The following is a 57,671-nucleotide window of genomic DNA, read 5'->3' as shown; positions in this document are numbered from 1 at the left end:
TTTTTCTTTTTTCTGTAAAATATAAAGCCAATCGTATTTGCCATAACGATAAAAAAGCCCATAAGTATTATAAAAAAATTTTCCATTTAGTTCTCCCTCCAAAACAAACTTAGCTATACAAACTAAAAAGCTTATTCTGCTCCCTTTTAATAACGTATTTTCCATCATTTGATTTGATTTTTGCAAAGGTTTTGTATGCTCTACAAACGTCTGTTACAAGGACATTATAGATGCTAGTTTCGAGCTAATTATATTTTCAACTTTTGGGATCATTGCTTTATTACCAGTCAGCCAAGATTAAGCTATTTCATAGGAACTTTCAGTGCAGTGAACTGGATGAAGGTTTTCCTTTAAGTAAACATAGCATGTTGTGGAAGTGAAAATGTTACTAAATCCAAATGTTGTTGCATCATATATACATGATTAATTGAAAGTTTTGAGGATAAAAAATCTTGTTTCACTCACACTAATGGTGGAGGTGAGATGAAAATGGGTAATAATAAACATAAAAATAATAAAACTCAAGACAACAAAAAACAGCAAAATCAAAACCAAAATGCTAACAGAGAGCGTGAAAACAGAGAAGAGTTTGCTGAGGAAATAATCTTCAGTCGTGATCAAAATGAAAATAAACGTTAGATGATATCACCATTAAAATTGCTTTCCCCAGTATTCACTTTAGAAAAAGACGGATATTGGGGCTTTTCTTATTCTGTTCTGTAAACATCGACCTTGATTTATCACTTTCGTTCAAGCTCTATTAATCAGCAAATACAAAACTCGATTAAACCCTTTTTTCAGTCTTTGCAATTTCATCCTATTCAATTAACAATGCTTTAACTAAAGCGTCTCCATTTGTTGTAGAAACGCACCTGTTAGTTAAAAAGTGCCCATTATAAACTGCCTAAGTAAATTGTATTAATCTCATTTTGAATAATTTCACTATCCTTACGTTTAACAAAGTATGCCTTTGCTTTTGGTCTAGAACTAATAGTAGAAGATACTTTTTCATTTATAAAGTGAAGGGCCACACCATCATCAACTGCATAACCTTCTTTTATTTTCCCTTCTGAAATGAATTGGTGATATGCAGGCTTTCTTTTATTCTCCCCGTCGTAATGGGGACAGTTACTACCCTTTAAGAACCCTAAACAATCCAACTTAAACAAAGGAGCATTCAATGGGTCAGTTAATCCTTCTTCGAACCAACAAATTGAACCAGCACTTAAACCTGCAAGTATAATCCCTTTTTTATAAGCCTTTTTCAAAACGTTATCTAAACCCCATTCTTTCCATAAAACAAGCATATTTCGGGTATTGCCACCCCCGACATAGATTACATCTTGCTCAAGAATATATCTTTCTAAGTCAATAAATTCTGGCTCAAATAATGATAAGTGTGAAGGTTGACAAGGAAGGGTCTTAAATGCCTGATAAAATCTTTCAATATAATTTGTTTGGTCTCCACTTGCAGTAGGTACAAAACACACCTTTGGTAAGTCATTCTTAACTTGAGCTAATATATATTTATCAAGTAAAAGGTTTTCTGGCTCCATAGAAAAACCTCCACCACCCATTGCAATAATTTGTCTCATTTCACCATTCCTTTTTGTATGTTACTTCATAAATACTAAAATGGGTGGAATTCCAGCCCCTAATTCAAAGTGAATACCTATATCCCATTGATGAAATAGACTAGGTACCAAGTAAGTCCTGGAAAAGTATTATGTGAATATTGACCTAAATCTATCATCATTCACTCCATTCCTTTTATTGTTTTTAATTAATATCATTTGTAAAACTAACCTCCCCGTTAGTAAAAAAGCGATTGCTCTATTGAACAATCGCACCCTATTACAACAATCAATACTATTAAACTATTTATTTACTTCACACAAGAAAAAGCCAGTACAATCGGAATTGGTTGTCTTCTAATAAATTCATCTTCATTACTAAAATGCTCACGCTTTGGTGTACCTTCACGTAAATCGAGAACTGAAAAGCCAGCTTGTTTAAGTGCAATAAAATAATGTTCGATTGTACGATGATACTTCACCACTATTTGGTCAATCCAAGGCTCTTTTCTTTCCCCCTCACAGAAATAGTCATCGACGATCCAATTACCTCGTTTATCTCCAGATTGCTTACTAGTAAATGACGAAGTTGTAAGTGGATGCTGTATACTAAAAACAAATCTGCCTTTTTCTTTAAGTGTTTTATGAACATCTTGAAACAGGCGGTTAATGTCTGAAACATAATGGATAGCAAATCGAGATGTTACAAGATCAAATGCCTCTTTTGGATAATCATAAGACTCCATTGTTTCTAAGTGTATTGTCCCGTTTTGCTCAAGTATGTTAGAGCGTGCCACTTCCACCAATTGTTCAGAACCTTCTACTCCTGTGTATTTTTTTGCTCCTGAATGTAAGAGTTCTTTTCCAAACGATGCATCACCACATCCTAAATCTAAAACACTACTATCTTGAAATCTCCCAATTAATTCATAGATAATCGGACCTTCAATTGCATTATTCGGACTATCTTTTCTGTTTCTTCTAGTCATGTAATTTTTTAAAAAATCCGTTTGATCGTAAACGCTACATCCTTTAAATTCCAACGAAACGTCTCCCCCTCTCTAAAATTTGTGATTTCGGGCGATTAATAGCCAAATACACAAATTAATGTATTCTATCACACCTTTCCTATAATTTACATAGTGATTTTCTTACTTACTGGAAATAATCATATGAAAATTGTCACTATAATCATTCCTTGTATTTTATGGTAAATAATTTCTGAAAACCATAAACCATCTTTTAATCATCTTCCCTACTTGTACCTATTTAATATTTCTTCTGGAATATGACAATAATCATCTGGACATCTAGCTAACCTATCTTGATGTTCTTCTGCACTTCTCATATAGTTTGTAAGAGGTAATACTTCAACTACTATAAGATCGTAATCATTTCTCTCAACAAGAAACGCCTTCGCCTCTGTTAAGTGTTCGGGCTTTTCACTATAAACTCCTGTTCTGTATTTCTCGCCAACATCCTGTCCTTGTTTATTCAAACTATATGGATCAATGATTTCAAAAAAATAGCCCATTAATTCCTTGATTGTTACAACTGTCGGATCAAATCCTGTTCTTACACATTCGGCGTACCCATCATAATCACCCTCAAGTGCATGACTTGTTCCATTAGCTCTTCCTGCTTCGGTAAATATAACTCCAGGTAACGTTTTTATGAAAGCTTGTACGCCCCATAAACATCCACCTGCAAAATATACGACTTCCATATTGACTCTCCTCTTTGTTTAAAAAATAAAAAGATTCATTCCAAGTAATTAGGAGGAAAAAATATAATTACTAAGTCTACTACACATTAAAATAATGACAAATTTTATTATTTCACATTATGGCCCGAATGTTGAATACAAGTCAAACAACGCTCTTCAACTAACCTGCTCAGTAAGCTGAATAAGGAACGAGTGTCAATCTTCAATAAATTGTACTAACTCTGGATTTAATACAACTTTATGAAACGTCCAACAATCAGAGTATTCTGTACCAATTTCGTGATCATGCAAGCAAACCCTGTTCATTCCATCACAGCCGTCAAGACCACAACAACCATTTAATCTACTGCTATCTGAATGACGGTTTGAATTGATTAAATCCTTAATGTTTATAATGATAGAACCTTTCAATAATTCGTAAGCAGTTTCCTCTTGAATTAAATAAAAGCCTCTAGGAATATAATCTTGACCATCGTTTTCATTAATCAAGTTCAGGTCTTTTAATTCTGATAATGATTCAGAAATTTCTAAATGACATGCTTTACAAATCAATTTCAACTTCGTTTCCTCCTTTGATATGAAATATGTTTTTCAGTCATTGCAATAAAGAAAAAAGAGCTGCCTATGCAACTCATTGACCTTTCATTAACGCACCTGTTTGTTAAAGTACATTTAATCAAAAAGCCTAGGCGTAATTACCATTTCTCATTATCTTCCAATTTATTATCACTTGTTTATTTTACCATATTTTCAAAATTCACAATACCCTCCAGTATGAACCGTCTTCCACTAAACCGCTTCATTAGTTTAAGTAGGGAGTATCGCTAACGATGAACAAACACTTGCGCAAGCAGCCATTTTAAATAAACAATTAAAAGCTCGTACAAAAGCCCATAAAAAAACGACCTAGAGCCACTAAGCCATTAGGTCGTTTTATCATTTATACTTCAACAGATATATGCTGGAAGGTTGTCACATCAAATAACCCTGTATCCGTTAGTTTTAAAGCAGGGATTACTGGTAAAGCGACAAAAGAAAATGTCAGTAGAAAGTGGAAATCTAATGTTGGGTTGAGCTGCTGCAACGCACTGTGCAAGCTGGCTAGCTGCGCTTTCGCTTGTGGAGCTGGTACATCCGTCATTAAGCCGCCTATTGTTAATGGCATTTCCGCTAAGATCTCACCATCTGCTACAATAACGAAGCCTCCTTGGATTTCCTGAATGCGTGATAGGGCAAGTACCATATCCTCATCGTTAGTACCTACGACAAGGGCATTATGTGAATCATGTGCTACTGTTGTGGCTACCGCCCCTTTTTGTAAGCCAAAGCCTTTGACAATTCCTAGACCTGTTGTATGCAAATGATGATGACGTTCAATTACTGCTAATTTCAATAGATCTTGTTCTACGGATGGTACAAAGACACCTTCTTTAACAGGCACATCCATCACTACATGATTGGTAATCAGCTGATTTGGAACGATTTCCATGACATTTGCCTTCGTGCCCTTGGTAAACGTGAGCTGCAATATATCCTTTGTAATCGTTGGTAAATGCACTGATTGATGGATATGAGCAGGAACAATTGGCTCTTGACGACTTGTCAGCATTTCACCATTTTCAGCGACTTTTCGCCCATTTTTCCAAACAGCTTTTGCTTGCATACTCGACAGATTCTCTATTAGCACAAAATCAGCCTTATAGCCTGGTGCTAGCACACCTCGATCAAATAAGCGATAACATTCTGCTGTGTTAACAGTAGCTAGCTGAATCGCCTGCAATGGAGACATTCCTTCTTCTATTGCCATGGCAACATCATAGTTGATGCTACCTTCATCGATTAACTCGTCGACATATTTATCATCCGTACAAAAACCAAAGCGACGAGCATTGTGTGGCTGAACAGCTGGTAACAAATCACGTAAGTTTTTAGCTGCTGAGCCCTCTCGAATCAGTACATACATCCCCTGCTCTACACGGTCAATAGCTTCTTGTGCTGTCACACATTCATGATCAGTTTGAATACCTGCTGCTCGATAGCCTGTAATCTGTTCACTCTGTAAGCCTGCACAATGCCCATCGATTACTAGGTTGGCTTGCTGTGATAGTAAAATTTTCTGAAGCATGCTTTCTTCCCCATTTAACACTGCTGGAAAATCCATGACCTCTGCCAAGCCACGAACTTGTTCATGTGTCAAAAATGGCTCTAAATCTTTAGCTGTTAGAGTCGCGCCAGCATTTTCAAACTGCGTACCAGGTACACTTGATGGAAGCATCACAAAAATATCCATATCCGCCTTTTGCGCATCATCGAGCATAAATTGAATACCTTCTGCCCCTGCGACATTGGCAATCTCATGCGGATCTGTGATGACTGTTGTAATACCATGAGGAAGTAAAACTCGACTAAATTCTCCAGGTGTTAACATGGAAGATTCAATATGTATATGACCATCGATTAATCCAGGAATGACATAGCTTCCTGCCGCATCCTCTTCTTCTTTGGCATGAAATTTATGATTGCGATCAAGTGCCACAATAGCCCCATTTTTCACAACAATGTCTGCTTTTTTCCACGTTAACGTATAAACATCCGCAATTTGTGCATTTCTAAGAATAAAATCTGCCTCTACTTTTCCTTGTGATGTTAAGATATTTTGCGTTAACTGTTGTAATTTTGTCGTCATAGCCTATACTCCTTTTTCTTTTATGAACTATCATGCCTGAAAGATACCAAACAATGCAACTATTTTTGGTTGCGCCAGTAAAAAACGGCCATTAATTAATGACCGTTCGAAAATTCTAGCTCTTTAGGAGGTTGTCCCTTTTTATTCATCAAGCGCATACGTATGGGTTCAATTTTTAATGTCACCATTTCGTCCTGATTGCCAACGAAGATACTCGTAAAAAATTCTGCTATTTTATTTTTTATTCCTTCTTCGTGTACTTCTGTGAGCTGTCCCTCTATTTCCACATACACATCACCAAAGCCCTCATTTTCATAGCCATATAAAATATGGGTATAGGGGTTTTTACGAAGTTCTTCCATTTTCTCAGAATGTTTATTCGTCACCGTATATAATACAAAGTCTTCATGTTGGAACGTCATATAGCGAGAGTACGGTTTGCCATTTTCTACAGTCGCCATCGTTCCAATCTTTTCTCGATTTAACACTTCTAAAATTTCATCACGTACAGAAGTCATTTCATCCCTTCCTTTCATCTACATATCTATTTTGCCCTCTCCCGCAAAAGCTAAACCGCATTTTTTTGAAAAATGTGAAATGACAATCTTCGGGCAAATCGACAATCTATTGTTATAATAATTGGATGGACAACAGGAATTTTGGGATGAATGAGGGTTAAAAAATGAAACAAGCTTTTTTTACGCGCTGTTTATTTTTCATAACAGGCATTATCGTGCTATCTTTTGGCATCACATTAACAATCAAAGGGCAACTTTTTGGTGTTGGCTCTTGGGATGTACTACATATTGGCTTAACGAAAACATTGGGGTTAACAATCGGCATGTGGTCCATTATATTGGGTCTCACAATTTTAGCATTTGATATGCTGATCACAAAAAAATTCCCATTACCAGGGACTTTTATTGATATGTTTTTGGCAGGGATTTTTATTGATATTTTCAATTATTGGTTGCCTGAAATAGATGGTTTTTGGATGCAACTTGTTTCCTACCTTACAGGATTAGTTTTATTGGGCTGGGGATGCGGTATGTATATGGTAGCCAATTTGGGCATCGGTCCACGCGATACGTTAATGCTAATGATGGTCCATAAGCTTGGCTGGAGTGTCACACGTTCTCGTACAACAATGGAAGTAACAGTCGCTGTTATTGGCTTTTTACTAGGCGGCCCTATTGGTATTGGTACAGTCATCATGGCATTTGGGCTTGGGCCAATTGTACAATTTGCCTTAACCTATAATGAAAAATTATTTATGAGATGGACTGGCGTGAAAAGCGCTGTCGTATAAGTTTACAAGACAATGCAAAAATGCATTGTCTTTTTTTATACAGTTGCAATATACAGTTCAACTATATATAATTTAACTATATAGTTGAACTGTATATTTGAGGTGACCTAGTGAAAAAACATAAATTACTGCCTTTATCTGAAACCATGCATTATATTTTACTTGCTTTGCGTGAACCGTTACATGGCTATGCGATGATGCAAAAAATCGAGGAAATGAGCGCTGGTAGTGTGAGAATTGCTGCTGGTACCATGTATGGTGCAATCGAAAATTTATTGAAATATCATTGGATTACTCCTGTTACAACCGAGGATTCGAGACGCAAGGTTTACCAAACTACCGCTGAGGGATTAGAAATATTAGCGGCCGAGCAACAACGGTTGCAACGAATTTTATCTTTATATGAAGGAGCTGATAAACATGATAAAGTTTAAAATTTTTTTTGATATTGAAAAGGAAGAACAATGGTTAAATCAAATGTTATCCAAAGGCTTAGTTTGCACAAACATAAATTCTGCAGGCTTTTATACATTTAAGCGTACTACAGATCATGAACAAGTTATTCGAATTGATTATCAGCAAGATCTCGAACAAAAGAGCAGCCTCACTATAAGCAATTACATGAGGATTTTGGGTGGCGCCCTTTAAAAGAAAAGTCGTATGATGGAACCTATTATTGGTTAAAAAGAAAAGATGGCCATGATGAATTATTTTCGGATCATGATTCGTATCTCGCTAAACACAAACGCTTAATGCAGCATGCAAGCCATTGGGCCTTAGTCTCTTTCCTTTTGTTAATGATTTTTTATGCCAATGCTGACTTCGATTCCTTATTCAGCATAAAAGCTGCCTATTATACGCCTGGCTTATGGGATAAAGAAGGTTTAGCATTCCTATTTGCTTTTATATTTGAAACACCCTTCGCCCTTTTGCGTTTTATTCCACCATGGTTATTTTTAGCAACATGTGGGATGTATGTCGTCGTTTATTATCGTTATCGCAAATCTATACAGCAACTGTTATAAAAAATACAAAGGAGCCACTTACGTAGCGTAAGATGGCTCCTCTTTCCATTATGATTCTGGTTCAGCACTATTTTGTCCTGTTGCTTCTATTACTTCAGGCGTATCATCCACTGTATCATCTTCTTGCACATTTTCAGCAGGCGGTGGTGTAATGGTCACAAGCGTGTAGTCATCCTCTTGTAAAATTTCAAATGAAAACTGCTGACGAATATCTCCTACATATAGTGAAGTCCCAATGGCAACATTCGTGACATCTATTTCAATAGTTTCCGGAATGGCAGTTGGCTTCACTTTGATACGAACCTCACGATTTGGTTGTAGAAGGAAACCGCCATCTGCAACTCCGATAGCATCACCGATGACATTCACTGGAATGTCCACTTCAAGCTCCTCTGACATATTGATGGACTTAAAATCAACATGTTTAACATTCCCCTTTAAGGCGCAACGCTGCACTTCCGTTAATACGGCATTCACACGCTTTCCTTCTACATCTAGTTGAAAAACGCTTTTAGTGCCGTGCTGAGCTAGCATTTTCGTAAAGGCCCTAGCATCTAACGAAATAGCTGTTGATTCCATTTGAAAGCCGTAGACAATACCAGGAATGGCGCCATTTTGTCGAAGCTGTGTTAAAGAAGATTGACGTCCTTTATGACGTTTATTAGCAGTTAAAACCATATTCATCGAATATTTCCCCTTTCATGGAAACTAGTCTCATAAAAGGTTTTGCCTTTTCCCTTGTTTTTTATACCTATGCCGTTTGTTGAAAAAATGAATGCCAGGGATATATAGCTAAAAAAACACTTCCTTTATCCAATGAACAAAGGAAGTGCCTAAACTGCTAATACTGTGGTATTTTAATATTCAATAAATCATGTAATTCGTGTAATTCTTTTATTTCATAATGTGGTTCAATGCCACTTATGTTTTCAATGTTATGGATGTTAAACCAGCATGTGTCGATACCTGACTGCAAACCGCCTTTTACGTCGGATGTTAAAGAGTCACCGATAATAAGCGTTTTATCTTTATCAAAATGTTCGATTCGATCAAAAACATAATCGAAAAAGGCTGGCATTGGTTTTTGATAGCCTGTTTGCTCTGAAATAAAAATGCCCTTAAAATATTGCGCTAAATTCGCATCCACTAGTCGCTTATTTTGTGTAATTGTTACGCCATTTGACACAACATATAAATGATACTGCTCTGCTAGTTGAGCAATCACATCATACGCACCCTCTACATAATGATGAGCCTCCTGCAAATATTTTTGGAACAGTGATTCAAAGTAGACGCCATCAACTTCTATTCCAAATTCTTTTAAAGCAATCGCAAATCGAGTATTATGTAATGTATTTTTTGTTACTTCTCCACGTTCAAAAGCTCGCCACATAGACTCATTAATTTCTTTGTAACGCGCAATCATCTCTGGCGTAGTTGGTATGTTTTCTTCTTTAAACATGCGGTCAAGTGCAGCATTTTCAGCTAAATCAAAATCTAGTAACGTATCATCCACGTCAAACAATAGTGTTTTATATTTCGTCATGTCCGTTCCCACTTTCTTCGATGCATTGTGACTATTTACTCTATCCATGATAACGTTTTTTTAAAAAAATAACAGTAAAATGGCCTATTACACCCTTTTCCAGAATATTAGGACATGTATGCGCTTTAACACTGATTTGTTTCTAGACAATTGAAACTGCACTCATTTCCCTTTATTGGGTAAAAATATGTTCGTCTAGTCCTAAAATAGCCCATTCTGTAATTTCGTATTTGAAATTTTCGATGAATATGAGACAATAGAATGCTAGAAAGGAAGATGTACGAAAGATGACGACCTTACAAAAAATAACGCCTGTCTTTGATCCGTGGGAAGCTTATTTAGATGTGGAGCAACATGGGGAGATGACACTATCAAATATTGAATTTACAACAACAACACTTTGTAATATGCGCTGTGCACACTGTGCCGTCGGTTATACATTGCAAAATAAAGACCCTGAGGCATTACCAATAGAATTAATTTTGCGACGCTTAGAGGAAATACCTCATTTAAAAACACTCAGCATTACGGGTGGAGAACCGATGATGAGTAAAAAATCTGTCCAAAATTATGTATTACCGCTTTTGAAATATGCACACGAACGAGGCGTACGGACACAAATCAACTCTAACTTAACATTGGAGCCAGCACGCTATTTACTGATTGCTCCTTATTTAGATGTCCTTCATATTTCCCATAACTGGGGTACGATTGATGAGTTTGTGGAAACGGGCTTTGCCATGATGGAGCGCAAACCTACTTATGACCAACGTGCAGCTCTATTTCAACGCATGATTGATAACTCAAAAATGCTTGCAGAACATGGTGTAATGGTATCCGCGGAAACAATGTTAAATAAGAAAACTTTACCGTACTTAGAACATATCCATAACCAAATCATCAATGAGATGAAATGTGTACGTCATGAGCTGCATCCAATGTACCCATCAGACTTTGCAAGTGCCCTGACTTCTTTATCGCTAGAGGAAACGCGTAAAGCGATTCATCATCTACTCGATATTCGTGATGACAATACGTGGATGTTGTTTGGAACACTCCCATTCTACCCTTGCAGTATGAATGAAGAAGATCAAAAGTTGCTGCAACGTCTACGAACAGCGAAGAATGTTACAATGCGGAATGACCCAGACGGTCGTTCACGATTAAACATCAATATCTTTACTGGTGATGTAATCGTAACTGATTTTGGAGATACACCTGCACTCGGCAATATTGAGCATGACAAGCTACCAGCCATTTTTGACAAATGGATGGCAACAGACTTGGCGAAATCGCTCAACTGCCATTGTCCTGCAGTCAAATGCTTAGGACCAAATGTTCTTGTGAAAAATATGTATTATCAAGATGCAGCATTTGTGAGTGGCTCTGCTCACATTTAAATTAAGGTTTATTATTTGTTTATCAAATTGAAAAACTCCGTTTTGAAAATGATTAATCAAAATGGAGTTTCTTTTTTTACTAAGGTTCGATGTTTTATTTCCAGTATTGCTTTGAGTCTTAGTACGATGTTGTGGTCAAATCCCACGGCAAATGGACCAGTTCTCCCTTCTGCGAAAGACTTCGTTCAAAATGTAAGATAGTAAGTTGCTTGTATTTGGTAATCTCGCAAACCTATACAGCTAAGAACCTTAATAGTATCTGCCCCCATTAATATATTCCAACATTCCCCTTTAATCGACCTCCCTACTTATGTAAATCACTATTGTTTGCCTGTAATCGTTATCCCTTTCAATGCATGCGTATATGCAAATGCTTGTTTTATTGATAATTCTTGTTGTTCATCAAATTCAAAGGTACTTTTTCAACTACAAGTGTTAAGTAACAAAAGTAAGAACGATACATTATAAAGAATCGAAAACTTTTTTTACCCATTCAACATACTCTCTCATATAATGTTCCTGCTTAAAGCCATGATTCTGACCTTCTGCTACAATTTCAGTGACATCCGCACCTGCAACTCGGGCAGCTTGGATATACTCCTGCGGTCCTTTTACCCCAACTGCTAAATCATTCGTCCCATAAGCAATAAACTGAGGTATAGTAGCTGTACTGAAATGCTGAGATAAATCGGTCTGATTCAAAAGCTCTTCACGCTCTTCTGGATTTCTTACATCTTCATCATTAAAAGAAGCAAAGAGCATAGGTACATTATAGCGGTACGTCAATGCAGGGTAGATCATAGCTGCAGATGCTACTTGGTCATCGACTGCATCGATGACATCAAGCTGATAACTATCAGGAAACAGATTTTCTCCCTGAATGAGGTTAATAAAGCTACCAGTTTGAAAACCACCAGCACTATAACCTATCAATCCAATTTTATCTGGATGAATACCATAATCATTTGCATGGTAACGTAGATAACGGACAGCACGCTGAACATCTAATTGTGGAATAGGCCATTCATAAGGGTTAGAACGATAGTGTAAAACGAACGCGTTGATACCTGCCTTATTTAAAGATTCAGCTACATCTTTGCCTTCAGCAGTTCCGCCATCCATTTCCTTATAGCCATAACCACCACCTGGAATAACAATGACGGCACTGTCACTGTTTGACATCGTATAAGGAATCAGATATGGCTCATCTTCATAGGTAGATTTTTCATACCCTCCTTTAATTTCATGGACATAGGTAAAGGTATCAATAGCAGCTTCATTATCTTTATATTTTTCTCCCACAATGTTAGTGGAAAATTTGAATGTAGCCAGTAGTCTGTTAGGATTACCCTTAATATTCATATCGTCTAGCTTACTTCCAGCATGATTACCTACAACTTCTTCTCCCCAAATTTCAACCTTTCGTTCAATATCCGCAACTGGTTTACCTGGTTTATTCCCCAATGGATTAATCTCAAGAATGGCGTATCCAAGCCCTACAATCAAAGCCAATATACCTAGAAAAAACCCCACTATCTTGGTAATTTTTTTAATGATATTCATACTAAAAAACCTCCGTTAAACATACTCATGACAGCATTAAATAGTATATTACTAGAGAAGAAAGTTTGATAAAATCCCCCTGTTAGCCATCTCCCTATTTTATGGTAAAGAGAGTACCATGATGCAAGCACTAATTTTATTAGGAATGAATTTTATCAGGAGTACTTTCTGTTCAATTAAGGCACCCTGTTAGCCATCCATGAAGCGAAAATCAGCACTTCACCACAGAAAATGAAAGATGATTAAGTTCTTTCATGGGAGTTGAAGAAGGAATATGAAATTGACAAACCTGTAGATAATCGAATCCAATTATCCCTACAAAGAGTATCGTAATTTGTTACCTCGTTCATTAAATTTTCTCAAACTGTTAATTATTTTTTGACTTAATATGTAGTACATTTTTTAATGGCTTTTGAAGTGCATCCACAATAGCTGCGATGATACTTGTTGCTAAAATACCCATTAGACTTAGTGATATAGGACCTGCTGGGTCGTCTCCTGTGATTTTAGCAAGAACCTTTAAGCTTACTATTCCTAACAGAATGAGGAAAATGACTGTAAAAGCACATTTTTTTATTACCTTCAAAGATTTAAGCGATAATTCAGAGAAAGCATTGTTTTTTTCGATATAGGTTAATAGTTTAAATGCTTGATACAACGCAACAGAAAACGTAATACAGAATCCATAGGCACTTACTAAAAAGGGGATTAGGAAATAAGCCGTATCTGGATGTACCTTTGCATCTTTAATGGCTATCTTAGGCAACCAATAGATACATAAAGCAAGCATCGCAAGTCCTATCAGAAAAATAATTACCTTTAAAAAAGTAGTTGAACCTTGTTTAACATTCATTTAAAGCACCTCACTTATTAATAACAACATGATTTTATTATATTTTTTATCGTTTTTCAATAAAATTGTATTGTTTATTATTATATTATTATTGTTATTGAAATATCCTTTTAATTTTATCAAAAGTACTTTACATTAAAAAGAGGCTGGGACAAAAAGAAAAAATGTTAGACCGATTGTATTTCGGTCTAACACTTTTTTGATTTAGGAAGGAACACTCTATTCATTGAAGCAAAAAAGTTATTATCTGTTTTCGCTATTTTTCAAAATAGTCGAGTTCTGTCCCAGCCTCTTTTTAAATAATGCCCCGTGAGTGGAAAAATTCTTACTTAACTTCAATTACAAAGGCATAACTCGAACTTCCCTTTTTCCAATGTGCAGAAACACTATAAATATACACACCTTTTTCTTTCGGCACTAAAAATATGTTGTTATTTAATAGGACTTTTTTCATTTCATCATTACTAAACCATATATATGCACCAATCGTATTTTCTTGTGGTTCACGATTAAATTCAATTTTTAATTCAGCTCTAGGTGATACAACAACAGGTTTAAGATGTTGATGTTTTATAATATCTGGTGGGGAAATCTTATCGATACATTGACCGTTAATAAGCCCACCCCAACAATAAGAACCTTGTGCCACTTCTACCGTATTATTTTCAATGGTTATGGTTGGTTTAGGTGGTTTAAGGTTAAATACAAAATAAACTCCAACTACTAGCCCAACAACGGCTAATAAAGAAATTAAAACCTTTTTCATACATTTCCCCTTATTGTTTCTAGAGACGCCTTTTTCCACTTACCCTACGTCGTTAGTTGAAGTAGAAAAGGCTTTACTCCGAACTTGAAGTAAAGCCACGGTTAGTTCAACTAATTTTTATACAGAAGTTTTAAAATATTCTTTGTAAACTCTTCATATGAAGCATTCTTCCCCCGTTGGTTATACCTCTTTCGGATCTTTTCTACTAACCATAACGGCACAGGATTTCCATCTATTAAATGGTAGTATTGCTCATAGCCTTTTTTAAAATGCTCCCATCGAAAATCATTACCTTGTAGTGTATATTCAGAGACATCTATTATTTTTGCTCTTCCATTTTGTAGTAAAATATTTTTCAAATGAATATCACGGGGGTTAAGACCCTTATTCCGAACATATTCTCTTGCATCCTCCACTTCATTAACAACCTGTTCTGGTATGTGAATACCTTGTAAAATGCAGTCAAAGAGAGTCGGTCCCTCTTCGTAACTTAAAACGAGGAATTCATCGTATGAAGCAAAACATGTTGAAAAGAAAGGTGAACCCTCTAATATCTGATAGACATTTGCTTCAATTTTTACTTTGTGTATTTTGTCCTTGGCATATATTTTAAATGCATAAGTGGGAGCGGAAAGAGACTGAAAAACAGCCGCATCTGTCCCGACACCTATACACTTCAAGTCATCAGCTTCACCACTTATGGTTACTGGCTCGTTATTTGGGTTTGAAAAAACGTTAATTTTAGAAAGAGAACTTATAGCTTTGTCCCAGTCGTTTTCCATATAATCTCTCCCTTCATTAGCATTGAAGAAAATTCCACTATCTAATTTCTTTAATAGGGATTATACATTGCATTTCCTGATCTTGTACTAACATATCCGTAAAGGTTTAGGGGAACTATTTTCATCATTATTTTGAATATCTCATTAACATATTCATAGACTTAAATTTAATTACTAAACAACGAATTTTGATAATCCCTTTAAAGTAAACATCCGTTTGTTTTTTACCAAACTGCTTCGTTAGCTCAATAATTGAAAAAACGATTCTACGTATCGCAGAAACGTATCTAGCTTCATTTAACCTAAATATACAATTTCGCCATTTTCTTTTTTGGCGCGAATTGTAATTTTACCTACACATTGCTGAGGATTTTTGTATCCATTTTCGATTTCTTCAAATAGCGTAGTGAGTAGTGCTTCTAATTCACCTAGTGTTGTATCTTTAGAAAGTTTATGTACGCTCATTAGTTCTACACCTTTAAAAGCATCTTCTACTCCTTGAACTTCAACTTCGCCAAATGCTTTTACTTCCATTTCAATTTTCATCTTTCCACCTCTTCTCTCTTTACTTTAATACGTTTGAAAGGAATAAGGGTTCCAAATAGAAGTACATTTCTTTTAGAACAAAATCATCTCCCCTCTTACAATCTATAGAGGGAAGATGATTTTAATCAATTCTCAGTCTTTATTATTTTATAAAGCTACATGAATGGTCAAAATGGATGAATTTGTATTCCACCAGGGAGTTTTTCATATAGACAAAAAAGCGATTCTTTTTGAAGAATCGCTCCTTTCATTTCATCTGTGTTGGTCTAAAAGAATGATATTTCCATCAGGATCTTCAAGTGTAAAATTCGCAGGTCCACTGCTTGTTTCATCAGCTTCTGTCAGTAAATTTACGCCCTTTGCTTTAAGCTGTTTTTGGATGTCTCGAATGTCCGTAAATGAGGTAAGATTTTCAGCATGTTCGTTCCATCCTGGATTAAAAGTCAGAATGTTCTTATCAAACATTCCTTGAAATAAACCAATAACACTACTTTCATTTTTCATAATGAGCCACTTTTGAGTAATATCGCCCATAAATACTTCAAACCCTAAATTTTCGTAAAATGATTTTGATTTATTAATGTCCTTTACAGTTAAACTTACTGAGAATGCTCCTAGTTTCATCATATTCCTCCAATAAAATTTAATTACGTATTAAATATATACTATTAGTATGAACTATTTACAAAATTTTTAAAAAAATCAAGTAATCAGCACTAAGCTACTAATAATATGAATCATTTAGTGTCTGTTTCTCATCAAATTGTATTGCATGTGGATATACACTATCGTGTGTTCCTTTTAAAGTCACTGTACATACGACTAATCCATGGGTCATTATCTTCCAATTTCAAGTATGAGCAGATTTTCTGAAACTTATCAATGCGGTATTTAGGAATGGTATTTTTTACTATTAAAATTTTTTTTCATAATACGTATATAAAAATAAACATTGATCTATACTATTAAAGATTTCACTTCAAATCCTATGACAAGGAGGGTTAACCCGATGAGTGCGATTGATCGATAACTCAAAAGGACCATCAAAGCTGAATAAAGCTAAAGTACAGTTTTCTTAGGAATATCTTAAGATCCTATGCGGAAGCGAGGCTGTGTGTCATGGAGCATTTAATGTAAGTGGTAATCAGACCCGGAAAATTTTTCCGGGTTTTTCTATTTGTACTTCCTTTATGAAGAATTCATGCATAAAAGTAGGACAACAAAAATTTATTAAAGAAAAATCACCTTAAGTGAAAGGTGATTTTGAAAAGTTTATGTTATTTAATTTCTTGATGATTATTTTGCTGCTGGACTTCATAATAATTCTTTCGCCAAGAATCTATACGTATTTAAACGACTTTCTAACTCATATTGATTGCAATTTAGCATGACTTCATCAAATCCATAATGTTCCTTCTCAGCAGTTAAAAACGTGGCAATGTCCTTTGGCGTACCGACAAGGTTTGCTTTACGATTATTGGCAATTGTCATTTTATCCATTTCTGTTAACGGATAATCCTTTGCATCTTCCGGTGACATCGTTTGAATGATTTGTCCCTTTATGAGTTGCAGGCGAGAAATATCAATTGGTTTTGCCAAATATTCCGCTTCTTCTAACGTTGGCGCAACCGTTGCTGCGTACGTCACAATAATTTGTGGTTTTTCCATATAATAAGAAGGCGTAAAATACGCTTTATAGGCATCAAAAATATCTTTAGTCATATTACCAGTGAAGAATTGTGCATACGAATAGCCCAGGCCAAGCTGACCAGCCTGCATGGCACTTTGACCACTCGAACCTAGTAACCAAGCCTCTGGTAGTGGAATATGAACAGGTGCTGCGACGACTTGATCATAGACAGATTCCCCTGTTTTTTGATTATTCATTAGCTTTAAAATGATTTCGAGCTTATCATACTGTTCCGTGAATCGTTGCCTTCTACCCTCTGCTAGCGCATAAATAGCCGCATGATCACCACCGGGCGCTCTTCCCACGCCAAAGTCAATACGATTAGGTGCTAGCCCAGCCAATGTCTTAAATACCTCTGCTAGCTTATAAGGTGAATAATGCATCATCATGACGCCACCAGTACCAATGCGGAGACGTTTCGTTTTCGCAGCTAAAAAAGCAGCTGTCACTTCGGGAGCTGAACTTGCTAGTGACTGACTATTATGATGTTCAGCTAGCCACATACGATGATAACCAAGTTCTTCACCTAATAGCGCCAGTTGTTCTGTACGTTGGAAGGCTTCCTCAGCCGAATGACCTTTTGGTATAGGCATTTGATCTAAAATACTTAATCTCATTTAAAACATCCTCTCTGTCTCTAAGCTCCCCCTTTTACTGTAATACAGTTTGAATGATTTACAAAACAAAAAACCTTACTCATAAGCTATTTGTTTCATTTCCCATGTTTGATAGACCAAGCCGACTAGCTTTTGTTTTTGTTGTTGATTAAAAACAATATCATTAAATTTCATCGCCTGAAGTGAAAATTGCTGTGATTGCTCATTTACGACAAACTGTAAAATAGCATGTCCCTCTACACCTTGAAACGTAATATCACCAGATAATTCAACAACATGTTCCCCTGTTTTTGCTTGATAATAACGCCAATACGGTTCAAAAAAAGCGTAATTAAATGCATTCCGAACTGTGACATCTGAAAAATTCTCCAAATACCCTTCTTTTACGGTATCAATATACTCATGTTCTGTTATATCTTTTTTTGCATTAAAGACATATCCTACAAGCACTCCCATAAACACGACACAGAGTAATACGCGTATATGATTTCCTAAACTCATGTCATCACGTCCCCTTTACGTAAAAACACTATCATTTACATAATACATTAAAATAATTGCTTAAAGTAGAAATTTTTCGAATAATGTAGAATTTATATGAATACTCTATCAATTCCTTCATTGAGCTCATATCATAATATAATAGGTAGAGTATTTACAGCCTATCTTTAGTCCGCTACTATCAGATTATTATGATAGAAAAGAGATGACCTGTAGTGCCTTTTGATTTAGATCTAAATATTTTATTAATCCTTATTCTTTTTGGTTTTTTAGCAGCATTTATTGATTCAGTTGTTGGAGGCGGCGGGCTTATTTCGTTACCAGCACTCATGTTTGTTGGTCTGCCACCCTCTGCTGCAGTAGCAACTAATAAATTAGCAGGAACGATGGGGTCACTCACTAGCACAGTGACATTTTATCGCTCTGGTAAACTTGATATTAAAGCCGTCTATAAGCTATTCCCTTTTGTCTTTTTTGGTTCCATGCTAGGGGCATGGATCGTTCACCTAATGGACCCTAGTGTACTTAAGCCATTAATGTTGATTATGCTTGCAGCCGTGGCCATCTACACCATCTTCAAAAAAGACTGGGGAAGTATGACTACCTATGAAAAATTAACGCCAAAACGCTCGTTAATTTTTGTCATAGCTATCACACTTATTGGCTTTTATGATGGTTTTTTAGGTCCTGGTACAGGCTCATTTTTACTCTTTGCTTTTCTCATGGTTGGTTTTGATTTTTTACAATCAGCAGGAAATGCTAAATTTTTAAATTTCGGCAGTAATATAGCAGCCCTTCTTATGTTTATATACTTAGGGCAAATAAATTATGCCTATGGTTTACCTATGGGACTTGCTCAAATTGTGGGTGCCATTGTCGGCTCTAAATTTGCGATTAAACGTGGCAGTGGTTATGTAAGAAAATTATTTATTGCTGTGACCATCCTATTACTCTTGAAAAATACATATGACTATTTTTCATGATCATTTGTTTTGTTGAGGTATGCTAATACTATGGAAAGATAAAACTTATCTCATATTGGGGTAAGTTTTTTTCATGGAATTAACTTTTTCCCTCCCTTCGTACGTCTAGTAAATGTATACAATTTGACAATGTTAAAAAAGGAGCTTCTTTGGACATGAAAACAAGAAATGCATTTCAACATGAAGAGGTGTTCGTCCAATTCATTCGTGAACAAAAAGAGCGTTTTTATTTGCTCGCGTATAGCTATACAAAAAATGAACAGGACGCACTAGATGTTGTACAGGACAGTATCCAAAAAGCCATGCTTTCGTTAGATCGACTAGAAAATGTTACCTATATGAAAAGCTGGTTTTACAAAATAGTAGTCCGTACAGCCATAGATTTTTTACGTAAGCATAAACGCTTACAAGTTACAGATGATGATACATTACAATATTTAACTCCTGCTCAAGAGGATGTTTATGAAAATGTTGACTTGGAGCATGCATTAGATGAGCTCCCACAAATGTATCGTGAGGTTGTCATTCTCCATTATTTTGAGGATTTAAAGCTCGCTGACGTAGCGAACATCCTTGACATTAAGTTGAGTACAGCCAAATCGCGTCTTTATAAAGCACTAAAATTATTGAAAATACAGTTGGAAGATGTGAAGGGAGAAACTGCACATGGATAAAAAATTACAAGAATTAGAAAAACAATATATGGAGGTTCCTATACCTAAGGAGCTAGACTTTGTGGTTGAAAGTACGCTGAAACAAGGTCGAAAAAAGAAAAGAAATCGTACACCCCAATGGTTACTAGGTACAGCAGCTGCAGCTATGCTGTTTACTGCTAGTTTAAACGTTAGCCCTGCAATGGCAAGAACACTCTCTGAAATCCCTGTTGTAGGAAGTGTTGTTAAAGTATTAACATGGACAGAATATGAGGTTGCAGAAGACACGTATGATGCCAACATTAAGGTACCTTCTATTGAAAATTTAGAAAATCAAGATCTTGCCAATGCATTAAATGAAAAATATCGTGCAAAAGGCAAAGCCCTTTACGATGAATTTATCGCAGAGGTTGGTGATTTAAAGGCTCAGGGCGGAGGTCATTTAGGGGTTGATAGCGGCTTTGAAATAAAAACTGATAATGACCAAATTTTATCGATTGGCCGTTATGTTGTCAATACTGTTGGTTCTTCGTCAACGGTGATGGAATACGATACGATCGATAAAGAAAACGAAATTTTAATTACGTTACCGATGCTCTTTAAAGATCAACATTATATTGAAGCAATCAGTGAAAATATTAAAGAGCAAATGCGTACACAAATAGCAGAATCTAATGGGGATAAAAGCTATTGGGTGGAAGGTTCTGGGCTTGCAGATGAAGATTTAATGGAAGGATTTACAACAATTAAATCAGATCAGCAATTCTACATTTCGGATAAAGGGAAGCTTGTGATTTCCTTCGATAAATATGAGGTTGCACCAGGTTATATGGGTGTTGTTGAGTTTGAAATCCCAACAGATGTCTTAAAAGAAGATCTTGTTAGCATGAAATATATTCATTAATTTAGCCTAAAATTCACAAGACGAGGTATTTGACGATTAAATCATCAAATGCCTCTTTTTTTCATGAAGCTCATACCATTTTTTGCTTATAAAGCTGACTTTTTTTGTCTAAGCTAATATGTATCAATCAATGTTAGAGGGTTTTCAACATGAAAGGTGTAGGATCAATCAGTATTTTACATGTCATCTTCCTATCAATGACTGTTATTGGCTTAAAAAACCATGTAACAATTATTCCCCCACTATTGGATGTGGCCAAAAGAGATGGCTGGCTATCTGTATTGTTTGCTGGGGGTATTATTTTCTTTTGGCTATTTCTATTAGTGTATATACAAAAAAAGACGAAACAGGAACCAATTCGGGACTGGTTAAGCGAAAAAATAGGAAAAATCGGCTCTAGTATTGTTATTTATACGATTGTCATTTTTTTAATGATTATGGCAGCCTTTACGATGGTTGAAACATTACAATGGGTCAATACGACATTTTTACCGCAAACACCCGTTATCATCCTATTGTTTATCTATACCATTTTATGTATTTTACTTGTGACGACTAGCTTACAGACGATTGTAATATTGAACGTTTTTGTGTTATTCGGTGTTGTCGTATTTGGCTTTTTCGTGGCATTTACCAACTTACAGGTAAAAGACTATGATTTATTACGACCATTTTTTGAACATGGCTTACAACCTATTTTTCAAGGTATGGTATTTCCCGCATCTGGGTTTATCGAATTATTAATGCTGTTATTTTTACAGCATCAATTTAAAGATAAAATTCGTTGGTATCACTTTGTCATTATGCTGGCTATTTTGGTGGGTCTGACATTAGGGCCATTAATTGGGGCTATTACAGAATTTGGCCCAAGTGAAGCGGCTAAACAGCGTTATCCTGCCTATGAAGAATGGGGTTTAGTCACTATTGGGCGCTATATTGAGCATCTTGACTTTTTCTCCATCTACCAATGGTTAACTGGAACTTTTATTCGTGTTAGTTTCCTGTTATATATTGTGGCAGATTTATTGAAAATGACAGGTAATCCGAAGCGCATATGGCAAATGCTTGCTCCACCCTTCTTTATCCTTTGTTTACCACTAATTATGTTAAATGAAAACTTATTTTTAAAAGTAAAAGGAAATTATATTTTAACTTCCACATTTATTTTTTTCTTTGTACTATCAATTTTTTTCGTTATCGTAGCTTCCATGTCGGATAAATCTTCTAAAAAGGGGAAAACTGAAGAACATGACATGAAAAGTGGTGAATCATAATGCCTCAGCAAGAACATGCGCTAGATCTTAGTACGCTCAGAAAATTATTTCAAAAATCAGCGGATATTCAATTTCAGGAGTATACCTTTAATCAGCGGAAAGTACACTTTATTACTTGTGATGCCATGATTGATCAACAAATGCTTAATGAAGTAATTATCCAACGTGTTCAGTATTTATACGATCATTTGGATGAGATACCCTTTGAAGAGAATATTGCAAGGCATCTTCATATTCCTAGTATGGAAAAAATACAAGACAAGGAACAGCTTATAACATTTGTATATAGTGGTTTCTTGCTACTGTATTTTGATGAAGATAACCTTTTATATGCTAGTAATATAGCACAGAAGCCTAATCGCAAACCTGAAGAAACGCGTATGGAAGTTCTTATTAAAGGACCGAGAGATAACTTTATTGAGGATATACGCATCAATATCGCACTGATTCGAAAACGATTGCCGACCAATTCCTTTTGTGTAGAGAAGATGGAGCTTGGAAAGCGATCGAAAACAACTGTGGCTATTCTTTATTTTGATGACATTGTAGATATGGACATATTACATGGAATAAAAAAGCAACTGGCTGCCGTTGATACAGATATCGTTTTTAGTGGGGATTTATTAATGGAACGGGTGAATAAAAACTCCCAACTATTTCCTAAATTCGATTATACAGGGCGGCCTGATTATGCGGTCCAAGCATTAGCAAGAGGGCGATTCATTATTTTTGTAGATGGTGTTTCCTATGCCGTCGTCACACCTGTTAATCTATTTCTATTACTTAAATCAGCTGAAGACAATGAATACCCGATTGTCTTCAGTTCTCTTGAACGATTATTAAGGATATTCGGCATTCTAATCGGCCTATTACTGCCTGCATTTTGGTTAGCTTTAACTACCTATCATCAAAATCAATTACCTTTACAACTACTTGCTACTGTTGTGCAAGCAAAAGCAGGATTACCTCTCCCCTCTTCGCTTGAAATGCTACTTATGCTTCTGATGTTTGAATTGTTTCGTGAAGCAGGTCTGCGTCTGCCATCAGTGATTGGAGGAACAATCAGTGTTGTAGGTGGATTAATTATCGGGGATGCTGCTATTCGAGCAGGGGTAACGAGCCCTGAAATGATCGTTGTTATCGCCATTTCTACCATCGCATCCTTCACATTGGTGAATCAGTCACTTGTTACTTCTGTCAGCATCTTACGAATTGCCTTTATATTTGCCAGTGCCTTCTTAGGATTGTTTGGCTTCTTTGTGTCTGTATATTTGACACTACTTTACTTATGCAATATTCGAATTTATGGCTACTCTTACATGAACCTTGCGACAGATTTAAATTGGGCTACCATAAAAAAATCCATCTTGCGCTTATCACCTAAGGGCTATACGGAGCGTAATAAAGCTCTTGCTCCTCAGGATTATACACGGACATCCAAAGGTCATGAAAATAAGGAATCCTAAGAATTCAGTAAATAGCATCCCCCTGAGAAATTTTAGGGAGATGCTATTGTTTTATGTTCACTTACGTATTTAGCGCCCTTTCTTTAATACCATCTAGCACTTTTTCCCAATATAATTTCATTTCTTCCCGAACGGTCTGGTTAGAAAGATGCTCTTGATGAAAACTAATCGTTGTTTTATTACTATCTTTGGAAATAATACGCACTTGTACTGTAGACGGTTTAGACCATTCTTCTTTTTGCCAAGTCAGGCGAAGCTGCTGTAACGGTTTAACTATCCGGATTTCCCCTGTCCCTGCCTTTGAATGGTATGTTTGACCTGGTTGAAGAATAATATGAGTGACCTCCCCTAACCAGGAATTCAACCCTTCTTCTGTCGTAATAAGCGCCCAAGCTTGCTCCTGTGAAATTGGAAAAGTCCTTCTAACTCCTACTTGATAGCCAACACTTTTCGTTTGGCCAATAATTCTTTGATTGTCCATGTCTTCCCCTCCATGTTGTAACGCAATTTTGTTAGTAATTGTATTTTCTACTAATTACTAAAAAACCCCTTCCTTATTTTAAAAAAATGAGCACACAATATGGAGAATCTATTTTCCTTTACCACAAAGAAATCAACGGCTTTACTTAATTATTTGTAAATGAAAAAAGACCGTAGGCAAACTCTTATTTTTTGAGTTTGTCTACAGTCTGAGGCGTACGTATTTTATGTTAGTTCAACAAAATCCTTTTGAGTGCTGGGTTCTGTTTGTTCCTTACGAAATTGAATATGATGAAGCTTAGCAAAGATACCATTTTGAGCAACTAATTCATCATACGTGCCATCTTCTTCAATGCCGTCCGTTGTCACAACTAGCACACGATCTGCATTACGAATAGTTGCCAATCTGTGGGCAATCACTAAAGTTGTACGATTTTCAGCAAGCTCTGTTAAGGATTGCTGGATAATCATTTCTGTTTCTGTATCTAGCGCTGAAGTCGCTTCGTCTAAAATTAAGATTGGTGGGTTTTTCAGGAACATTCGAGCAATGGCTAGTCTTTGTTTTTGACCACCTGACAATTTCAAGCCTCGTTCCCCAATTTGGGTGTCATAGCCATCTGGTAGCTCTGCGATAAATGCCTCTAGATGAGCCTTTTTCGCTGCGTCTCGAATTTCAGCCTCACTAGCGTCTAATTTTCCGTAGGCAATGTTTTCTCGAATTGTCCCCGTAAATAAAAAGACGTCCTGCTGAACGATACCAATTTGAGCACGTAATGACTCCTGTGTCATATTGCGTATATCAATACCATCAATCGTAATTGCACCATTTGTGACCTCATAAAATCTAGGAATTAACGAACAAATCGTCGTTTTACCAGCGCCTGATGGTCCTACAAAGGCAATGGTTTGACCAGCGTTTACAACAAAAGATATATCACGTAAAACTTGTTTCGATGTATCATAATTAAAGTGAACATGATTGAATGAAATGTCACCATCTAAGTGCTTGATAACCTTCGCACCCTCACGATCTTGAATTTCTGGCTCCTGCTCAATTAATTCACGGAAGCGCTTAAAGCCAGCCATACCTTTCGGATAAAGCTCTAATAATGCACTAATTTTATCAATTGGCTTAATAAGAACATTTGTATACAAGACAAAACTTACAAGTTCACCATAAGATAACTTTCCATTAAAGCTTAACCACGCACCGACAACAAGCACCACTAATGTTAAGAGGCGTGTCATCATATAAATACTGGAGTGTGTTCCTGCCATAATTTTATAGGCATACAATTTAGCTGCGCGGAAAAATCCATTTTGCTCCTGAAAGCGTTTGATTTCAAAATCCTCATTTGTAAAGGATTTCACAACGCGCACACCTGATACACTATCCTCTACACGTCCATTGACATCAGCTATTTTGCCGTACATCGTTTTCCATGCATTGTTCATTTTGACATTACTAAAGGTCACAAGCCATGTTAAAAATGGCACCATAATCACTGCAATTAAAGCGAGTGTTGGGTTCACATTAAACATAATGGCAAAGGCTCCAATAAAGGTCATAATGGCAATAAATAAATCCTCTGGTCCATGATGAGCAAACTCACCAATATCAAACAAATCATTGGTAATACGGCTCATAATATGGCCTGTTTTTGTATTATCAAAGAAACGGAATGATTGCCTTTGTACATGTGTAAATAATTCCTGCCGCATATCTGTCTCAATATTAATGCCGAGTTTATGTCCTAAATAGTTGACAATAAAGTTCAATAATGTACTAATTGCATAAACAATCAGCAATAAGACACTTATTTTAACAATCATACCCCAATCGCCTGTTGGCAACAGCTCATCTATAAACCACTGAACGGCCAGTGGAAATGCAAGCTCTAAGATGGCTACAATGATTGCACTCGAAAAATCGATGACAAACAATCGTTTATGTGGTTTGTAATAGGAAAAAAATTTTCTATACATGTTTGTCTCCTTTCTAAGTTGTAAAAATTTCGCCCATCTTTTTATATTACCATTTGTGCAAACGTAACGGAAAAGTATTTTTTCTCCATAGCAGTATATTTTTATTTACTTTTATTTTGTCACATGCTATTATCTAAGTAAGAACTGAATAGCTTTTGACTTTATTGTCAAAGGGGAGTAGCTAGCAGATGCGATCGATGCATCTGATTTCACATTCGTCATTACATGGTATACTACCATCGGGTGTGATGGCATTTCTTTTCACACAGAATACGTTCTGTGCAACGAACAGTTAATTGCTTAGCAAGACCTTTGCCTATTTTTTAGGCAGAGGTCTTTTTCTTTTGCTTAAAATAGGGAAAGAATAAGGTAGCAAGCCATTCATTTCTGTTCAACAATTAAAGGAGGAAACAAATTTGGAGGCAATTTTTTTAGAATACGCATGGGTACTCGTCGTATTAATCGTACTAGAAGGTTTATTAGCAGCTGACAACGCCGTCGTAATGGCTGTTATGGTTAAGCATTTACCAAAAGGACAACAACAAAAAGCTTTATTATATGGGTTAATCGGGGCATTTGTTTTCCGCTTCGCTGCATTATTCCTTATTACAACACTCGTTAATTTCTGGCAAATCCAAGCAATTGGTGCTGCTTATCTATTGTTTATGTCGATTAAGCATATTTATGATTCACGGAAAGCATCACAAGACTCCGAAGAAATGAAAGAGCCTAAAAAGCAATCTGGCTTCTGGATGACGGTTGTAAAAGTTGAACTAGCTGATATCGCATTCGCGGTTGATTCAATTCTAGCAGCAGTTGCCATTGCCGTTACATTACCGCATATTGGTAACTTTGATGTTGGTGGCATTAACGCTGGTCAATTCGCTGTCATGTTCTTAGGTGGAATTATCGGTGTAATCATGATGCGATTCGCCGCTCGTTGGTTTGTAAAAGTACTTGATAAATTCCCTTCACTTGAAACAGCTGCCTTCCTGATCGTTGGTTGGGTTGGTGTGAAATTAGCTGTGTTAGCACTAGCACATGAGAAATTAGGAATTATTCCACATGATTTCCCACACTCCACTGTATGGAAAGCTACTTTCTGGATTGTCTTAATTGCTATCGCACTTGGTGGCTATTTAGTCGGTGTCAAAAATCAAAAAAAACTAGAACAATAATGATGAAAAAATCGCTACGACTTATGTCGAGGCGATTTTTTTCTTGTCCCCCTTTATATGTTGTTCTGTTTTTCTTTAAGATGAATCATTTTGACCCTGCCCCACTTCATCATGTGAAAATGTATAAATCTTCTAATTGAGAACGAATATCATTTATTTTTTGCATGATTTGCCATGAAAATTAAATTTTTTGTATGATGTACCCTCTTCACTGTATACTAGTAATGAAGTCATTTACTGCAAAAGGAGGAAAACTTTTATGTTATCTGAGAAACTACACACAGCACTTAACGAACAAATGAATTTTGAATTTTATTCTGCACATGCCTATATGGCAATGGCAGCCTATTGCACAGATCAAGATTATGATGGCTTCGCTAACTTCTTTTTAGTACAAGCTGAAGAAGAACGCTTCCATGCCATGAAATTTTATAATTTCTTAAGTGATATGGGCTACCGTGCAACGATTCAGGGCTTTGAAAGCCCAGGCAATCATTTCGAATCGATTTTAGATGCCTTCAAAACGGCTTTATCGCACGAAAAAGAAGTGACACGTCGCATTTATAATTTATCGGATATCGCTTTAGATGAACGTGAACACGCGACAATGGCCTTTTTAAAATGGTTCATTGACGAGCAAGTGGAAGAAGAATCTACATTCGATACATTAATTCGTAAAATCGAACGTATCGAAAGTGATTCAAACGCCGTCTTTATGCTAGATGCTGAATTAGCGGCTCGTACTTTTACACCAGATGCGGAAGCGTAAAATTTCAATAAAAAGAATCTGCGATAAAGGCAGATTCTTTTTTTGTTATTTCTATGGAAACTCTATTGGTTGGATTCCTTTCATACTGTGTAATTTGGTTTTTACTCGGTCTATAGTGGCTATATCTGCTACTATAAAATTCAGGACCTTACAATATGGAAAAAGATCAGCACTTCCACTTTAATATACCTAAGGATTAACGGATTCTAGCCTTACGAAATCCGTCGAATACATTGAATGCCGCAGATAAAATAAATATGATTAATGTACCGCTAACTATAGTTGTTTCAACTTGCTTGGCTGTCGTAGTAAATAAATCACTCATATAGATAATAAAATCTTGGTACATTAAATTCGGATTGCTTAAAATAACAATGAATACAACGGTTGCAATAAGCTCAAAAACAGTATTGAGGATTGCCATTTTTCTCGTCCATTGCCCCTTGATTAATTTGTAGAGAGCTAGCCCAACTTCGATGATGATGACAAAGATAACGATTGGCCAATAGCGAAGTAAAACATCCTGATTTAAAGCTGGAATCACGAATTCAAGTCCAGCTCTGCCGCCTTCATATACACCTAGAAGGTGATCCGCATAAAAATAAAGGGTGGCCCAAATCGCTGTCCACATTAAACTTCCAAATACTGCCCACTTTGTAATAGCCTTTTTCTTAGGAATGTAAGTGATGCTTTTTAAATCATCAGGTGTCCATTTTTGTAGACTTGCTGATAATGGCTGCTGATCCTTTCCTTTATCTGTTCGTTCTATAATGGCGAAAACGAGTGTTACCCAGAAAAAGACATGTATACCAACTTCAATTATTCTCCATATTCCTTCACCCATTATGGATAGAACAACATTTACAATAGCTTCTTCTCCACGATAACCGATAAAATTTTCGGCAATCATAGAAATGAGTGCGACCACAGAAGCAATTGGTACAATCATTTTCAATAATGAGACATATACATCAAAATAGCGTGGGCCTATGAGATGCATTGGTTGATCTCGATAACCGCTCGCTAATGCGGCTGGATTCCCTAATTTTTCAATTACCACCTTAACATCTTGCTCGTTGTAATCATTAGGCAGCATATCCTCAATCGTTGAACGCAACTCGAGTGCAATATCTGCACGGCCTTTTTCAGGAATCCTGCGAATGACCTCTTGAATATAAACCTCAATCAAATTCATCTTCCTCATCTCCTTTTAATAAACCGTAAAGTTCTTTCGAATTTTTAATCCATTCTTTTTTTAACTGCAAGTAGATTTCCAGACCATATTCACTTAAAACATAATACTTACGGGGCCTGCTCTCAGAGGTATCCCAGCTGCTCGTTACTAACTCCTGTTTTTCTAAACGACGAAGCAATGGATATAAGGTGCTTTGATCAATGTTAATGCCTGATTCCTCCAATAACTGAACAAGTGAATATCCATACTGGGGTGTTCTCAATTGACTTAAAACAGCCAATGTCAGCGTTCCTCTCCTAAGCTCTGTCGTTAATGAATTCAGTAATGTACTCATTCACCCACCTCAACTTTATATACTATATGACATACACTATATGGTTTATACTATGCATAATACACTATTGTTGTTACAATAACAATTGAAATTAACTAACCAATTAAGAAATAAAAAGATAATTAGTGCAAAGTACATAAAAACACTAGTATTCTCTTATGTATTTTTCTCTGTCAAGCTGCACCTCAGGTATCGTTAGGAGACAGAAATTTACAACGTTAAGATAATCCATAAATAAAAATCCAATTTCTCTGTAATGTAAACAAGAAATTGGGTACTCAAAATGGCCCTAAAAGGGAAAAGAGTATTGCTGTTTGTTTAAAATGTAGAAAAGAAAAATAATTTTACAAAATTATTGAAGGTTTACATAACAAAGCATGACAAATACCGTTCTCATTCTACCCTCATTTGGTAATATAAGTTATAATTGGCATTGAAAAGAATTAATAGCTTCCATAAATCAGGAGGGAAATGTTGAAAATGAAATTTAAAATCGGTGCAACTTTTATTCTATGTCTATTACTACTATTGCTTACTTCCTGCACACAAACTGAAAAAGGTGAGAACCAACTTCATGAGAAAGAGCAAATAACAGATGACAAAGAGATGGTGTTTTCATTCGAGCACCCTCAAACTAAACAAAAATACAAAATTATTCATGCCAATCAACTGTTTTATCCTTTTATTGAAAAGGTCAGAGATAATTCAAATCTTTCAACCTCGGAAATCTTGGAACTGTATAATAAAGAAATCATTCAACCGATATACCAGGACTGTTTTGAAAATGGAGAATACATTCATATGGCAGAAACCCTTCTAAATACGGTTCCTAAAGAGTTAACAGAAATACAAGTGGTAAGTGAAAAAATGGAGACTCGTAAAGCAGAAATCAATCAACTCATTCAAGAATCTCTGTTGAAATCCGCAGACCTCTTACCCTCTCAAAGTGATGTAGCGGTTTGCGTATTCCCTTCCTACGCCAATAATAGGACGCCATTCGCAGTTGGGGCGGGCAAAATTATCCTCCCGCTTAATCTAAATGTTTTGGATGATAGTTTAAAGTTAACCGTTGCCCACGAATACCATCACAGCGTATGGGCAGAGAAGTATGCTAGTAAATATGACGGGGCTTCGGTTTTGGATAATATAGTCTTTGAAGGTAAAGCGGTCATGTTTGAAGAGTCCGTTTATCCCGACATCGGCTATATACCAATGGATTTGAACTACAACAAGGTGTTATGGTCTAAAGTTGAACCTGATTTAAATAAGTACGACTCGAATCGTACTTCAGAGGTTTTATACGGTGGAAAAGGGTTGCCGAAAAATTACGGTTACAGTGAAGGCTACAAGATGATTAGATCCTATCTTGACTTGAATCCTGATAAAACTCCAGAGGATTGGACTGCTTTAAGTGCACAAGAAATTTTTGAAGAAGGAAAATACGTGGAACACTATAAATAACACCCCGTGTCTGAGTTTAATGGGTTCCTCTTTTTGAAGAGAAAAAAGATAAAAATATTGTAAATAGTATACTAAATCGAGATATATTAAAAAAAGGATAGGTAAGCAGTGAGAATTCCTGCTATACCTATCCTTTTTTTACTTAAAACTTCGTGCGTTAAATTAATAATTTAATCATAATTATTTTATATCAGAGTGTTTCTAAAATTTCTTTTGCGATTTCATCAAGTTCTTCTGCGATCTCATTTTGTGTGGGGGTTTCGGCCACCCTTGTTAAATACTCTTTCAATTGAACTTTTGACTCTACCGGCAAACGGATAACCAAAAATTGCAGAATAAACTATTTCCAGTTATCGTCATCTGAACATAAAACATCTTGTACATGAGGAACAATTTCCTTGGGGAACGTTAATAAAATCTCCAATATGCCAGGTGCAACTGGCCAGTTCATATCCTGAATGAATACGAGGAGGCTAGGCAATAAAGGCACTACTATATAGCTATCTAGTTTTTTGATTTTTTCAACTTTATCAACATCATATATATTTCTTGGGAGGAAGTCTTCAAACTTATCCAATTTAGCACTCCTTTCGTTTTAATACAGGGCTACCTATTTATTATGTCAATCCTTATTGTACTAAAAGGCTCCGTAAATTGAAGTATATATGGACCCAAAGCTTATTTGGTTTCATTTTTTCTTAACGTTGACAAAAAGGACAAAACATATTATTCCTATTAATATGTTTTGTCCCTTTATTTATATTTTTTAAGCTCTTAATCATAAAAGCAATGTTTCTCTTTTTCTTATGGTTCCTGAACCTCGCCATCGTAGGCAGCTTGATAAATTTTATAAATATCTTCACGCTCTAGTGGCATTGGGCTACGCGCTAAAATTCGTGTTTGCTTTGTAGCGTCCTCTGTTAATTGTTCTAGTGCAGATGCTGGTATACCGAATCCTTGTAAAGTTGAAGGAATTTGAACATCTTTTATCAGTTGGTGTAAAGCTTCTACACATTTATAGGAAGCCTCTTGTTGTGATAAGTACATGGATGATAGGCCCATCGCATCGACAATATCTTTCATGCGCTTCTCACAGCTTTGACGAATATAACCCATGACATACGGTAACAGTACTGCATTAGAATCACCGTGGGCAATATGGAATTGGCCACCAAGTGGATAGGCTAAAGCATGGACGCCCGCTACACCTGCATTGAAAAAGGCCAAACCTGCTAAATAGCTACCATAACTCATATCTGTTCGAGCTTGCTTGTTTTGCCCATCATGGACAGCTGTTCGAATTGAATGACTGATTAATCGAATGGCTTGTAGTGCAAGGGCATCTGTTACTTCATTAGCATTCACAGATACATAGGCTTCGATAGCATGTGTCAAGGCATCGACACCTGTAGCTGCCGTCACCTTTGGTGGTAAAGAAATCGTAAGGGCAGGGTCCACAATTGCTACATCCGCTAATAAATAATCATGTGTCACGACATCTTTCGTCGTATCGAGTGACAGGACAGAGATATTCGTTACTTCCGAGCCTGTCCCAGAAGTCGTCGGGATTAAGATTTTAGGTAGACCTTTATTGTCTACTGTTTTTGTTCCTGTTAAGTTTAAATAATCTGCTACTTTTCCCTCATGTGTTGCTAACACAGCAGCAAGCTTTGCTAAATCTAGCGCACTGCCTCCACCTACACCAATCACTAAATCAAATGAATGATGACGTGTATAAGCTACAAGTCTTTCGCCAATTGCGAGTGCGGGTTCTGGTGCAATATCAGTATAAATGGTTGTTGAATAGCCTTTTTCGAACAAAGGTTTTTCAACATGATCTGTTAAACCTATTTCTTTTAATAATGGATCTGTCACGATCAAAATATTGCGAGCGTTAAACTTCTCTACCTCTAGCATGAGCTGACTCAAACTACCCCAGCCGGTATAGCTTGTAGGTGTAAAGGTTAATTTATGCATGACTTCTCTACTCCTATCTATTCATAATAGCCTTCCGTCGATTTTCTAAACGATTTGAATTGTACAGGATCATGACCAAACCATACTTGTGAATTTGTTTCATTTGCTAGTCTTCGAATCCGTTCAACAGTAGTATTATAGCCTACAGAATCATAGATAATGCCAGGTGGCTTGACAGGAGGGCCAAAGCTTTCTGCCGTGTAAATGGCATCTGAGGCTAAAATGATGCCTCCTGTATCTGGCATCTGAATATGCAAACCTAACATACCCCAAGCATGGCCACTACCAAAATTCAATACTTGTATCCCTTCTGCTAGCTTCACTTGATCCTCGCCACGCTTGATTAAGCGCCATTGTAGATTGTTTTTAATCCACATATCAATGTCACCCCAAACATAAGCACCGTCTTTCACGTTTCTAGCATATGTTTGTAATGTTCCATTAAACTCGTCTTCCTGTACAATAATCGTCGCATTTGTAAATAATTCTAAGCAGCCTGCATGGTCGAGATGCAAATGGGAAGCAACTACATATTTGATATCCTCGGGACGAACGTTTAATTCTTCTAACCGGTGATGTAAATAGCATTCTTCTGGCATATTAATAGGGAACGCTTTTTGCGTAAATTCACCCCATCGTCCTTCTGGTCCCATCGAGTTTGGGTTACATGCTGTATCAAATAGAATTTTGCCCTCTGGATGGTCAATCAGCACTGTATAAACTGGGAACTCCACAAATTCATTTGGTTGGTTTGGATGATCGATGGTTGCTGGATTATGCATCGCAATCATATAGTTTTTATCCATTCGCATCGTACCATTGTCCATCACATACAATTTTGGGTGTTGTTTGATTGTTTTCATTTTTCCCATCTCCATTCGTGATTATTGGTTATTCCAAATGACTAACTTCATTTCCGTCATTTCTTCAATCGCATATTTAATGCCCTCACGACCAGTGCCACTTTCCTTCACTCCACCGTACGGCATATGATCTACCCGATAAGTAGGTACATCATTAATAATGACACCGCCAACTTGTAATGCTTTCGTAGCTTGAAATGCAGTCTGAATAGAAGGAGTGAAAATACCAGCCTGTAAGCCGTAGTGGGAATCATTAATAGCTGCTATTGCATCCTCCATCGAAGAAACTGTATTGACCGTGACGACAGGTGCAAAAATTTCCTCACAGGACACACGACTTTGTGGTTGAACATTGTATAAAACAGTCGGCAATAAAACATGGTTGTCTATGTGGCCACCAGTAATCACTTGTGCCCCTTCAGAGACTGCCTCTTCAATCCATTCTTGGGCACGTTGTTGTTCAGTATGTGAAATCATCGTCGCTAGATCCGTCTTGCTATCCATTGGATCACCAATTGTAAGCTGTTCTATTTTTTCTTTAAACAGCGTTAAAAATTCGTGTATCATTCTCTCCATTACATAAATACGCTGTAAGGAAATACAAACTTGGCCTTGATTTGAAAAAGCCCCCATGACAATACGATCCATAATGCGATCGAGCTGGACCCCTTCATCAATAATTACACCGGCATTGGAACCTAATTCTAAGGTAACTTTCTTCAATCCAGCTCGATTACGTAAGGAAATCCCTACCGCAGGACTTCCTGTAAACGTAATCATTTTAACGTTTGGATGGGCTAAAAATACATCGCCTACTAATTTCCCCTGTCCAGTAACAAGATTAAAGGCACCTGCTGGTAAATTGGTTTGGGTCAATAACTTGGCTAGAAAATGAGCTGACAATGCCGTTTGCGTGGCAGGTTTTAGAACAATTGTATTGCCTGCTGCTAATGCTGGGCCTACTTTATGTGCCACTAGGTTTTGCGGAAAGTTAAATGGTGTAATCGCTGCTATAACGCCGATTGGTTCACGTATCGTATAAGCAAATCGTCCCTCTCCATTTATCGATGCATCCATTGGAATCATTTCACCCGTTAGTCGCTTCGCTTCTTCTGCAGCAAATTTATACGTTTCAATTGTGCGATCAATTTCAGCGTAGGCATACTTTAATGGCTTTGCTGATTCCAATGAAATAATATTTGCCGCTTCTTCCCGATTCTCTGCAAATAGCGTGGATAACTGCTCCAATATCTCTGCGCGTTGAAAAGCGGTTAAAGCAGCCATTTTTGGTGCTGCTGCATGTGCACTTGCAATTGCCTCCTGTACATCTTGTTCAGTGGCCATTGCAAATTGTGCAATCGCCTCTTGTGAATAGGGAGCTTGAACCTCTATCCATTCAGCTGTCATTTTCCACTCCCCATTAATCCATAAGCCCCTTTTCAAGACTTGTTTCACTCCTTCCTCCCAATGGTTACGTATTCATTTCAGAAAATAAAGAAATGAATACGTAACCATTTTGGTGTAAAAAATAAACTGATATTAAATCAGTTCATTTTTACACGTTGTATTTCTTGGGAAAAGTTTAACAGACTCTGTTTGCTGGATGCAAGTACTTTTTTTCTCCATGACCTCAAATAATTTTTTAATGGCAATAAAACCTAAGTTTTCTTCTGAGGTTAAACCTACTGTAGTTAAAGCAATAGAATGATGTTTACTGAGCTCGACATTATCAATGCCAATGACATTAAAATCTTTAGGAACTTGGAATCCTCGCTCTAAACAAAGATTCAATATTTCGATGGCAATTGCATCCGTAGCTGCACAAATAGCAGTAGGTCTTATGTCGAGTTTTAATAGCTCATCAAAGGCGCGTTCAATATCCTTTTTATTCGTATTAGTTATAAAAGTAGGTATTGATTTGGCATCTATTCCATGATTTTTTACTGCCTTTTTAAACCCCTGATAGCGCCCATCAAATGTACTCATTTGATGGGGACCACCAATCCAGCATATTGATTGATGCCCTAATGATAGGACATGGTTAGCTGCTATATAGCCAGCATTCACATTATCAATTTCAACAAAATGTCTATTTTCTTGATGCTTACGATTAAACATAATAAATGGGATTCCCCGTTTTTCTAGTTTAAAAAACAAATCATCTTGAAATAGCATGGAAGATAAAATAATCGCATCTGCCTTCGTCTCTAAAACCGCATTGTAAATGGAATCTAAATTATCTTCAGTACCAAAATAGACATTCACTTTATAGCCTCGTGAATTGACATAATTAACGATTGCAGTTGTTGTATCAACAAAAAAAGGATTGTGTAATGGCCCTGAAATCAGTGTGATAATGCCTGTTTTTTTCTGAACAAGCGATCTTGCAATATCATTTGGTATATAGTTTAATTCCTCAATCGCCTTCATCACTTTTTCAATTGTTTTTGGCTTTACAAATTCTGGCGTATTCAACACTCTAGACACGGTTGTTTGAGATACGCCAGCATGCTTTGCCACATCTTTGGAAGATACCAAAAAAACCACCCATTTCATCATTGTAAAGCTATATTATACCATTGATAGCACAATGGTAATAGTGATGACCAATCGTTGATTTAGCCCTTTCGTTCATAGGGTTTTGCTGCTTCACTAGCTTTAAAGTTGTAGACGGGTTTAATGGTTTTTACAATATCCACTGTTTCCCCAATAGCAGATGTAATTTCTTCCATCGGCTTATAAGCCATTGGCGCTTCATCTAATGTTTCTTCATTCACTGATGTTGTCCAAATCCCTTGCATCATGTCTTTAAAATCTTCCATATTCAACGCCTTTTTTGCAGCACGGCGCGAAAACATACGTCCCGCTCCATGTGGCGCGGAATTATTCCATTCCTCATTGCCCTTCCCTATACAAATAAGTGACCCATCTCGCATATTCATTGGAATGACAAGTTTTTCCCCTTTGTTTGCACGGACTGCCCCTTTACGAAGCGTCATCGTTTCTGTATCAATATAGTTGTGAATCGTATCAAAAGTATCAATAAAATGCCAATCCATATGATGAGCAATCGTTTGTGCAATTGTCCAACGATTCATGCGTGCAAACTGTTGTGCAATCTTCATATCGTGAATATAATCATGGAAATATTCACCTTCTAAATAGGCTAAGTCTTTCGGAACAACGGGATTTTGTGCTTTATAGGCTTGAATCATTGTTTGGATTTCTTGTTCCCGTCCCTGTTGTTTAAGCTCTTCTATTTTTTCAGCTATATCTTGTCGACGCAAACTCTCATATGCTCTTTTTTGGTGCCAATTGGCTACCTTCGCCCCTACATAACGTGATCCTGTATGAATAAGTAAATAGTGCTGATCCTCTTCATCTTTGGCAAGCTCGATAAAATGATTGCCTCCCCCAAGGGTACCTAATGATAAATTGGTATAGTCATCTTTCAAACCGATTGCTCGAAATTGTTTGCCCTCAAACTCCAAAAAATGACGCTCTGGCAATACTTCCTTATGAATTTCTTGTCCACTTGGTACATGTGTGCGGATGATGTGGTCAAGCTTTCCAAAATCAACTGTCGATGCATCTAATTGTGCAACAAATACACCACATCCTACATCCACTCCGACAAGATTTGGTACAACACAATCCTGTAGTTGAATGGTCGTGCCAATAACACAACCTTTGCCTGCATGATAATCTGGCATGATCCTTACTTTTGTACCTGCCATAAAGGCCTGATTTGTCAATTCTTGAATTTGGTCGATAGCCGATTGCAATGCTGTTTGAGCATATATTCTGGCGTCCGTATAACGTCCTTTAATGTCAATCACATGAATCCCTCCTTACTAATTATACGTAAAAATGGAATGATATGTTTCAAATAATATAGAAAACGCTCTAAAAGGATATACCCTTTAGAACGTCTTGAAAAAGCCTATTCCTCATATTGTATTGCTAATTTTTTTGGTATTTCAGGTATATCATTTGATTTTACATCTTCTTCTTTTAAGCTAAGCATTTGGAGCGCGTACTTTTCTTGCACATCAAAAGGTATTGCAATACTTTCCATTTTATTATTCATTTGACTACGTGCAAGTAAGCCATTGTTCGATAAATCGATAGCCAGAATCGCCTGAATCGTTTCTTCAAGCATATCAAGATCCTTCATTTTCAGTGGCATTTGTTCATTCATTAAAAATGGCTGAAGATGCTCTTTGATATAACCCTGCGCTTCAATTAAACATGAAAATTCATTTAGTTTTTCAGCGTAGCGTTTTAATTGGCGCTTCTCTTTCGCACGTTGTTGATTTAACTCCTGTACTTTTTGTTCAATACGACTCATGCGATCTTTCACTAAATGAACTAAATAGGGTTGTATGCCTTGAATCGCTTGTAACATTGCGGCCTCAGCTTGCTGTACTTTATCATATTGAGCGACACAAACCACTTGCTGTTCATTTAATTTTTTGACACGCTCCTTGAAAAATTCATTTTGTGTATGCTGTCCAAAAATAGCTTTCATAAGACCTTTACCATGAATTTTTTTATGCTGCGCATCTAAGCGTTCATATTCACGTGAATACTCGCTATGCATGTTGCGGTATTCACGTAACATTTGTTGATAGTTAACAGCGATATCAGTAAACTCTTCCACCTTGTCATCTTGTAAATAATCATGTTGTGAGATGGTTTGTAATAACTGATACAGTGTTTGAACTTGTTTAAATGTATTCGCCACCTGTTCGAACTCTTGCTCATATTCTGTCACAATTGCTAAGTCACGTTGATAGCGAGAAAATTCATATTGGGTATCACCAGCATATTTTTCTATATTCTTGACAGCAGATTGAAATGGATCACGTTGTGGAATTACAGTTAATTCGAAGCGGAATCGTTCAAGCCATTGTAAGAAGCGAATTAAGATGGCATACGTTTTTTTATCACTATTTTCAGCAACACGTTCTATGTGAGCAATTAAATGATCGTACTGGCTTTTGTGCCATAGCTCATGGTTGTCTGTTTGTTTGGCTTGTAGTGCATTTGTTGCAGATATAGCTATAAAATCACTCATTAAATGGCCAATACGTTGTTGTTCTGAGGTAATAAATGCCGCAGCATTGTCAACGGCATCTATGCCGTTAATGACACATAGAGGTTCAACCCCTTTATTTTTTAACGCGTCAATTAATAATAGTTCAGCATCAATCGCCTTAGAGCCAGCTCGTAACACCCAGAAAATTTCATCGACACGATTCATTATAGCTTCTGAGAAATAGGCCATTTCTCCCCCGCCTGCTTCTAGTGAAACAGAGTCAATAATTGTCACAGATTTTAATAAATCATTTTTCAAATAGACTTCAAGATAATCTAAATGTTCACGTAAAATCTGGGAGGCAAATGTATCACCAGTTGTGAGTAGCTCTAATTTACTGATATCAAATATGGCCACAACGCCATCTAAAAAATAGGCTTTAATCTCTTCTTGTTCGCCGTATCGTATAAATGTATTAACACTTGTTGGATGCTGATCATTTACTGATAAAATTTCACGTCCAAGGAGGCCATTGACAAGGGTGGTTTTTCCCACGCGCTCTTTTCCGACAATTAAAATCATCGTCTGGTTATTGGCGTCTTGAATAATGCGATTTAAATGTTTCGCAGTATCTTTCACATATGTATTTTGGACAATGATGCCATACAAATGTCGCAATTGATCAACAAATTGTGGCAAAATATTATTCGCTGAGGTTGTATATTCGATTGGCGTGTTGTCAATGTTGGTCATCCTCAAAAACCTCTTTTCGTATGTAACTATAAAACCATTATAAATGAAACTATGGCTTTACTAATACATGGATTGATGAAAAAAGGACAATATACTTATGCTTGTATATAGTAAATAGGCATTCATCCTTACGACTATTCGATGTTGCCTCACATATGATTGGTTACTCATACTAAAAGGAATAGCTCAATCTATGAGTTACTCTAAATTTGGATAGAAGTAGTAAGCTTTATCATTCTACTCACCTATGTTTTTCGAGTATAATGACCTTTCTCCTTAGTGTTATTCTATTCCTCCAATCCAGCCATACGTGCGTAAATGGCTCCAAGCGTGGGCATTCCACCTTGAGCACTAAATTTTTCTACAGACAACGATGCAGCAATATTGGCAAAGTATACGGCCTCATCCAACGATTGCCCTTCTACTAAAGCATAGGCTAATGCACCATTAAACGTATCTCCAGCGCCAGTTGTATCCACGGCAGTCGTCATATAGCCTGGTACATGGATAGGATAGGAGCCATCATAATAACGTGCACCCTCACTACCAAGTGTAATAATTAATTTATTAGGATACTTTTCTAAAGTTTGCTCAAATGGCTCATTAAAAATTTCCGCACATTCCGTTTCATTTGGCGTTAAATAAGTGACATCCTCCATCCACTGTACGTCAAAATTTGCTGCTGGGGCAGGGTTTAACAAGACAGGAACACCCGCTTCTTTACATAGACGAATGGCATAGCTTGTCGTCTCTTTTGGAATTTCAAGTTGAATGATCACCATTTGACTTTTTTGTATCAAGTCCTTCGATGCTTCAAGATGTGCAGGTGCTAATTCATAGTTTGCACCTGGCACCACAACAATCCGATTATCCTGATTGTAGACAAGAATATTAGCAATTCCTGTAGGAGCAGAAGGACTACTTACGATGACATCGGTCAGTATATGCTCTTGCTGTAAAACGGCTCGTAACGTTTCACCAAAACTGTCTTTACCTACACAGCCAATCATCGCCACCTCACTGCCAAGACGAGCTGCAGCTACTGCTTGATTAGCCCCTTTTCCTCCAGGAACTGTTTGAAATGCATGACCAAGTATGGTTTCTCCTTGCTTTGGAAAAGCATTCATTTGTACAACTAAATCCATATTTAAGCTTCCTATAACTGTAATCATTGGTTTCCCTACCTTTCTTCTAAATTCTATTTTAATGGAGAAAAAAGGACAAGGACAGGAGGTTTTCATACCCTTTTTACAGTTTTCCTAATAACCCTTTTCTAGCCTCTAATTCAATTTTGTTATCGCAATCTTCGCAGGAGAATTTTCCTTTCATATTTCTTTTAAATAAGGTATATTTTTTTGTTCCTTCAACAACTTCAAACGTCTTTTTGCAAAAAATACAGGAAATGGAATAAGTAATCATCTATCTTCTCCTTTCAGTTAACTTGCTTAACATCTACTTTCACATTATCAAAATATTCCACTTATTAACAATATATATATTTTGAATATTCTCATTTAAATTACTTTCATTCACATTCTATACATATTTTCTGTAATTAATAATTGAAACAAAAAGACTGAAGACAACATCAAGTTTGTCCTCAGTCTTCCAATTTTAATAAGCTACTCGCTTCGCCTCATATGCGGCAATATGGTCTTCATATTTAAAGGTTAAGGCGATTTCATCCCAACCATTTAACAACGTTTCCTTGTAATACGGATCAATCGTGAATTGATAGACTATACCATCTTCCCCTGTTACTGTTTGCTCTGCAAGATTTACTGCCATTTTATAAGGCTTTGCTAAACCCTTGGCAAGAATGTCATCACATTCTGCTTCTGTCAGCTTAATGGGTAAAATACCGTTTTTAAAGCAGTTATTATGGAAGATATCTGCAAATGAAGGCGCAATCACAACATTAAAACCGTAATCTAAAATGGCCCATGGTGCGTGTTCACGAGACGAGCCACAACCGAAATTATCTTGTGCCACTAGTATTTTAGATTTTTTAAACTCAGGCTTATTTAACACAAAGTCTTTTATTTCATTGCCTTGTGCATCAAAACGCCAGTGATAAAATAGAAACTGTCCAAACCCTGTGCGCTCAATACGTTTTAAAAATTCTTTTGAAATAATTTGATCTGTATCAACATTTTTACGATTAAGTGGTGTGATAACACTATTTACAATATTAATTGGTTCCATTTTCAATCATCCCTTCCGTGTAAAACGGGCTTACACAGTTTCCTTCACAAATTCACGTACATCCACAAAGTGACCAGCAATCGCAGCTGCGGCAGCCATTGGTGGAGAAACTAAATGTGTACGAGATCCAGCGCCTTGACGTCCTTCAAAGTTGCGGTTGGATGTAGAGGCACAGCGCTCACCAGCAGGTACGACATCATCATTCATTGCTAAACACATTGAGCACCCCGACTCTCGCCATTCAAAGCCTGCAGCGATAAAGATTTTATCCAAGCCTTCTGCCTCTGCTTGCTTTTTCGTCGTATGTGAACCTGGTACAACAATTGCTGTGACATTGTCATTCACCTTACGTCCTTTGATGACACTTGCAGCTGCACGTAAATCACTAATTCGTGAGTTTGTACAGGAGCCAATAAATACATGCTGGATGTCAATGGATGTTAATGGTTGCCCTTCCTCTAAGCCCATATAGGATAGTGCTTTTTGAAGTGCTGCCTTATCGGATTCATCCTCATAATCTGCTTGTGTTGGAACATATCCAGAAACACCCGTACCCATCGATGGGTTTGTACCCCATGTAATGATTGGTTCAATTTCTTCTGCTTTTATTATACGAACCGTATCGTACGTAGCATCCTCGTCAGAAGCTAGACTTAACCAATAAGCGACTGCTTCCTCCAATTGATCTCCCTGTGGTGCATATTTACGACCACGAATATAGTCTACCGTTGTTTGGTCAGGAGAAATCAGCCCTGCTTTCGCTCCTGCTTCAATCGACATATTACAAATCGTCATACGCTCTTCCATAGATAGCTTGTGGATAGCCTCTCCAGTGAACTCCACAATATATCCTGTACCAACGCCAATTCCGAACTTAGCAATGATGGCTAAAATAATATCCTTTGCTGCTACACCAACTGGTAGCTCACCTTCTACACGAATTTCCATCGTCCTTGGTTTGTTTTGCCATAACGTTTGTGTCGATAATACATGCTCCACCTCTGATGTGCCAATACCGAAGGCAATCGCACCAAAGGCACCGTGAGTCGATGTATGAGAGTCACCACAAACAATGGTTTTACCAGGCTGTGTTAAACCTAGCTCTGGTCCAATAACGTGTACAATCCCTTGGTCAGGGTGCCCCATGCCTGCTAACTCAACACCAAATTCCTCAGCATTTTTAGCTAATGTTTCGATTTGATTGCGTGCAATGGGATCATGAATAGTCGGTAAATTTTTCGTCGGTACGTTATGATCCATTGTCGCAAAGCTTAAATCAGGACGACGCACTTTACGTCCGTTTATGCGAAGCCCTTCAAAAGCTTGCGGAGATGTTACTTCATGAATTAAATGAAGATCAATATATAACAGGTCCGGTTTGCCCTCTTCCTGATAAACAACGTGTTTATCCCAAATCTTTTCAATTATATTTTTGCCCATTGTCTTCACCTATTTCTTTAAATATATGTTGTCATGATACTTTGTGAAACAAAACTAGTATCAATTTCATTAATCACTTTATCTGTCCATTCATTTGTTGATAACGTACGACTGCCGACACGAGCAAGATCTGCTGTAAAGTATCCATCATCAAATACTGCACTTACAGCACGTTCAATTTCTGCCGCCTCCTCTTTCAGACCAAATGAATATTGTAGCATCATGGCCACAGAAAGAATGGTTGCTGCAGGGTTTGCGACTCCTTGCCCTGCAATTTCAGGTGCTGAACCATGTACTGGCTCATATAAGCCAAAATTATCACCGCGAATAGACGCTGATGGTAATACACCTAGAGAACCAGTAATGACAGATGCTTCATCACTTAAAATATCCCCAAACATATTTTCCGTTACCACGACATCATAGTGTCCTGGATTTGTAATAAGTTTCATCGCTACGGAGTCAACTAGGTTATGTTCTACTAAAACATCTGGATACTCTTTTTTCTTTGCTTCTACGACTTCACGCCATAAACGACTTGTTTCAAGAACGTTCGCCTTATCAACAGAGCATAATTTGCCTCCACGTAAACGTGCCAGTTCAAAGGCATTTTCAACGATACGTTCCACTTCTGCTTTTGAGTAAACAGTTGTATCAATTGCGCCATTTTCAGTACGCATACGTGGTTCCCCGAAGTATACGCCACCTGTTAGTTCACGAACAATCATTAAATCAACGTTTTCAGCAACTTCACGCTTTAAAGGTGAAGCATCTAGTAAACTCGGGAACGCCTTTACTGGACGTAGATTTGCAAATAAATCGAAGTGTTTGCGAATTCGCAATAACCCTTTTTCTGGGCGTAATTCAGGTGGATTTTGATCCCACTTAGGACCACCAACAGCTCCTAATAAAATCGCATCACCATTTTCACACATCTCGATTGTTTCATCTGGTAGTGGGTTATTGTGCTGGTCGATGGCTGCACCACCAATTGTTGCATATCCTAAATGAAATGTATGATTAAATCGTTTACCAATCACTTGTAATACACGTACTGCAGAAGCAACAACCTCTGGGCCAATTCCGTCACCAGGAAGTACTGTAATTTTTTTCTCCATCGTCAAAACACCTTTCTTTGGATAGCGCATGCGCTAATTTAGTAAAGACGCTCACCTACCTATTATTTAGGTGAGCATCATTTTTGTTGATTGATACAATACACCATGACATCATTGCATCCGACTTGTGAATGGTACCTCACACAATTTACTACCTCTAAAATCTATACAGGCTGTGCGCGAAGGCTCGCTTTTATTAAATGACGGTTAATGGCATTTAAATAAGCTTTTGCTGATGCTTCTAAAACATCTTGGGAGGAGTTGCGGCCCGTTGTCGATACATCATCATAGCGAATATTAATAACCGCTTCACCAAGTGCATCTCGACCTTTGCCTACCGATGACACTCGGTAATCAATCACATGAACGGCTCCAGGTACAAGCTGCTCTAACGTATTAAAAATAGCTTCTACTGAACCTGAACCAGTAGCAACAACCGTTTTCTCTAGCCTCTCTGGTGTAAGCACAATCGCTGTGGCAGTAGGAATATTTTCCGTACCATATTGCACCTGTACCATTTTCAAATCAAAGAGTGGTACATCTTCTATTTGAACTTGTTGTTCTGTGAGAAGGGTTAGTAAATCTTCCTCTGTAATCTCTTTTTTACGATCAGCCAATTTTTTAAATTCCACAAACGCTTTGTTTAGCTTTTCTTCAGAAAGATGGAAGCCCATTGTTTCTGCACGATCACGGAAGGCTGCACGCCCTGAATGTTTGCCAAGTACTAATGGAATTTCTCCCTCACCGATTAGCGCAGGGGAAATAATTTCATAGGTTTCTGGATTTTTTAAGACACCATCTTGATGGATACCTGATTCGTGGGCAAATGCATTTTTCCCAACAATCGCTTTATTTGGCTGAATCACAACGTTTGTCAATTTACTGACTAATTGAGACGTACGTTTAATCTCTTGCAACTGTATGCCAGTTTCCACATGGTAAAGATCCTTACGAATGTGAAGCGCCACGGCGATTTCTTCAAGCGCCACATTACCTGCACGCTCTCCGATACCATTGATTGTTCCTTCTACTTGTGCGGCACCATTTTCAATCGCGGCAATGGTATTGGCCGTTGCCATCCCTAAATCATTGTGGCAATGTGCGGAGAATTTTACTTTTTCAGCACCTTTTACGTTTTCCAGTAGGAACTTAAATAATGCGCCATATTCTTCCGGAGACGCATAGCCTACAGTGTCAGGAACGTTAATCGTTGTAGCACCAGCGGCAACTACCTCATTCATAATTCGTACTAAAAATTCATGATCGGAACGAAATGCATCTTCCGCAGACCACTGTACTAGTGGAAAGAACTTTTTAGCATATTTAACGGCCTCAACCGCTTGCTCAACCACTTGATCTGGCGTTTTTTTCAACTTGTATTCCATATGAATAGGTGACGTTGCTAAAAAAATATGAATATGGGGCTGTTGTGCCACTTTAATGGCTTCCCAAGTAGTATCAATATCTTTTTGGATACAGCGAGCTAGACCTGTTACAATGGAATTTTTCACGGTTCCTGCAATGCGATGGACTGCATCAAAGTCACCGGGTGACGAAGCAGGAAAACCTGCTTCAATAATCGTCACTCCAAGGCGCTCCAACTGTTTGGCTATTTCAATCTTTTCTGCAGTGTTTAAATTAATACCAGCAGATTGTTCACCATCGCGAAGTGTTGTATCGAAAATATCAATTTTTCGCACTTGTAGCCACTTCTCTCACAACTTTTTCTTTACCTTCGTTGATGAATGGCATCATAGCACGTAATTTTGAGCCCACTTCTTCTATTTGATGGTTTGCACCAGCCTCTTTGAATTTTGTATATTCTGGACGACCGTTTTCATTTTCTTGAATCCAACGACGAGCAAATGTGCCATCTTGGATATCTGTTAACACGTCTTTCATACGAGCTTTTACAGACTCATCGATAATGCGTGGTCCTGCAACATAATCTCCCCACTCAGCTGTATCTGATACAGAGTAGCGCATAGTTGCCATACCACCTTCAAACATTAGGTCAACAATTAATTTAAGCTCATGAAGTGTTTCAAAGTATGCTAATTCTGGTTGGTAGCCAGCTTCTACTAAAGTCTCGAATCCTGCTTTTACGAGCTGAGTGGCACCGCCACAAAGTACTGCTTGTTCACCGAATAGATCTGTTTCTGTCTCTTCTTTAAATGAAGTTTCAAGAAGTCCACCACGTGCAGCACCGATACCTTTACCATACGCAAGTGCTAAATCTTTTGCTTGACCTGTTGCATCTTGATGGATTGCAAATAGACCCGGTACGCCAGCACCTTCTTGGAATTGACGTCGAACTAAATGTCCTGGTCCTTTTGGTGCTACTAAAAATACGTCAACATCTGCTGGTGGCGTAATTTGACCAAAATGAATATTGAAGCCATGAGCAAACATTAGTGCTTTCCCTGCTTGTAGATATGGAGCAATTTCTGCTTCATAGACAGCTTTTTGGCGCTCATCTGGTAGTAAAATTTGGATCACATCTGCCTCTTGTGCTGCCTCAGCCACTGTTTTCACTTCAACTCCATCTGCTTTTGCAGCATCGAAAGATCCACCTGGACGAACCCCTACTACTACATCGAAGCCTGATTCTTTAAGGTTTAATGCATGTGCATGACCTTGTGAGCCGTAACCGATGATTGCGATTTTCTTTCCTTTTAGTACTTCCTCATTGATATTTTGTTCATAGTACATTGTAGCCATAGTTTGTTTCCTCCTAGAGTTTGGTTTGTTTTTCATAACTTTAGATACTTACTAATTCATTAGAACTTGTATCCAAAGCTATTAATTTTATATGCAAACTATTTTAAAATAGAGAGCTGTGGGTTTGAGATTTTTTGTGTTTCACGAACAGATGCAGTTGCTCCTGTACGGGTTAGTTCCTTAATCCCGTATGGTCGAATGAGTTCGATGAAGGCATCGATTTTTTCCGGATGCCCTACTACTTGATACGTCACAACGTTTTTGGCCGTATCAATAATTTGTGCACGGAATGGTTCGACAATTGAATTCATTTCCAAGCGTAAATTTGGCGGTGAAATCACCTTTACTAGTGCTAGTTCTCGCAGGACAATTGATTTGTCTGTAATGTCATTGACCTTTAACACGTCAATTTGCTTGGATAATTGCTTCACGAGCTGCTCGATTTTGCGCTCATCCTCAACGTTGACCACAAACGTCATTTTCGAAAAATTGGGTTGCTCAGTATGACCCACTGTAATGGATTCAATATTGAACTGACGCTTCATCAATAAACCTGTTAATCGGTTTAATACACCACTTTGGTTAATCACAGTTACGGTAATTACTCGTTTCAATTCTTTTTCACCCCAATCATTTCATGTAAGCCTTTGCCTGGTGCTACCATTGGGTAAACACATTCAAGCTGTCTCACTCGACAATCAATTAACACTGGCTCATCAGAAAGTAGTGCTTCACGGAAAATATCCTCCGCTTCATCAATTGTGTTAATACGATAGCCTTTAATGTTATAGGCATCTGCTAATTTAACAAAATCTGGTTGGATCGGCATAAGCGATGATGAATAACGCTCTTCATAGAATGTTTGTTGCCATTGACGCACCATGCCAAGACAGCTATTATTCAAAATTACTATTTTTACTGGTAAGTTAAATTCCTGTAGAATCGACAGCTCCTGTGCAGTCATTTGGAAACCTGCGTCGCCTACAATGGAAATTACTTTTTTATCTGGCTTCGCAAATTGGGCTCCAATTGCAGCTGGGAAGCCAAAGCCCATCGTACCAAGTCCACCAGACGTTACCCATGCATGATCATTATTTAAATGGTAATATTGTGCTGCCCACATTTGGTGCTGCCCAACATCTGTCGTCACAATGGCATCACCCTCTGTAATCTTGTGCACTAATTGCAATGCTTCTTGCGGTAAAATTTCTTGATCATTTGCATCCTTGCAATACCACAATGGGTAGTCATGGGCATGATTTTTTAAGAATGCTAGCCAATTTGCTGTATCAGGACCCTCAAAGCTCTTTTTCAACAATGCTTTTAAAGCCTCTTTTGCATCCGCAACAATTGGAATATCTGTCGGTACATTTTTGCCAATTTCAGCAGGGTCAATATCGATATGGATTATTGTTGCATTTGGTGCAAATGTGGCTAAATTACCTGTTAAACGATCGTCAAAACGTGCTCCGATATTGAGTAATAAATCAGATTTTGTGATCGCTGTATTCGCTGTAACCGTACCGTGCATACCTGCCATTCCAAGGAATAATTCATGTTCACCGTGAATGGACCCTAATCCTAGCAATGTATTGGTAACTGGGATACGATATTTCTCCGCGAAGGCCGTTAATTCCTCACGTGCATCGGCAAAGAGAACGCCAGCACCCGCTAAAATAACCGGATTTTTTGCCAAAGATATTGCTTGGATCGCCTTTTGGATTTGTAAATAGTTTGGTTTGTATGTTGGTTGATAACCTGGTAAATAAATTTCATCAGGTGCTTGCGGTGGATTCTCTATATCAAACAACATTTGCGAAACATTTTTTGGGAAGTCCACGACAACTGGTCCCTTACGACCTGTGCTGGCAATATGGAAAGCTTCCTTGACAATGCGTGGAATATCATTGACATCCTGCACTTGGTAATTATGCTTTGTGATGGGTGTCGTAATCCCCATAATATCTGCCTCTTGGAAAGCATCTGTTCCAATAACAGATGTAGCTACTTGACCAGTAAATACAACTAATGGAATGGAATCTATCATCGCATCCGCAATACCTGTTACTAGGTTTGTTGCACCAGGTCCACTTGTAGCAATAACAACGCCTGTTTTACCTGAGACACGCGCATATCCTTCAGCAGCATGAATAGCACCCTGTTCATGTCTTGTTAAAATATGGCGGATTGGATTTTTATACATCGCATCATAAATTTGTAATACGGCTCCTCCTGGATAGCCAAAGACGATTTCAACACCTTGATCATGCAGTGCCTGCACTAATACATCTGCACCATCCTTCGCTTGATAGGTTTGTTCAGCTGTTGTTGCTAATTGTTCTTTTTCATTAATTGAAACATTCGCACTCATCAAATTATGCCTCCTTCATTTCTTTCAAACTCACACATCAGTGTTGTAGATTAGTGAAGTGTCACTAGCTGGATAGACTACACTCGCTTCCTTTTCGTTGAGCTTATGCTAATTGCATCGTGAAAATAATAAAAAGCCTTTTTCTCCACACGCAAAGAACTACCTTACGTAGGGATGAAAAAGACTTTCCATGGTACCACCCTTTTTTATAGCAAATAATTGCTACCTCGCGAATAAATGACAGCATTCATGCACCAATGCGAAAGATTTCGCATCCAATAGGGTGTCATAAAACATTTATTCATTAATAACGAGCACTTTCGACTATGCCCGAAGCTATCTAATAGTGTAAACACGTTTAATAGCTCACTCCGAGGGGATGTCGGATCTAGTTGTATCGCCGGCTTCCAGCACGACCGGCTCTCTGGTAGATACAAGGCTCTAGAACCTTTAACCTCATCAACGTTTTCATGTATCTAGTTGTTAAATTTTCATGACGCCACCAGTAGAGGCGCTCGTCACTAATTTTGAATACCTTGCTAGCCAGCCACGTTTAATTTTTGGCTCAAAGACTGGCAATTTTGTACGACGTTCAGCTAAAATTTCATCTGAAACTTGTAAGTTAATCGTACGATTTGGTAAATCAATTTCAATAATATCTCCGTTTTCAACTAAAGCGATTGGACCGCCTTCAGCAGCTTCTGGTGAAATATGTCCAATTGAAATACCTCGAGATGCGCCTGAGAAACGACCATCTGTGATTAATGCAACCTTTGTGCCAAGACCACGTCCTTGAATCGCAGATGTTGGTGCAAGCATTTCTGGCATCCCTGGGCCACCTTTAGGTCCTTCGTAGCGAATGACGACTACATGGCCTTCTTTTACAGTTCCATTATCAATATTTTCTTGTGCTGCTTCTTGTGACTCAAAGACGATTGCCTCGCCTTTAAATACTTTTATGGAAGAATCAACTGCCCCTACTTTAATAACAGAGCCATCTGGTGCGATATTACCGAATAATACCGATAAACCACCTACAGCACTATATGGATTATCTTTTGTTCGAATGACTTGATCATTCGTGATGTGATAATCTTTCACAAGCTCACCCATCGTTACTCCCGCAACTGTTGGACGGTCTGGATGAATAGCACCTGGAATAGCTGTTAATTCATTAATGATGGCACTAACACCACCCGCTTTATTGATATCATCCATTGAAATATCTGAAGCAGGCATAATTTTTGCTAAATACGGTACTCGTTCTGCTACTTTATTAATATCTTCAATGTTGTAATCTATTTCTGCTTCATTGGCAATTGCTAATGTGTGAAGAACCGTGTTTGTGGAGCCTCCCATTGCCATATCAAGTGCAAAAGCATCATCAATTGCCTCTTTTGTAATAATATCGCGTGGCTTAATGTCTTCCTTTACCATACGAATTAATTGTTTGGCTGCTTCTTTAATCAACTTATGACGCTCTTCAGAAGTGGCTACGATTGTACCATTCCCAGGTAAAGCGACACCGAGCATTTCCATTAAGCAGTTCATTGAGTTTGCTGTAAACATCCCTGAGCATGAACCACATGTTGGACATGCGTTGTTTTCAATATCTAATAGCTCTTCAGCTGACATTTTTCCTGACTTATGGGCACCTACGCCTTCAAAAACAGATGTTAATGAAAGTTGTTTGCCCGCAGCAGAAGTACCGGCCTCCATCGGACCACCAGAAACAAAGATTGATGGTACATTAGTACGTACTGCCGCCATTAGCATGCCTGGTGTAATTTTGTCACAGTTTGGAATATAAAATACGCCATCAAACCAGTGTGCATTAATAACCGTCTCAGCTGAGTCTGCTATAATTTCACGACTTGGTAATGAATAACGCATCCCAATATGCCCCATTGCAATGCCATCATCGACACCAATTGTATTAAATTCGAATGGAATACCACCCGCTTCAATAATGGCTTCTTTTACAACATCAGCGAACGTACGTAAATGAACGTGACCTGGTATTATGTCGATATAAGAGTTACAAACCCCAATAAATGGTTTGCCTAAATCTTTTGCTTTTACTTTGCCTGTTGCATATAAAAGACTTCGATGTGGCGCTCGATCTACGCCTACTTTAATCATGTCACTTCTCATTTTAAACGCCCCTCATTGCTATCCATACTATGTTCGTCTCTATAGACAAAATGTTCTGTCTTTTTAATTTTTGTTTATAGATTAACAGCCTTCTAAACTATTTCTGCTGTAACGAACGTGTTAAATTGTTGTTATCATAGTACGAAAAAAAGGTCTCGTCAACAGTATTTTTTGAATTGTTTAAACAATTCAAAAAATCTGTCAAAATTGAAATCGTTTACATGCTGATTAAGCATCAGTTTTATCTCGTTTTGATAAAAATTTTGACATTTCGTTCAAATTTCAATTTTTCAATAATAAACAAAAATAAGTAAACAATAGATTTCCATATATTTGAACAAGTTGGGTAGGGTAATAATAGAGATAGCGCTTACAATAGAAACAATCTTTTTAAGTATCCTGTGAAAAATACTTGATCGGGGTCATATTGGTGTCGGATACTTAAAAACTTTTCAATCTCTGGATACAGCTCATAGACCGTTTGTGCAGTTAAATGATGTTGTTTTCCCCAGTGAGGACGTCCATCATATTTTTGCATCAATGTATGCACCCACTTAAAATAAGGCTCTTCCGACATTCCCTTGTACATATGAAAGGCTATAAAGGCAGACTCTCGTCCTTGTGTTGGGCTTAAAAAACCTGCTTCACCCGCTGTTGTTCGACACTCTAATGGAAAATGAACATTAAAAATACCTTTTTTAAAGGTTACATGAATTTCCTCCAAGCATGCTTCAAATTGAGCTAATGGGATAGCATATTCACTCTCTTGAAACTTTACACTCCGTGGCGAAGGATAAATTTCATAGCTTATCCCTAGTTTTTCACTTTCCACAACATTAGCAGCTGCTATTTTACTCATGGCACCACTTAAAGCAGGTTTCCACTTACAAAGCTCCGACATCGCAAAGAATGCACCGTTTTCTACAATTTGTAGCTTTAATGTTTCAATTCTCTTATTCCATTCACTTTGATAGACAGGCGCTACAGCATTCATCCGTTTCACTTGAATCGTTTCACTACCAGGGAAATAGAACCACTCTACATGGCGATGTTGGCGAATATCCTCTGAAAATAGTGTGAGCCCGTTCGCCAAAGTTTCTCTAGCTCCAACATAATGTAAACCGTATAATGGCATGACCTTAATCGTTACTTTGACAAGGATACCAAGCATCCCGAGTGATACATGTAGCGCTTCAGATAAATCGTCCATCCCTCTCCTATGCTCTCGGTAAGTACCCGTCCCATCTACAAAACCCCATGCCATTACAGTTGAAGATAAGGAACCAAGTGTAACACCCGTTCCATGTGTGCCGGTTGACACTGCCCCCGCAATCGTTTGCTCTTGAATATCCCCCATATTGATCAAAGCAAAGCCATGCTTCGCTAACATTGGTCCAATTTCATATAGATAGGTCCCAGCCCATAATGTTACCTCCTGCCTTTCCTCATTCACAGCGATTAAACCACGCATATTATGTAAGGAAATAGCTACATGCTCAGGCATTGCCACAGCGCTAAAGGAGTGAGCAGCACCTGTCGTACGAATCGTTTTTCCTGATTCACGTGCATGCTTCACGATCATTGAAACTTCTTCAATAGAATGTGGTAAGTACATTTCACTCGGATATGAAATAACATTACCAGCCCAATTCGTCCATTTTTCACCATTCCGCCAATTTTCTATAGAAAACATTGTCCATCCCCCCTGTATGTTGTGTAAGGCCCTACATACTTGTCCCCTCGAATTCCATGTAATACTTGAAAACGCTCACAAAGCTCTCCAGCCTTTGCGTGTCGAAAATAAATCGTATCACCAATATTGACCTTTTTCCCTTTGACCTTAATCGGTGTTTGTACCTCTCCAGCTCCTTCTAAGCTGAGGTAGGCAAAAGTGGTAGGTTCATAGAATACTGGCAAGCGATCCGTACCAACCGCTCCAGAAGCCGTATAGCCCCCACCATGGCAAACAACAAGATTGTTTTCAGGCATTCTCGTCACACTCAAAGCAAATCCAGCTGCCTTCTCTAGCTGTAAATGGCTAAATTGGTCGAACAGTGCGGGAGCGTAAAATGCGGAGCCCACAGTAATTTCAGTCACTTCTTTTTGCTGTGTAGTATAAGTCATACTACCGGAGCCTCCTCCATTGACAAAGCGTAAATTCGGAAAATATGCCTTGATATGGGCTATTGCTAATCTCCGAAACTGTGTTACTTGCTTTTTTGCCTGTACTTGCATAGCTTCAATGAATCGTCCTTTTATAGCATTCGCAGGTCGATTGCCAACGCCTGCTATTTGCGCCTCATAGCCCATAGCTCCAACTACTTCAATAGAAGGATTGTTTTGAATAGATTGCAAGAAAGGTGTCAACGTCTCAAGAGAATACAATGATGAACGTTTCGTACCGAAATACAATACTTTAAAATCATTTGAAACATTAATATCGATACAAATCGGCACACGGACACCAATTTCTTCCCCTATCTTCGTCAACAGTTGGATATGTTCTTGCCGATCCACCATAAACGTGACAGTTTTCCCCTCTTTGACAAAATGCAATAATTGACGAATAGCTGCTTCCTCCATTACTGGATAGCCTAGTAATAAATCATCAAATTGCTGCTGTAATAAAAAAATCGTCTCTGGCGCAGTGAACGTCATAAACCCCACCACGTTCGTGAGTTTCTTTTGAACATAACGGAGCACCTCGACAGAACGAATCGATTTTGTCGCAATACGAATTTGTTTCTCGCCACAAGCATCTTGCACAGTTTGAATGTTTTTATCCAGTGCATCCAAATCCAACCAAGCAAATGGCCTTTCCAAATCACAAAATGCTTGATCCAATCTTGTCGTCATTTAATCCCCCCTGTATGTACTATGTATTTGACATTTGACAGAATAATTCCTTTTTTCTATTAATTAGTCAAAATAAAAACAACCGTGAGTCTGCAATTAAATTAGCCTACACGGTTGTTTTAGAATGGGACAAACATTTTATTCACCTTTCTATTGAGTTGATTACGTTGCGTATAAGAAATCGGCTGCTAGATTTAGCATCACTAACAAATGTAAACCTGCGATTAGAAAGCCTTGACGATTCAAACGTTTCATGACAGCCATATTCATATGAAACACGCTCCTTTTCCTACATTATAATTGTTTTAAGTAAAATTTTCAAACTATTCAAAAATCGAATATTTACCTATTTTTCTGTTCACTAACAAGAAAAATGACAAGATAAAAATGAAAGATTACCTATAAGGAATGTGGAAAATGAATCATGTATATGAGTGATTGAAATCCTGCATGAACAAAACTTTTTCGTATGAATAGGTTGTTTTTGCAAATAATTTTGTAAAGGGCTGATTGCTTTTAATTTACGATGGAGCAAAGGTGTTAGATGTATTTTTGGTACAAATTGAATGCGCTAACATACTATAGAAGTAAGCGATAAAGTCGGTGTATGTACAAACTAGAAGCAGTTGATTTAATGTGGACATTTTCACGATAATTTATGCAGTTGAATTAGCTGGCATGGCAGCAGCTAAACGCAAATTAGGCATAGTGAAAGAGCTACACTCATTTATCTACAGCCTAATTGAAAGCATGTAATAATTACTAAACAGGATCAAAGCGTTTAATCTACTCCATTCAGGGTATAACTAAGTAATCGCCATTATATCTTAATTTTAAGGAGATGAAAATAATGATTAGTTTCATTTGGTATTTAATCATCGGAGGAATTCTTGGATGGTTAGCGGGCGTAATTTTAGGTAAGGATATACCTGGTGGTATTATTGGAAATATTATTGCAGGGATTGTCGGTTCTTGGATTGGTAGTATGGTTTTAGGAAACTGGGGTTGGAGAGTAAGTGATTTCTACGTGTTCCCAGCATTAATAGGTGCCATCGTACTGATTTTCATCGTAAGCCTTATTTTAAAAGGTATGCGTAAAGCAACTTAAATATGTAATGAAGAGCCATCCATTGTGGTGGCTCTTTATTTTTCTTGATTCAATAAAACTGCCGTTTTGAGTTCATCGTTATAACCATTATACAATTGGTAGTAATGCAACACATTTTCCACATATTCATCACTATGATTGTATTGGAAAACCGCTTTCTTAATATTCCCTTTTGCTGCTCCGTATTTAGCTAAGTAATTAGCAGCACTAAATACCGCATCCTCAATATCATATGGATCTGCAAGTCCATCTCCATTTGCATCTACACCGTATCCGCCATATTTTGCAATTGTTTCTGGACTCATTAATTCAGCTTTCGTTATGTTCCCTTTTCCTAATCCTGAGCAAGTGGGATGCTTCCAACCAACGAACGTGCAAGGCATAAATTGCATATGACCTTCTGCACCAGCTGATGAAACCATGGTTTTGACCGTAGAAAAACGCGTTTCAATTCGATGATGAGCAGCAAGCAATGTCCACGGCACACCATATTTTTCCTCTGCCGCTACATAAACCGGAATGAATTTCTCTGGAATGTTCATATCGAAATTTTGCTGAATTTCTTCGATTGCCTTTTGCTGTGCAAGTTTTTCGAAAATCGGTAATGTTTGAAGCTCCTTCCACGCAAAAAATGTAAGGACATAGACGGTTATTGCTATTGGTATTAATAATGCTATCATACCCAATTTTGCGGCGGGTGATAACATCGGTTTGTTATTCTTTTTCTTTGCCATAAGTCACACCTAATCTAATATTCTTCTTCCATATTACCAAATTTTTCGTTATATGTTGAAAAACTTTTGATCCTCCTGTTAATAAGGAGTCTCCCGCTAGATGAAGATCCTTATTTTCACTACGAAAGCAGTTGAAAGGTTTGGTAAAAATATAGTAAAATATAGGTTGATTAATTTTAAAGGATAGTAATAGGGAGGATATTATTTTGTGGAAAGACTTTAAAGAATTTGCGATGAAAGGCAATATTGTCGATTTAGCAGTAGCAGTTGTCATTGGTGGTGCTTTCGGTAAAATTGTTACCTCCTTAGTTGAAAATATCATCATGCCATTAGTCGGTATTTTAACAGGTGGTATTGATTTAACAAAGAGCTTTGTTTTTGGGTCAGGTGAAGCCCAAATCAATTTAGGTGTATTTCTACAATCAATTATTGATTTTGTAATTATTGCATTTGCGATTTTTATGGCCTTACGAATTATGACGAAGCTCACACATAAAAAGGAAGAAGCTGTCGTTGAAGAGCCAACGCCTGAACTGGATGCAAAAGAAGAGCTTCTAAAAGAAATTCGCGATTTGTTAAAAAAAGAACAAGCCTAACATACTGTGTCAAAGCATCTGCCTCATGCAAATGAGACAGATGCTTTTGTTTTGTATCCTTCACTTCGGGTGTTCTATCCGCTACTTTGTGCGTTCTATCCACCCACTTTATGCGTATCCTTCACTTTTGATGCTCTATCCACCACTTTGTGCGTTCTATCCGCTACTTTGCTCGTTTTATCCTCCAACTTAATGCGGATCCTTCTCTTTTCATGTTCTATCCACCACTTTATGCGTTCTATCCGCTACTTTCCATACTCTATCCATCACTTTGCTCGTTCTATCCGCTACTTTCCACACTCTATCCAACTACTTATTGCGTATCCTTCTCTTTCCATGCTCTATCCACCACTTTGTGCGTTCTATCCGCTACTTTGCTCGTTTTATCCTCCAACTTAATGCTTATCCTTCTCTTTTCATGTTCTATCCACCACTTTGTGCGTTCTATCCGCTACTTTCCATACTCT

General features: G+C 37.5%; 55 protein-coding genes and 3 pseudogenes (1 of these 58 running past the window's edge). 16 read left to right on the top strand and 42 right to left on the bottom strand.

The window, feature by feature from the left end; translation table 11 throughout:
• On the bottom strand, nt 1-86 hold the beginning of the coding sequence (locus GJU32_RS22015) for a 3-isopropylmalate dehydrogenase (RefSeq protein ID WP_155594044.1). The gene continues 214 nt to the left of window position 1, outside the view; only the first 86 of its 300 coding nucleotides appear in the window; the start codon lies at nt 84-86; its stop codon lies beyond the left edge, outside the window.
• Nucleotides 87-145: 59 nt separating this feature from the next.
• A pseudogene (locus GJU32_RS23805) lies at nt 146-264 on the bottom strand (IS1595 family transposase); the annotation flags it as partial.
• A gap of 225 nt (nt 265-489) precedes the next feature.
• On the opposite strand from GJU32_RS23805, the gene GJU32_RS23270 reads away from it, so the two are divergent.
• Complete coding sequence (locus tag GJU32_RS23270) at nt 490-639, top strand: hypothetical protein (protein WP_196426781.1); 150 nt, start codon at nt 490-492, stop codon at nt 637-639.
• 254 nt (nt 640-893) lie between these two features.
• Here the strand turns inward: GJU32_RS23270 and GJU32_RS22010 are convergent, their stop codons facing one another.
• The 6 genes from GJU32_RS22010 to GJU32_RS21985 form a co-directional block, all read right to left on the bottom strand.
• Nucleotides 894-1,595: a Type 1 glutamine amidotransferase-like domain-containing protein gene (locus GJU32_RS22010; protein ID WP_155594043.1), complete on the bottom strand. Its 702-nt coding sequence runs from the start codon at nt 1,593-1,595 to the stop codon at nt 894-896.
• A 290-nt stretch (nt 1,596-1,885) separates the two neighbouring features.
• Entirely contained in the window at nt 1,886-2,617 is a 732-nt protein-coding gene (locus GJU32_RS22005; protein ID WP_155594042.1) for a class I SAM-dependent methyltransferase, read from the bottom strand.
• Between the two features lie 212 nt (nt 2,618-2,829).
• Nucleotides 2,830-3,300, bottom strand: a complete 471-nt coding sequence (locus GJU32_RS22000; RefSeq protein ID WP_155594041.1) for a peptide-methionine (S)-S-oxide reductase — start codon at nt 3,298-3,300, stop codon at nt 2,830-2,832.
• A 195-nt stretch (nt 3,301-3,495) separates the two neighbouring features.
• A complete protein-coding gene (locus GJU32_RS21995) occupies nt 3,496-3,858 on the bottom strand; it encodes a hypothetical protein (RefSeq protein ID WP_155594040.1) in 363 nt (120 codons plus the stop codon).
• A 382-nt stretch (nt 3,859-4,240) separates the two neighbouring features.
• Nucleotides 4,241-5,986 (bottom strand): adenine deaminase, encoded by a 1,746-nt coding sequence (ade, locus tag GJU32_RS21990; protein ID WP_155594039.1) that lies wholly within the window; start codon nt 5,984-5,986, stop codon nt 4,241-4,243.
• A gap of 95 nt (nt 5,987-6,081) precedes the next feature.
• On the bottom strand, nt 6,082-6,504 hold the full coding sequence (locus GJU32_RS21985) for a pyridoxamine 5'-phosphate oxidase family protein (RefSeq protein ID WP_155594038.1): 423 nt from the start codon (nt 6,502-6,504) through the stop codon (nt 6,082-6,084).
• Between the two features lie 164 nt (nt 6,505-6,668).
• Between GJU32_RS21985 and GJU32_RS21980 the strand changes: the two genes are divergently transcribed.
• The 4 genes and pseudogenes from GJU32_RS21980 (at nt 6,669) to GJU32_RS23490 (ending at nt 8,320) form a co-directional block, all read left to right on the top strand.
• Nucleotides 6,669-7,295: a YczE/YyaS/YitT family protein gene (locus tag GJU32_RS21980; RefSeq protein WP_155594037.1), complete on the top strand. Its 627-nt coding sequence runs from the start codon at nt 6,669-6,671 to the stop codon at nt 7,293-7,295.
• A 146-nt stretch (nt 7,296-7,441) separates the two neighbouring features.
• On the top strand, nt 7,442-7,729 hold the full coding sequence (locus tag GJU32_RS21975; protein WP_196426783.1) for a PadR family transcriptional regulator: 288 nt from the start codon (nt 7,442-7,444) through the stop codon (nt 7,727-7,729).
• A pseudogene (locus GJU32_RS23500) lies at nt 7,698-7,996 on the top strand (DUF2812 domain-containing protein); the annotation flags it as partial. The gene GJU32_RS21975 and the pseudogene GJU32_RS23500, both read left to right, overlap by 32 nt.
• A gap of 90 nt (nt 7,997-8,086) precedes the next feature.
• The gene (locus tag GJU32_RS23490) at nt 8,087-8,320 is read left to right on the top strand and encodes a hypothetical protein (RefSeq protein WP_230875122.1); all 234 of its coding nucleotides are present in this window, start codon (nt 8,087-8,089) and stop codon (nt 8,318-8,320) included.
• A gap of 48 nt (nt 8,321-8,368) precedes the next feature.
• Here the strand turns inward: GJU32_RS23490 and GJU32_RS21965 are convergent, their stop codons facing one another.
• Together GJU32_RS21965 and GJU32_RS21960 are read right to left on the bottom strand one after the other, a co-directional pair.
• A complete protein-coding gene (locus GJU32_RS21965; RefSeq protein WP_155594035.1) occupies nt 8,369-9,004 on the bottom strand; it encodes a 50S ribosomal protein L25/general stress protein Ctc in 636 nt (211 codons plus the stop codon).
• A 157-nt stretch (nt 9,005-9,161) separates the two neighbouring features.
• The gene (locus GJU32_RS21960; RefSeq protein ID WP_155594034.1) at nt 9,162-9,866 is read right to left on the bottom strand and encodes a YjjG family noncanonical pyrimidine nucleotidase; all 705 of its coding nucleotides are present in this window, start codon (nt 9,864-9,866) and stop codon (nt 9,162-9,164) included.
• A 287-nt stretch (nt 9,867-10,153) separates the two neighbouring features.
• Here GJU32_RS21960 and yfkAB point away from each other — a divergent pair, with 287 nt between their 5' ends.
• Nucleotides 10,154-11,266 carry a radical SAM/CxCxxxxC motif protein YfkAB gene (gene yfkAB, locus GJU32_RS21955; RefSeq protein WP_155594033.1) on the top strand — a complete coding sequence of 371 codons (1,113 nt, stop codon included), beginning with the start codon at nt 10,154-10,156 and terminating at the stop codon, nt 11,264-11,266.
• 462 nt (nt 11,267-11,728) lie between these two features.
• Here yfkAB and GJU32_RS21950 read toward each other — a convergent pair whose 3' ends face one another.
• The 8 genes from GJU32_RS21950 to GJU32_RS21915 form a co-directional block, all read right to left on the bottom strand.
• Nucleotides 11,729-12,829, bottom strand: coding sequence for an alpha/beta hydrolase (locus GJU32_RS21950; protein ID WP_155594032.1), 1,101 nt, complete (start codon nt 12,827-12,829; stop codon nt 11,729-11,731).
• 367 nt (nt 12,830-13,196) lie between these two features.
• Entirely contained in the window at nt 13,197-13,682 is a 486-nt protein-coding gene (locus tag GJU32_RS21945) for a DUF2975 domain-containing protein (RefSeq protein ID WP_155594031.1), read from the bottom strand.
• Between the two features lie 325 nt (nt 13,683-14,007).
• Nucleotides 14,008-14,448 carry a hypothetical protein gene (locus GJU32_RS21940; protein ID WP_155594030.1) on the bottom strand — a complete coding sequence of 147 codons (441 nt, stop codon included), beginning with the start codon at nt 14,446-14,448 and terminating at the stop codon, nt 14,008-14,010.
• Nucleotides 14,449-14,558: 110 nt separating this feature from the next.
• Complete coding sequence (locus tag GJU32_RS21935) at nt 14,559-15,230, bottom strand: serine/threonine protein kinase (RefSeq protein ID WP_155594029.1); 672 nt, start codon at nt 15,228-15,230, stop codon at nt 14,559-14,561.
• A gap of 297 nt (nt 15,231-15,527) precedes the next feature.
• Nucleotides 15,528-15,776, bottom strand: a complete 249-nt coding sequence (locus tag GJU32_RS21930) for a hypothetical protein (RefSeq protein WP_155594028.1) — start codon at nt 15,774-15,776, stop codon at nt 15,528-15,530.
• A 252-nt stretch (nt 15,777-16,028) separates the two neighbouring features.
• Nucleotides 16,029-16,400: a VOC family protein gene (locus GJU32_RS21925; protein WP_155594027.1), complete on the bottom strand. Its 372-nt coding sequence runs from the start codon at nt 16,398-16,400 to the stop codon at nt 16,029-16,031.
• 690 nt (nt 16,401-17,090) lie between these two features.
• Nucleotides 17,091-18,083, bottom strand: a complete 993-nt coding sequence (locus GJU32_RS21920) for an LLM class flavin-dependent oxidoreductase (RefSeq protein WP_155594026.1) — start codon at nt 18,081-18,083, stop codon at nt 17,091-17,093.
• A 75-nt stretch (nt 18,084-18,158) separates the two neighbouring features.
• Nucleotides 18,159-18,584, bottom strand: coding sequence for a hypothetical protein (locus GJU32_RS21915; protein WP_155594025.1), 426 nt, complete (start codon nt 18,582-18,584; stop codon nt 18,159-18,161).
• 215 nt (nt 18,585-18,799) lie between these two features.
• On the opposite strand from GJU32_RS21915, the gene GJU32_RS21910 reads away from it, so the two are divergent.
• From GJU32_RS21910 to GJU32_RS21890, 5 genes are all read left to right on the top strand, one after another.
• A complete protein-coding gene (locus tag GJU32_RS21910) occupies nt 18,800-19,567 on the top strand; it encodes a sulfite exporter TauE/SafE family protein (RefSeq protein ID WP_155594024.1) in 768 nt (255 codons plus the stop codon).
• A 155-nt stretch (nt 19,568-19,722) separates the two neighbouring features.
• Nucleotides 19,723-20,241, top strand: a complete 519-nt coding sequence (locus GJU32_RS21905) for an RNA polymerase sigma factor (RefSeq protein ID WP_155594023.1) — start codon at nt 19,723-19,725, stop codon at nt 20,239-20,241.
• On the top strand, nt 20,234-21,124 hold the full coding sequence (rsiV, locus tag GJU32_RS21900) for an anti-sigma-V factor RsiV (protein WP_155594022.1): 891 nt from the start codon (nt 20,234-20,236) through the stop codon (nt 21,122-21,124). The genes GJU32_RS21905 and rsiV overlap by 8 nt, the downstream gene beginning before the upstream one ends.
• 149 nt (nt 21,125-21,273) lie before the next feature.
• Complete coding sequence (locus tag GJU32_RS21895; protein WP_155594021.1) at nt 21,274-22,398, top strand: endospore germination permease; 1,125 nt, start codon at nt 21,274-21,276, stop codon at nt 22,396-22,398.
• On the top strand, nt 22,398-23,864 hold the full coding sequence (locus GJU32_RS21890) for a spore germination protein (RefSeq protein WP_155594020.1): 1,467 nt from the start codon (nt 22,398-22,400) through the stop codon (nt 23,862-23,864). The genes GJU32_RS21895 and GJU32_RS21890 overlap by 1 nt, the downstream gene beginning before the upstream one ends.
• A 61-nt stretch (nt 23,865-23,925) precedes the next feature.
• On the opposite strand, the gene GJU32_RS21885 is transcribed toward GJU32_RS21890, so the two are convergent.
• Entirely contained in the window at nt 23,926-24,345 is a 420-nt protein-coding gene (locus tag GJU32_RS21885) for an SRPBCC family protein (protein ID WP_155594019.1), read from the bottom strand.
• Between the two features lie 224 nt (nt 24,346-24,569).
• Nucleotides 24,570-26,330, bottom strand: coding sequence for an ABC transporter ATP-binding protein (locus tag GJU32_RS21880; protein ID WP_155594018.1), 1,761 nt, complete (start codon nt 26,328-26,330; stop codon nt 24,570-24,572).
• Nucleotides 26,331-26,746: 416 nt separating this feature from the next.
• Between GJU32_RS21880 and GJU32_RS21875 the strand changes: the two genes are divergently transcribed.
• Both GJU32_RS21875 and GJU32_RS21870 read left to right on the top strand, forming a co-directional pair.
• The gene (locus tag GJU32_RS21875; protein WP_155594017.1) at nt 26,747-27,508 is read left to right on the top strand and encodes a TerC family protein; all 762 of its coding nucleotides are present in this window, start codon (nt 26,747-26,749) and stop codon (nt 27,506-27,508) included.
• Between the two features lie 259 nt (nt 27,509-27,767).
• Nucleotides 27,768-28,277 carry a ferritin gene (locus GJU32_RS21870; RefSeq protein WP_155594016.1) on the top strand — a complete coding sequence of 170 codons (510 nt, stop codon included), beginning with the start codon at nt 27,768-27,770 and terminating at the stop codon, nt 28,275-28,277.
• Nucleotides 28,278-28,473: 196 nt separating this feature from the next.
• On the opposite strand, the gene GJU32_RS21865 is transcribed toward GJU32_RS21870, so the two are convergent.
• Both GJU32_RS21865 and GJU32_RS21860 read right to left on the bottom strand, forming a co-directional pair.
• The gene (locus GJU32_RS21865; protein WP_155594015.1) at nt 28,474-29,472 is read right to left on the bottom strand and encodes a hypothetical protein; all 999 of its coding nucleotides are present in this window, start codon (nt 29,470-29,472) and stop codon (nt 28,474-28,476) included.
• A complete protein-coding gene (locus GJU32_RS21860) occupies nt 29,459-29,806 on the bottom strand; it encodes a PadR family transcriptional regulator (RefSeq protein WP_155594014.1) in 348 nt (115 codons plus the stop codon). The genes GJU32_RS21865 and GJU32_RS21860 overlap by 14 nt, the downstream gene beginning before the upstream one ends.
• A 480-nt stretch (nt 29,807-30,286) precedes the next feature.
• Between GJU32_RS21860 and GJU32_RS21855 the strand changes: the two genes are divergently transcribed.
• Nucleotides 30,287-31,267, top strand: coding sequence for a DUF2268 domain-containing putative Zn-dependent protease (locus GJU32_RS21855; protein ID WP_155594047.1), 981 nt, complete (start codon nt 30,287-30,289; stop codon nt 31,265-31,267).
• A gap of 190 nt (nt 31,268-31,457) precedes the next feature.
• On the opposite strand, the pseudogene GJU32_RS21850 reads toward GJU32_RS21855, so the two are convergent.
• The 19 genes and pseudogenes from GJU32_RS21850 to GJU32_RS21765 form a co-directional block, all read right to left on the bottom strand.
• Nucleotides 31,458-31,844, bottom strand: a pseudogene (locus tag GJU32_RS21850) (DUF5071 domain-containing protein).
• A 227-nt stretch (nt 31,845-32,071) separates the two neighbouring features.
• Entirely contained in the window at nt 32,072-33,244 is a 1,173-nt protein-coding gene (locus tag GJU32_RS21845; RefSeq protein WP_155594013.1) for an iron-containing alcohol dehydrogenase, read from the bottom strand.
• 17 nt (nt 33,245-33,261) lie between these two features.
• A complete protein-coding gene (gene ahlS / locus GJU32_RS21840; RefSeq protein ID WP_155594012.1) occupies nt 33,262-34,107 on the bottom strand; it encodes an AhlS family quorum-quenching N-acyl homoserine lactonase in 846 nt (281 codons plus the stop codon).
• A 21-nt stretch (nt 34,108-34,128) separates the two neighbouring features.
• Entirely contained in the window at nt 34,129-35,550 is a 1,422-nt protein-coding gene (locus tag GJU32_RS21835) for an aldehyde dehydrogenase family protein (RefSeq protein ID WP_155594046.1), read from the bottom strand.
• Between the two features lie 96 nt (nt 35,551-35,646).
• Nucleotides 35,647-36,654, bottom strand: coding sequence for a LacI family DNA-binding transcriptional regulator (locus GJU32_RS21830; protein ID WP_230875124.1), 1,008 nt, complete (start codon nt 36,652-36,654; stop codon nt 35,647-35,649).
• A 71-nt stretch (nt 36,655-36,725) separates the two neighbouring features.
• The gene (locus GJU32_RS21825; protein WP_155594010.1) at nt 36,726-37,946 is read right to left on the bottom strand and encodes an RtcB family protein; all 1,221 of its coding nucleotides are present in this window, start codon (nt 37,944-37,946) and stop codon (nt 36,726-36,728) included.
• 104 nt (nt 37,947-38,050) lie between these two features.
• On the bottom strand, nt 38,051-39,901 hold the full coding sequence (locus GJU32_RS21820; RefSeq protein ID WP_155594009.1) for a dynamin family protein: 1,851 nt from the start codon (nt 39,899-39,901) through the stop codon (nt 38,051-38,053).
• A 287-nt stretch (nt 39,902-40,188) separates the two neighbouring features.
• Nucleotides 40,189-41,073: a ribokinase gene (gene rbsK, locus GJU32_RS21815; RefSeq protein WP_155594008.1), complete on the bottom strand. Its 885-nt coding sequence runs from the start codon at nt 41,071-41,073 to the stop codon at nt 40,189-40,191.
• Nucleotides 41,074-41,149: 76 nt separating this feature from the next.
• Nucleotides 41,150-41,320, bottom strand: coding sequence for a hypothetical protein (locus tag GJU32_RS23265; protein ID WP_196426779.1), 171 nt, complete (start codon nt 41,318-41,320; stop codon nt 41,150-41,152).
• A 195-nt stretch (nt 41,321-41,515) separates the two neighbouring features.
• Nucleotides 41,516-42,106, bottom strand: coding sequence for a 3-isopropylmalate dehydratase small subunit (gene leuD, locus GJU32_RS21810; RefSeq protein ID WP_155594007.1), 591 nt, complete (start codon nt 42,104-42,106; stop codon nt 41,516-41,518).
• A 30-nt stretch (nt 42,107-42,136) separates the two neighbouring features.
• Complete coding sequence (gene leuC, locus GJU32_RS21805) at nt 42,137-43,546, bottom strand: 3-isopropylmalate dehydratase large subunit (protein WP_155594006.1); 1,410 nt, start codon at nt 43,544-43,546, stop codon at nt 42,137-42,139.
• 17 nt (nt 43,547-43,563) lie between these two features.
• Nucleotides 43,564-44,664: a 3-isopropylmalate dehydrogenase gene (leuB, locus tag GJU32_RS21800; protein WP_155594005.1), complete on the bottom strand. Its 1,101-nt coding sequence runs from the start codon at nt 44,662-44,664 to the stop codon at nt 43,564-43,566.
• 164 nt (nt 44,665-44,828) lie between these two features.
• Nucleotides 44,829-46,364 (bottom strand): 2-isopropylmalate synthase, encoded by a 1,536-nt coding sequence (locus tag GJU32_RS21795; protein ID WP_155594004.1) that lies wholly within the window; start codon nt 46,362-46,364, stop codon nt 44,829-44,831.
• Nucleotides 46,351-47,385 (bottom strand): ketol-acid reductoisomerase, encoded by a 1,035-nt coding sequence (gene ilvC / locus GJU32_RS21790; RefSeq protein ID WP_155594003.1) that lies wholly within the window; start codon nt 47,383-47,385, stop codon nt 46,351-46,353. The genes GJU32_RS21795 and ilvC overlap by 14 nt, the downstream gene beginning before the upstream one ends.
• Before the next feature lie 98 nt (nt 47,386-47,483).
• Entirely contained in the window at nt 47,484-47,999 is a 516-nt protein-coding gene (ilvN, locus tag GJU32_RS21785) for an acetolactate synthase small subunit (RefSeq protein ID WP_036123293.1), read from the bottom strand.
• Nucleotides 47,996-49,756: a biosynthetic-type acetolactate synthase large subunit gene (gene ilvB, locus GJU32_RS21780; RefSeq protein WP_155594002.1), complete on the bottom strand. Its 1,761-nt coding sequence runs from the start codon at nt 49,754-49,756 to the stop codon at nt 47,996-47,998. The genes ilvN and ilvB overlap by 4 nt, the downstream gene beginning before the upstream one ends.
• A 483-nt stretch (nt 49,757-50,239) precedes the next feature.
• Nucleotides 50,240-51,910, bottom strand: a complete 1,671-nt coding sequence (ilvD, locus tag GJU32_RS21775) for a dihydroxy-acid dehydratase (protein WP_155594001.1) — start codon at nt 51,908-51,910, stop codon at nt 50,240-50,242.
• A gap of 370 nt (nt 51,911-52,280) precedes the next feature.
• A complete protein-coding gene (locus GJU32_RS21770) occupies nt 52,281-53,603 on the bottom strand; it encodes a D-arabinono-1,4-lactone oxidase (protein ID WP_155594000.1) in 1,323 nt (440 codons plus the stop codon).
• Nucleotides 53,591-54,766, bottom strand: a complete 1,176-nt coding sequence (locus GJU32_RS21765) for an amino acid deaminase/aldolase (RefSeq protein ID WP_155593999.1) — start codon at nt 54,764-54,766, stop codon at nt 53,591-53,593. The genes GJU32_RS21770 and GJU32_RS21765 overlap by 13 nt, the downstream gene beginning before the upstream one ends.
• Before the next feature lie 850 nt (nt 54,767-55,616).
• Here GJU32_RS21765 and GJU32_RS21760 point away from each other — a divergent pair.
• Nucleotides 55,617-55,874 carry a GlsB/YeaQ/YmgE family stress response membrane protein gene (locus GJU32_RS21760; RefSeq protein ID WP_155593998.1) on the top strand — a complete coding sequence of 86 codons (258 nt, stop codon included), beginning with the start codon at nt 55,617-55,619 and terminating at the stop codon, nt 55,872-55,874.
• A 35-nt stretch (nt 55,875-55,909) separates the two neighbouring features.
• Here the strand turns inward: GJU32_RS21760 and GJU32_RS21755 are convergent, their stop codons facing one another.
• On the bottom strand, nt 55,910-56,608 hold the full coding sequence (locus GJU32_RS21755; RefSeq protein ID WP_155593997.1) for a lytic transglycosylase domain-containing protein: 699 nt from the start codon (nt 56,606-56,608) through the stop codon (nt 55,910-55,912).
• A 206-nt stretch (nt 56,609-56,814) separates the two neighbouring features.
• Here GJU32_RS21755 and mscL point away from each other — a divergent pair, with 206 nt between their 5' ends.
• The gene (gene mscL, locus GJU32_RS21750; protein WP_155593996.1) at nt 56,815-57,204 is read left to right on the top strand and encodes a large conductance mechanosensitive channel protein MscL; all 390 of its coding nucleotides are present in this window, start codon (nt 56,815-56,817) and stop codon (nt 57,202-57,204) included.
• The last annotated feature ends 467 nt before the right edge of the window (nt 57,205-57,671 follow it).

Source organism: Lysinibacillus cavernae, assembly GCF_009724685.1.
Lineage (GTDB): Bacteria > Bacillota > Bacilli > Bacillales_A > Planococcaceae > Lysinibacillus > Lysinibacillus cavernae.
This window is presented reverse-complemented; position numbering and strand designations above follow the sequence as displayed.

Bases quoted from the DNA above. Each gene is read 5' to 3' on its own strand.
- GJU32_RS22000 (WP_155594041.1), bottom strand. From the start codon at position 3,300: ATGGAAGTCGTATATTTTGCAGGTGGATGTTTATGGGGCGTACAAGCT.
- GJU32_RS23265 (WP_196426779.1), bottom strand. From the start codon at position 41,320: ATGATTACTTATTCCATTTCCTGTATTTTTTGCAAAAAGACGTTTGAA.
- leuC (WP_155594006.1), bottom strand. From the start codon at position 43,546: ATGGGCAAAAATATAATTGAAAAGATTTGGGATAAACACGTTGTTTAT.
- GJU32_RS21980 (WP_155594037.1), top strand. From the start codon at position 6,669: ATGAAACAAGCTTTTTTTACGCGCTGTTTATTTTTCATAACAGGCATT.
- GJU32_RS21895 (WP_155594021.1), top strand. From the start codon at position 21,274: ATGAAAGGTGTAGGATCAATCAGTATTTTACATGTCATCTTCCTATCA.
- GJU32_RS21925 (WP_155594027.1), bottom strand. From the start codon at position 16,400: ATGAAACTAGGAGCATTCTCAGTAAGTTTAACTGTAAAGGACATTAAT.
- GJU32_RS21885 (WP_155594019.1), bottom strand. From the start codon at position 24,345: ATGGACAATCAAAGAATTATTGGCCAAACGAAAAGTGTTGGCTATCAA.
- GJU32_RS21915 (WP_155594025.1), bottom strand. From the start codon at position 18,584: ATGAGTTTAGGAAATCATATACGCGTATTACTCTGTGTCGTGTTTATG.
- GJU32_RS21920 (WP_155594026.1), bottom strand. From the start codon at position 18,083: ATGAGATTAAGTATTTTAGATCAAATGCCTATACCAAAAGGTCATTCG.
- rsiV (WP_155594022.1), top strand. From the start codon at position 20,234: ATGGATAAAAAATTACAAGAATTAGAAAAACAATATATGGAGGTTCCT.
- GJU32_RS21860 (WP_155594014.1), bottom strand. From the start codon at position 29,806: ATGAGTACATTACTGAATTCATTAACGACAGAGCTTAGGAGAGGAACG.
- GJU32_RS21820 (WP_155594009.1), bottom strand. From the start codon at position 39,901: ATGACCAACATTGACAACACGCCAATCGAATATACAACCTCAGCGAAT.
- yfkAB (WP_155594033.1), top strand. From the start codon at position 10,154: ATGACGACCTTACAAAAAATAACGCCTGTCTTTGATCCGTGGGAAGCT.
- GJU32_RS21880 (WP_155594018.1), bottom strand. From the start codon at position 26,330: ATGTATAGAAAATTTTTTTCCTATTACAAACCACATAAACGATTGTTT.
- GJU32_RS21865 (WP_155594015.1), bottom strand. From the start codon at position 29,472: ATGAATTTGATTGAGGTTTATATTCAAGAGGTCATTCGCAGGATTCCT.
- GJU32_RS22010 (WP_155594043.1), bottom strand. From the start codon at position 1,595: ATGAGACAAATTATTGCAATGGGTGGTGGAGGTTTTTCTATGGAGCCA.
- ilvC (WP_155594003.1), bottom strand. From the start codon at position 47,385: ATGGCTACAATGTACTATGAACAAAATATCAATGAGGAAGTACTAAAA.
- GJU32_RS21945 (WP_155594031.1), bottom strand. From the start codon at position 13,682: ATGAATGTTAAACAAGGTTCAACTACTTTTTTAAAGGTAATTATTTTT.
- GJU32_RS21960 (WP_155594034.1), bottom strand. From the start codon at position 9,866: ATGACGAAATATAAAACACTATTGTTTGACGTGGATGATACGTTACTA.
- GJU32_RS21930 (WP_155594028.1), bottom strand. From the start codon at position 15,776: ATGAAAATTGAAATGGAAGTAAAAGCATTTGGCGAAGTTGAAGTTCAA.
- GJU32_RS21770 (WP_155594000.1), bottom strand. From the start codon at position 53,603: ATGTTTTCTATAGAAAATTGGCGGAATGGTGAAAAATGGACGAATTGG.
- leuB (WP_155594005.1), bottom strand. From the start codon at position 44,664: ATGGAGAAAAAAATTACAGTACTTCCTGGTGACGGAATTGGCCCAGAG.
- GJU32_RS21870 (WP_155594016.1), top strand. From the start codon at position 27,768: ATGTTATCTGAGAAACTACACACAGCACTTAACGAACAAATGAATTTT.
- GJU32_RS21985 (WP_155594038.1), bottom strand. From the start codon at position 6,504: ATGACTTCTGTACGTGATGAAATTTTAGAAGTGTTAAATCGAGAAAAG.
- ade (WP_155594039.1), bottom strand. From the start codon at position 5,986: ATGACGACAAAATTACAACAGTTAACGCAAAATATCTTAACATCACAA.
- GJU32_RS23270 (WP_196426781.1), top strand. From the start codon at position 490: ATGGGTAATAATAAACATAAAAATAATAAAACTCAAGACAACAAAAAA.
- GJU32_RS21905 (WP_155594023.1), top strand. From the start codon at position 19,723: ATGAAAACAAGAAATGCATTTCAACATGAAGAGGTGTTCGTCCAATTC.
- GJU32_RS21935 (WP_155594029.1), bottom strand. From the start codon at position 15,230: ATGGAAAACGACTGGGACAAAGCTATAAGTTCTCTTTCTAAAATTAAC.
- ahlS (WP_155594012.1), bottom strand. From the start codon at position 34,107: ATGAAAACAATCAAACAACACCCAAAATTGTATGTGATGGACAATGGT.
- GJU32_RS21940 (WP_155594030.1), bottom strand. From the start codon at position 14,448: ATGAAAAAGGTTTTAATTTCTTTATTAGCCGTTGTTGGGCTAGTAGTT.
- GJU32_RS21890 (WP_155594020.1), top strand. From the start codon at position 22,398: ATGCCTCAGCAAGAACATGCGCTAGATCTTAGTACGCTCAGAAAATTA.
- GJU32_RS21975 (WP_196426783.1), top strand. From the start codon at position 7,442: ATGCATTATATTTTACTTGCTTTGCGTGAACCGTTACATGGCTATGCG.
- GJU32_RS21765 (WP_155593999.1), bottom strand. From the start codon at position 54,766: ATGACGACAAGATTGGATCAAGCATTTTGTGATTTGGAAAGGCCATTT.
- GJU32_RS21965 (WP_155594035.1), bottom strand. From the start codon at position 9,004: ATGAATATGGTTTTAACTGCTAATAAACGTCATAAAGGACGTCAATCT.
- rbsK (WP_155594008.1), bottom strand. From the start codon at position 41,073: ATGATTACAGTTATAGGAAGCTTAAATATGGATTTAGTTGTACAAATG.
- GJU32_RS21845 (WP_155594013.1), bottom strand. From the start codon at position 33,244: ATGCATAAATTAACCTTTACACCTACAAGCTATACCGGCTGGGGTAGT.
- GJU32_RS21755 (WP_155593997.1), bottom strand. From the start codon at position 56,608: ATGGCAAAGAAAAAGAATAACAAACCGATGTTATCACCCGCCGCAAAA.
- leuD (WP_155594007.1), bottom strand. From the start codon at position 42,106: ATGGAACCAATTAATATTGTAAATAGTGTTATCACACCACTTAATCGT.
- GJU32_RS21855 (WP_155594047.1), top strand. From the start codon at position 30,287: ATGAAATTTAAAATCGGTGCAACTTTTATTCTATGTCTATTACTACTA.
- GJU32_RS21760 (WP_155593998.1), top strand. From the start codon at position 55,617: ATGATTAGTTTCATTTGGTATTTAATCATCGGAGGAATTCTTGGATGG.
- ilvB (WP_155594002.1), bottom strand. From the start codon at position 49,756: ATGAGTGCGAATGTTTCAATTAATGAAAAAGAACAATTAGCAACAACA.
- ilvD (WP_155594001.1), bottom strand. From the start codon at position 51,910: ATGAGAAGTGACATGATTAAAGTAGGCGTAGATCGAGCGCCACATCGA.
- GJU32_RS21950 (WP_155594032.1), bottom strand. From the start codon at position 12,829: ATGAATATCATTAAAAAAATTACCAAGATAGTGGGGTTTTTTCTAGGT.